Below are 57671 nucleotides of genomic sequence, written 5' to 3' on the forward strand. Positions count from 1 at the left end.
GATTAATGAGAGCGCGATTATAGGAAGACCAGTTGGTTGTACGATAAGTTTTAGGAGTAGGTTTATTCATTTTGAAATTATAGGACGGAATAAACCTTATAGGCTAGGTTTGTGCAACAAAGCCTTTTTATCATATTAAAAATGAAATCTCTGATTCAAAGTTAAAATTTTCAAAAGCTGTATCCATTTAACATAAATCTCTTATACGAATTCTAGCCCTGCATAGGGCGGGCTAGATATAGCGATTAGACCCAATTCTCTAGCTTCAGACCATCAATTCGTTCAAATTCTTTTGTATTGTTCGTAACTAATACAACATCCAATGCCAAAGCATGAGCAGCGATCAGCATATCTAAGCTGCCAATCGGTTTACCTGTAGATTGAAGATTCTGGCGTAATTTGGCGTAATGCCAAATCGCCTGTTCATCGTAAGGAAGAATCTCTAAAGGTGACAAAAACTTGTTTAACGCCTGTTTATTGCGTTCAGATCCAGACTTCTCTACACCAAAAGCCAGCTCAGATGCCGTGATACTCGAAATCGCAAGCTGGCCGAGTTGATATTGCTTAAAGCGCTCAAAAACTTGTTGAGGCTTATTGTTGATGACATAGATACAAATATTTGTGTCTAAGAGGTAAATCATCTGAACTCCTCACGGAGCTGTTCGCCTTGATCAGCTCGCTCCAATTGGAATCCAACCTCAAACTCATTTATTGCTTCTAACATGACATCCCAAGGATTGTCGATGGGCATGAGTAATACACCACGACCGAAGCTTTTGATGGCCACTTCCGTGCCATTAAAGCGAAAGGCTTTAGGCAAGCGAACAGCCTGACTGCGACCAGTTTGAAATACTTTTGCAATTTCCATAATTACCTCCCGAAACCAAGATATATATCATTGATATATATCTTAACATTAAATCTTGTAAAGTCAAAGTGAAATTAAAATCATAAGGCAATAAAAAAGCCCGACATCCTGTCGGGCTTTTTCATATCGGGGTGCTCGTCTTACTGATCTCGTGCTGCCCATTCCTTGCGCTATTTTCTTATTCTTGTTTTCTGGAAACATCCAGTTCCCTTATGTATTCATCATAGGGCTAATGCTTTGGATTACCAATCCTCAAAAATCTTAAATTCATGTAAGTTTTAGCTTACAAAGTTGGCCTATTTTATCCCAAGAGTTGGATTATTTCTAATGATTCAGTATGTATAAAATTCATGAGTGGTATTTTAAATATAAGATGATTTTTATTTTCAAGTGATAGGACTCTGAAAACAAGTTACTGATATCTACATAGTGTGTCACACAGGCTTTAGACTATAACAGCCCTGAGCAATTCTGCTTCATCTGTTATATTTTTTTAATCTTGTTTTTGTATCTGTTTCATCGTTCTTTTGCTTTGCATAATGTACTCATCACCTCAGTTGAGTGCAGTAACCATGAAAGATCTAGACTCAAAAAAACCAGCGAAATATGCGGATAGTTCAATTTCAGATAAAGCATTTAAAAACATGATTATCTGGTTTGCGATTTACTGTGGGCTTTTTTGCATAGGAGTGATTTTCTTTGTCGGTGCCGATCAAAACTACCTACTCAAATAAAAATCCGAAGTTTGTTGCACTGATATAGACATCTAAATTTTAGCCTCAGAATTGAATTCCACGAGAAGAACACATTTTGGAGATTAAACCTAGACATGGGTTTAATCTCTATTTTTTGAGTTGAATCCCAATAAAATGGCACTAACATTATATTTTGAATGGTTAATGTCATTACAGTTGAATGACAGGGGCTGTATAAAGATCAGACTTTAGGCCCAAATTACTAAAAATGCCGCAATCACTACCAATACAATACCGAGATGTTCAGCACGTGCTAGCTTTTCTTTAAAGAAGTAGGCTGAAATCAACATACTAAAAATAATCTCAACCTGCCCCAAAGTTTTTACAATGGGCACGGACTGCATACTCATGGCACTAAACCAACCCAGTGACGCCAAAAAACTACATAAGCTGACACGAAATGTAAGTCCTATACGCTGCCACATGGCCCATAATGTTGCACGGCGAAATATACCCAAATACATTAAAAGTAAAAAGCACTGTGTTCCAATCACCATTAAGAGCACCCAAGCTGCACGGTGAATAAACGGTAAATTTGTTAGTTCTAAACTGGCCTCACGTACCAAGAGCGAGGTAATGGCAAAACATAAACCACTACCAATACCGATACATAAGGTTTGTACTGAAAAATCAGAAAAGTCCCGCCCTTTAGACATTAAAAAAACTGCGAAGCCTCCCACGGCAACCCCAAACCAGCCTAAAAGGCTTAAATGGTCGGATAAAAAGACTACAGCAATAATCGCAGCAAGTACCGCCTCACTTTTAGCAAGCCCCACCCCAATCGCATAATTTTTTTGCTTAAAAAGCTGAACCATCAATGCTGTTGCTGCAATTTGGCTCAACGCTGCAATAAGCACATAAATAGCAAAACGGAGATTGAACTGGATGGACTCTGTCACAGGTTGGAAATGGTAAAGACAACTGATGTAAATCAGTGCTAAAGGTAGAGCAAAGATGAACCGCGCTAGAGTCACGCCATAAACATCTACAGTAGTACTGAGTTGCTTTTGAAAAGCGTTGCGCCAAGCCTGCATAAAAGCGGCCATAAGCGTAAAAAGAATCCATGTTATTGTCATCAAGTACTCTATATACAGTTACTTACCTCACCTAATGTAACCCGTTGATGGCAGCACATGTGCTTTATTTTCATGATTTATTCTTATGTGACAAATAACTTAAGTTCTGATGAGACTTCTATTATTGCATTACATTCGCAGCTTTTGCTCAAAACTGAGTATGGATTAAATTAAACGGCAAAACATAAGAAGCCGAAGGGGTTATCCTTCGGCTTCTATGCGAAATTTCACTTCATTCTATACATATCAAAGCGAAAACCGGTTATCACTTCAAGTATTAGAAGTTATAAATCGCAACCAAGTTCACACGGTTGTCTTCACCTTTCTTACTGCCATTTGCCGCAGGTGCAAATGCTTCACGCTCACCGTAAACATACTCGACGCCAAGGCTAACAGGCTGAACTGGGCTATAGAATAAATTGCCCCATGCTTGCCATAAGTTTTTATTGATTTTGGTATCATCCGCTACAGCATCAAGGTAGTCCTGATTTTTATCAAAAGTCATATAACCATAAGCCAATGTGCCGCGTAATTTGTCGTTAAACTTTTGTGTTAAACCGACAGTAATTGAGTCAAATTCACTTTGTTCAATACTTGTGCCTGTTGCAACTACACCAGGGTTTGTAAAGGATACAAAGCTGCTATCACCTTTGACATGGTAGTAATCCGCTTTCACAGAAGTCACAGGGGTGATGTCAAATTTGGCACCAACACCTACGCCATACGCCCACTCTTCCTGATTTTGAATTCGTTTTTCATGCGCCATTGCACGTCCACTAACTGAAAGTGCATCATTAAACTTATGATTCAGTCGTCCTGTAAATGCAGGCATACGTTGGCTCATGCTGGCATCTTTCGGGTCTTCCACAGCTGCGACTAAGTTAGTATTTGGCGTGAATTTATGGGTATAACGCACTTGAGGGGTACGTTTAATTGAAGCACCCACATAAGCCAAAGCATCAATCGTTTCAGGGATATAATCTGGAGTCGCAAAGTTTGACCACGTTTGACCAATTAGCCAGTTACCATAGTTTAAATACGCATGACGAATACGTAAATTATCAAGGTTTGAACCGCCTAAAAAGTCGACCTCAATTTTGGCATTTAAGTTCTGATCGGCGACTGGTGCTTTAAAGTCCAAACCTAATCGCGTTGCTGAAAGGGTTGATCTTAAACGATCGCTATTTTCAGCATTTCCTTCTAAAGGTACGCTATTGATTTGGTTATAAGGCATGTCTTTGCTACCGCCTTCAGCTTGGTACGATGCGTCCATTCGAACATTACCGTATAAGTTGAACTCTGCCCCACCTTTGGTCAAACCTAAACCCGTTTTTTCAACCGTTTTTGGCGTCGTCAACACTTGACGTTCAACAGTGCTCAATTGAACAGCTTGCTGCTGTTGTTGCTGCGTATTCTGTTGAAGCATTTGTTTTAACGCATTAATTTCATTTCTAAGTTGCTCAATCTCTGCCGTCGTATTGCTTTGTGCATGTAATGCTGCACTAGTTAACATAGATAAAGTGACAACTAAAACGTTCTTCTTAAATTGTTTCATTTAACACGGGTCCTGTGTATTTAAGTCTGTCCTGACTTTTACTCTTTAATATTTAGCTCTCTTTTTCATCGCTGTTTTCTAACGCAATGCATTTCTTTTAATACTTTAAAATGAAACTTTTTATCGCATTAAAAATCGCGTTAAAAAACAACTTCTAAAAAGCAAATTGATTTTAACAGTTCATACAGTTTTTGAAATGAGCCTACTACTAATGCACTAGACTCATGGGTTCAATATTATTTAATTGGCTGTCGATTTAACTGCATCAAACACTTGTTTTGATTTGGTTTTTTCACCATCTACAGACACTTTCAAGTTGACCATAAACACTGCCAAAGCCGCAATTACACCAGGTATCGCAATCACGAGAAAATTCATTTGATGTGGCAACTCAAAAGTTAACAATGCACCTGTTAATACTGGTCCAACAATTGCGCCAATGCGTCCTATGCCTGAAGCCCAGCCCATACCTGTAGAGCGCACAGCAGTTGGATAGAACTGTGCGACAAAGGTATACAGTAGAATTTGTGAACCAATGGTTGCTGCGCCTGCAATCGCAATTAAACCGTACAGCACCATTTGTGGACTGTTGAAACCGAGTAGAATCAGCGCAATAGCACCCACGGTGAACATGGTTGTCAAAACTGGTTTTAAGTGGAAACGGTCTGCGAGCGCACCACCGCCAATCGCTCCAACCATACCGCCAATATTTAAAGCAAATAAGAAAATCATACTTGCACCAAGCGAATAGCCTGCTTGAATCATTAGTTTTGGTAACCAGCTTCCAAGCGCATAGACCATGAGTAAGCACATAAAGAATGCCACCCAAAACATCATGGTGCTAAAGGTACGGCCTTGTTGGAACAATGCCTTTAATGGAGCGTCATCACCAGCAACAGGTTCGTTGAGCTTAAATGTCGTTTCTGGCTGAATCGCTTGCTCCGGTGCAATTTTTTGCACAATTTCACGGACTTTTTCAGTTTCACCCTTTTTAGTCAGGAACATTAAAGACTCAGGTAGAAACTTCCAAAGAATCGGCAAAGCCAGAAATGGAATGATGGCGATATAGAACATGATTTTCCAACCATAGTCTGTTACCAACCATGCACCCAGTAAAGCTGACGTCATGCCGCCAATAGCATAGCCACTGAACATAACCGCAACGAGTGTGCTACGAATACGCTTCGGAGCATATTCAGTCATGAGTGCGACCACGTTTGGCATCACCCCACCAATGCCAAGTCCCGCAAGAAAACGTAAAATACCAAACTCAATAGGATTACTTGCAAATGCGCCTAGAAAGGTGAAGCCACTAAAAATAGCCACACAAATCATAATGGTCTTTTTACGGCCCAATTTGTCAGACAACGTACCAAAACTCATCGCACCGAACATCATGCCAAACAAGGCTGTACTCGCAAGTAAACCTGCTTGTACTGCACTGAGTCCCCACTCTTGCATCAGAAGTGGCAATGCCACGCCATAGATGACTAAATCATAACCGTCAAAAATAATAATCAGTAGACACCAAATGAGTACACTCCAATGAAAGGGCGTAAATTTGGCTTCATCGACCACCGTGTTGATGTTAACTGGATTTGTATTCACTTTAAGCCTCCTGCTTGCGAATGTTTGTTGCTGTGCACATTGCAGCAAAAGTAGCTTTCTTGTCCAAAACCGAATAACTCTATATTTATACCTTTAAGGTCGGTTAAGGTTTTTATTGTTTTAAATAAATAGCTTATATAACCCATGATTGCAGTGAGAGACAGAAAATAAGCAAAACCAAGCGATTATGACTATAAAAAAAGCCATCTCCAAGGATGGCTGAAATGGCTCGTTTTAAAATGTAGACTTTCAAAGTATCGTGGAATTTAAATCCCCAAGTTTAGATAAATGCACGGTCATATTTGATTGCTTCAAGGTCATAGACCTGATAAATACAATCAAATAATGAACGAATGTCCTCACTTTCATCCATGGAACGAATAGCCAGGAAAATGGGGCTAGTCGCTGCATCATCTAAGATTGGAATATAGTTCAAATGCGGGAGTTGAATGGTTCGTGCACTTTCTGGAACTACACAGATTCCTTCTCCAGCAGCAACCAACCCCAATGCCAACTGTATTTCACGGACTTCTTTTAAGTGTTTGGGTTCCAGCCCATATTCGGAAAACAGCCCTTGGACTTGAGTAGAAAAGTTTGGCTTGGGATGACTTGGATAAAGAAATAAGTTCTGATCGACCAAGTCCGACAAGTACACGCCTTGTTTTTGTGCCGTTAAAGGATGACTCGAATGTGCCGCCAACATCAACGGTTCTTCACGCAGTAAAACCCGACGCACAGCAGGATCTGAAATACGTAAGCGTCCAAAACCAACATCAATCCGCCCTTCTTTTAAGGCCTGAATTTGGTCTTTGGTACTCATTTCAATCAATTCTATTTTTAAATGCGGTTGCTGTTGGCGAAATAAATACACAATTTTAGGCAATAACCCATATAACAACGATCCCACAAAGCCCATGGTCACCGTTTTTTCAACCAAGCCTACACGCTGTGTCATGGCTTTGACTTCTTCGGCATTAGACAAAAGTTTAACCGCATGTTGATAGAAGAATTGTCCTGCTTCCGTGGTCTTGAGTGGGCGGCTGCCACGTTCAAATAATTGCACCCCCAATTCAGCCTCTAGATTTTGTATCTGGCGGCTTAAAGGAGGCTGTGCAATGAATAATTTTTCAGCAGCTTTGGTAAAACTCTGCTCTTCTACAACAGCTACGTAGTAGCGGAGGTGTCTCAATTCCATGACTATTTATACCTTTAAGATATATTAAAATGCTAATTTGATCTTCGACAGTTCATATTTATTCTTTTAAGGTATATCAAATCAGGTACACAACGCAAGGCTGCGCAGAGTTAAGATGTATAAATCTATAGAAACCTTACTCGTCGAAATCCCCACTATTCGCCCACACAAAATGGCGGTAGCGACTATGCAAACGCAAACGCTTGTCTTGGTGAAAATCAGCACTGAAGATGGCTTTGTCGGTTGGGGTGAAGCGACAACAATTGGTGGACTGGGCTACGGTGAAGAAAGTCCAGAAAGCATTAAGACCAATATTGAAACTTATTTTGCACCTTTATTGAAATCCCTTAAAGCTCAAAACATCGCACAAACTATGCGTGCTTTAAAAAAGAATATTAATGGTAACCGTTTTGCTAAATGTGCAATTCAAACGGCTCTACTCGATATCCAAGCACAACGTTTAGATTTACCCCTTTCTGAAGTATTGGGTGGCCGTTTACGTGACAGCTTACCTGTACTTTGGGTGTTGGCATCTGGCGACACTGAAAAAGATATTGCTGAAGGCCGAAAAATGATTGAGGCAAAACGCCACAATATTTTCAAACTTAAAATCGGTTCACGCCGTGTAGAAGAAGATGTTGAACATGTTCTTGCGATTAAACAAGCACTGGGTTCAAACATTTCCATCCGTGTCGATGTGAACCGTGCATGGTCTGAGCTAGATGCGATTAAGGGTATTCAACTCCTACAAAATGGTGGTGTTGACCTGATTGAACAGCCGTGTGCGATCGACAACATTGATGCGATGCAGCGTTTAACACGACGTTTTGATCTTGCCATCATGGCGGATGAATCGCTCATGGGACCAAGCTCAGCCTACCGTTTAGCCAAAACCAATGCTGCCTCTGTTTTTGCAGTCAAAGTGGCTCAGTCTGGTGGACTAATCGAAGGTCATGAAGTGGCGAAGATTGCCAACTTAGCAGGCATAGATTTGTATGGCGGAACCATGCTTGAAGGTGCAGTCGGCACGATTGCTTCGGCACATTTGTTCTCGACTTTTGAAAATTTAGCTTATGGCACCGAGCTATTCGGCCCACTGCTTTTAACCCAAGATATTTTAAAAACCCCACTTCAATATACTGACTTCGCTTTGCATCTACCCCAAGGAAAAGGACTCGGTATTGAATTGGACGAAAACAAGATTGACCAGTTGCGCCGCGCTTAAGCGACGTCTTAACCCTTTAGGAGTTACACATGCTTTTTCACGTACGTATGGATGTAAACATTCCACTGGATATGCCTGCTGAAACTGCCAGTGAAATTAAAGCAGTCGAAAAAGCATATTCGCAAGAGCTACAAGCTCAAGGCAAATGGCGACATATTTGGCGTATTACAGGTCAGTACTCAAACATCAGCATTTTTGATGTAGACAGCAATGAAGAGCTACACAACATTTTGCAAGGTTTACCTCTGTACCCGTATATGAATATTGAAGTGATGCCTTTAAACCGACATCCATCTTCTATTCGCGAAGATGATCGTTAATTAAATGGTCGAATAGAAACAGCTGAATCACTGACATCTAATCTACGATCCAGTGAAGGATATTAACAAGGAACGTGGCAGCTAAGCTTTTAAAGAAATCAATAAAGCTAGCCACCACACAGCAAACATACTTAAGGAGCAATAGTATGAATCGTCAACAGATTGATGCATTAGTCAAAACAATGAATGTGGATACAGCAACAGGTTCTGTAGACGCACGTACTCAACAAATTGTGGTTCGTTTATTGGGTGATTTATTCCAAGCGATTGAAGACTTAGATTTGAGCCAAACTGAAGTTTGGAAAGGTCTTGAATACTTTACGGATGCGGGTCAAGCCAACGAACTTGGTTTACTTGCGGCTGGTCTTGGTCTTGAACACTACCTCGACTTACGTGCAGATGAAGCCGATGCCAAAGCAGGCATTACAGGCGGAACACCACGTACCATCGAAGGTCCTTTATACGTAGCTGGTGCACCTGAATCGGTTGGTTTTGCGCGTATGGATGATGGTTCTGAAGAAGGCAAAATTCCGACTTTAATTATTGAAGGGACAGTGACTGACACTGATGGTCAGATTATTGAAGGTGCAAAAGTTGAAGTGTGGCATGCCAATAGCTTAGGCAACTACTCTTTCTTCGATAAGTCACAATCAGACTTCAATCTACGTCGTTCAATCATTAGCGACCAAGATGGCAAATACGTTGCTCTCACCACGATGCCTGTTGGTTATGGTTGCCCACCAGAAGGGACAACTCAATTTGTATTGAACAAGTTAGGCCGTCACGGTAACCGCCCTTCGCACGTACATTACTTCGTATCTGCACCAGGCTACCGTAAGTTAACTACGCAATTTAACATTGAGGGTGACCAATACCTGTGGGATGACTTTGCATTTGCAACACGTGAAGGCTTAGTGGCTACCGCTGTCGATATTACCGATGAAGCTGAAATTGCGCGCCGTGGTTTAACTGGTCCATTCAAACACATTCAATTCAATGTTGAACTGGTGAAAGACCAAGCGGCTGCACCATCAACTGAAATTGAACGTCGTCGCGCTAGCGCTTAATTACCCTTGGAACCGAAATAGCCACTGCAAAGTCGCATTTCGGGGACTTCCTCACTTTTGGAAAGTCGGAGAACGGACATGCCACGTATCCCAGTTATTAATACTAGCCATCTCGATCGTATCGATGAATTACTTGTCGACAACTTTGAAACAGGCGAATTCAAACTTCATCGTTCAGTGTTTACTGATCAAGCCCTTTTTGACCTAGAAATGAAGTATATCTTCGAGGGTAACTGGGTTTACTTGGCACATGAAAGCCAAATTCCAAATAACAATGACTATTACACGACGTATATTGGCCGTCAGCCTATTCTGATTGCACGTAACCGTAATGGTGAACTCAATGCCATGATCAATGCCTGTTCACACCGTGGTGCACAGCTTTGTCGTAATAAACGTGGCAATAAAGCAACCTATACATGCCCTTTCCACGGTTGGACATTTAACAACTCTGGCAAACTTTTAAAAGTTAAAGATCCAGCAGATGCAGGTTATTCAGACTGTTTTAACCATGAGGGTTCACATGATCTGAAAAAAGTTGCACGTTTTGGCAACTATAAAGGTTTCTTGTTCGGTAGCTTAAATCCGGATGTTCCCTCTTTAGAGGAATACTTAGGCGAAACCAGCAAAATCATTGACATGATTGTGGATCAGTCTGAACAAGGTCTTGAAGTTTTACGTGGCGCGTCTACCTACACTTATGAAGGCAACTGGAAACTCACTGCAGAAAATGGCGCAGATGGTTATCACGTTTCTGCAGTGCACTGGAACTATGCAGCGACCACTCAACAACGTAAAGAAAAACAAGCGGGTGACAACATCCGTGCCATGAGCGCAGGCGCTTGGGGCAAACAAGGCGGTGGTTCATACGGTTTTGACAATGGTCACATGCTGCTTTGGACACAGTGGGCGAATCCAGAAGACCGTCCAAACTTCCCGAAAGCCGACGAATACTCTGAAAAATTTGGCGAAGCAATGTCGAAGTGGATGATTGAGCGCTCACGTAACCTTTGTCTTTATCCAAACGTCTATTTGATGGATCAGTTCGGTTCACAAATTCGCGTACTTCGCCCAATTTCAGTCAATAAAACTGAAGTCACGATTTACTGTATTGCCCCTGTAGGCGAAAACGCGGAAGCACGTACACGCCGTATTCGCCAATATGAAGACTTCTTCAATGCCTCAGGTATGGCTACACCCGATGATTTAGAAGAATTCCGTGCATGCCAAGCGGGCTACGCAGGCATTGAGCTGGAATGGAATGATATGTGCCGCGGTTCAAAACATTGGATTCATGGCCCAGATGATGCTGCCAATGAAATTGGTCTAAAACCAAAACTTTCAGGTGTAAAAACTGAAGATGAAGGCCTTTACCTTGCACAGCACCAACACTGGTTAGACATGATGAAAATTGCAATAGCCAATGAAAAAGCACTGGCTGTTGAAACTGCAAATGAACAAGGAGAAGTGGCATGAATGCTCCTACAACACTCAACACCGTGAGCATCGAACAAATCAGTCAGTTTCTGTATCAAGAAGCACGCTTTTTAGATGATGAACAATGGGACGATTGGCTTGCATGTTATGCCCCTTCTGCATCGTTTTGGATGCCTGCATGGGATGACGACGATACCTTGACTACAGATCCGCAGTCTGAAATTTCCCTGATTTACTACCCAGACCGCCAAGGTTTAGAAGACCGTGTGTTCCGCATTAAAACTGAACGCTCTTCTGCGACCATGCCAGACACACGTACTTGTCACAATGTGAACAATATCGAAGTGATTGAGCGTGATGGCGATAAAGTTACCGTCCGTTTTAACTGGAATACGCTGAGCTTCCGCTACAAAACCAGTTATAGCTACTTTGGTATGTCACGCTATGAAATCGATTTTTCAGGTGAAAAACCACAAATTTTAAGCAAATACGTAGTACTGAAAAACGATTACATCAACCAAGTGATTGATGTTTATCACCTCTAAGTTTTAGCCACACATCCTTAGTATGCTTTCAGCCAAATGGAGTTTTGGCTGAGAGTTCCAAGTTTCAACGTTTTTAAAGGATATTCAGCCATGTCAAACCACAATGTTGCACTTCAATTTGAAGATGGCGTAACGCGTTTTATTACCGTGACTCAAGGTGAGTCTTTATCAGATGCCGCTTACCGCCAAAAAATTAACATTCCGCTAGACTGCCGTGATGGTGCATGTGGGACTTGCCGCGCTTTTTGCGAATCTGGTAGTTATGACATGCCTGAAGAGACGTATATTGAAGATGCGTTAACACCAGAGGAAGCCGAGCAAGGTTATATTTTGGCTTGCCAATGCCGCCCAAGCTCGGATGCCGTATTTCAAATTCAAGCTTCATCTGAAGTCTGCAAAACCGAAATTCATCAGTACCAAGGTACTTTAGTCGCTGTTGAAAACTTATCAGAATCGACCATTACTTTTGATATTCAGCTTGATGAAGGTCAACCTGATATTCACTTCCTTGCTGGTCAATATGTCAACGTCGGAATTCCAGAGACAGCAGAAACTCGTTCCTATTCATTTAGCTCAAAACCAGGCAACCGTTTAACGGGCTTTGTGGTACGTAATGTGCCGAATGGCAAAATGAGTAGCTTTTTAAGTGGTGCTGCCAAAGCCGGTGACAAAATGACTTTTACTGGTCCATTTGGTAGCTTTTACCTGCGTAATGTGGTTCGTCCTGTCGTCATGCTTGCAGGCGGTACAGGGATTGCCCCTTTTATGTCTATGCTGCAGATTTTAGAAGAAAAAGGGGCTGAACACCCTGTTCGTTTGGTGTTTGGTGTTACCAATGACTTCGACTTAGTTGCTTTAGAACAACTCAATGCCCTCCAAGCTAAACTGCCATGGTTTGAATACCGTACTGTGGTTGCAAGTCCAGACTCTGCACATGAGCGTAAAGGCTATGTGACTGGTCATATTGACAATGAATGGCTCAATGGCGGTGATGTTGATGTCTACCTTTGTGGTCCTGTCCCTATGGTTGATGCCGTTCGTGGTTGGTTAGATAGCGAAGGTGTAAAACCTGCAAACTTCCTGTTTGAAAAATTCTCTGCAAACTGATTGGGGCCACTTATCATGTCTGATCGTCAAAGATTTTTAAACAAAGTAGTGATTGTGACTGGTGCCGCTCAAGGCATTGGTCGCGGTGTTGCACTCCAAGTGGCTGATGAAGGTGCGCAAGTTGTCTTAGCCGACTTATCTGACTATGTCGATGAAACATTAGCAGAAATTGAAGCACATCAAGGCGATGCAATAACAGTCAAAGCCAACCTTGAAACCTTCGCAGGTGCTCAAAGTGTTGTAGACAAAGCACTTGAAGTCTATGGCCGTGTCGATGTGCTCATCAACAACGTCGGCGGTGCAATTTGGATGAAACCTTTTGAAGAGTTTTCTGAAGAAGAAATCATCAAAGAAGTGAATCGCTCATTATTTCCAACGCTGTGGTGTTGTCGTGCTGTTTTACCTGAAATGATTAAAAATCAGAAAGGTACGATTGTAAATGTGTCTTCTATAGCGACTCGTGGCATTAACCGTGTGCCCTATTCGGCCTCCAAAGGTGGGGTTAATGCCCTTACTGCATCACTTGCTTTTGAGCATGCCAAAGATGGGGTCCGAGTGAATGCAGTTGCGACAGGTGGAACCGAAGCACCGCCGCGTAAAGTGCCACGTAATGCAAATCCACTGTCTGAAAATGAAAAACTGTGGATGCAACAAGTGGTCGATCAAACCATTGATCGTAGTTTTATGAACCGTTATGGCACGATTCAGGAACAAGTGAATGCGATTGTATTCCTTGCTTCAGATGATTCGTCATATATGACAGGTACAGTTGTTCCTGTCGGCGGTGGCGATCAAGGCTAATTGATCGTTACATTACTTTTATATACAGGATCATGTCTGCATGGAGGCAAATGAATGGCTACCCTGTTTAAAACTTTGAAAGAAGATTGGTCTATTTCAGCCACTGTCGCAGGATTTTTGGCGGTGCTGATTTCCTATTCAGGACCACTCATTATCTTCTTTCAGGCTGCGCAACAAGCTCAGGTTTCCCCGACCATGATGATTTCATGGATTTGGGGTATTTCTATTGGAGCAGCTGTGGCAGGGATCTTTCTATCCATTAAGTTTAAAGTCCCTGTAATTACCGCATGGTCTGCGCCGGGTACGGCTTTGTTGGTCACGCTGTTTCCGAATATTAGCCTGAATGAAGCTGTAGCCGCTTATATCACCTCAGCTGTGGTGATTCTTCTGATTGGGATCAGTGGTTACTTCGATAAATTGTTGAAATGGATTCCGCAGTCGGTGGCTGCTGGGATGATGGCAGGTATTCTATTTCAGTTTGGTTTAGGTCTGTTTAGCGCAACTAACAGTATGCCGATTATTGTGTTTAGCATGCTGTTTGTCTTTTTAGTCGCAAAACGAATTTCACCACGTTATAGCATGCTTTGGGTACTGCTTTCAGGTGTGGCCTTGAGCTTTGGGCTTGGTGAAATGAATGCGGTGAGCTTAGATGTCCAACTTGCTATTCCTCAGTTCATCAGCCCTGAATGGACTTGGCACTCAACCTTAAACCTTGCCCTGCCTTTGATTTTAGTCAGTCTGACGGGACAGTTTTTACCGGGCATGGCCATCATGAAACTGAGTGGTTATGACATGCCTGCCAAGCCGATTATCACCACCACCAGTATTGCGTCTTTAGCTGTTGCATGTGTAGGTGGCATTACCATCGTTTTGGCGTCAATTACGGCTGCACTGTGTATGGGCAAAGATGCGCATGAGTTAAAAGAAAAGCGTTATATCGCAGGCGTTGCTAACGGCATTTTCTATATTTTAGGTGGTTTGTTTGCAGGCAGTATCGTTCTGCTCTTCAGCTTGCTACCAAAAGAGCTTGTTGCCGCATTGGCTGGCTTGGCCTTATTGGGTGCGATTTCAACCAATATAGCTGTCGCCATGAAAGATGAATCTCAACGAGATTCTGCCCTCATTACTTTTTTAGCTACAGCTTCAGGTATACACTTTTTGGGTCTAAGTTCCGTTTTTTGGGGCATCGTTATTGGTTTAACTGCGCATCTAATTTTAACCAAACGCAGCCCTGACGTTTCAGCTTTAGCTTCAACTCCAAGCTCCAATTCAAGTTCCAAAAGTTAATTGGTACGCTATGCCTAGGACAATATTATGATTGATAAAAGTTCAGCTTCTTTAACAGAAGCACTTTCGCAAATAAAGGACGGCTCAACCATCATGATCGGTGGTTTTGGCACCGCAGGACAACCTGCTGAACTGATCGATGGCTTAATTCAACTCGGTATCAAAGACCTCACCATTGTCAGCAACAATGCTGGTAATGGCGACTATGGTTTAGCCAAGCTCCTCAAAGCGGGTGCTGTGAAAAAAGTCATATGTTCGTTTCCGCGTCAGTCCGACTCTTGGGTCTTCGATGAACTCTATCGTGCAGGCAAAATCGAATTGGAACTGGTACCACAAGGCAACTTGGCCTGTCGTATTCAAGCCGCAGGCATGGGGTTGGGCGCAGTCTTTACCCCAACAGGTTATGGCACCTTATTGGCCGAAGGAAAAGAAACCCGTCACATCGACGGGAAAGATTATGTGTTGGAATATCCAATCAAAGCCGACTTTGCCCTGATTAAAGCCCAGCAAGGCGATCGTTGGGGCAATCTGGTCTACCGCAAATCGGCACGTAACTTTGGCCCGATTATGGCCATGGCCGCAGGTGTAACCATTGCGCAAGTTTCTGAAGTGGTAGAACTGGGTGAATTAGACCCTGAACACATCATCACCCCAGGTATTTTTGTTCAACACGTGGTGCAGGTTCAACCTGAACCAGTTGCTGTGTAATCGGGAGAACATCATGAGCTATCAAAAACTCAACCGCAACCAAATTGCAGAACGTGTGGCACAAGATATTCCCGATGGTGCGTATGTCAATCTTGGGATTGGTTTACCGACCAAGATTGCCAGCTACCTCCCTTCAGACAAAGACGTTTTCTTGCATTCTGAAAATGGTTTATTGGCTTTTGGTCCACCGCCTGAAAAAGGTCAAGAAGATCCTGAGTTGATTAATGCAGGTAAAGAATATGTGACCATGCTGCAAGGCGGTAGCTTTTTCCATCACGGGGATTCTTTTGCCATGATGCGTGGTGGTCACTTAGATATTGCAGTATTAGGTGCCTTTCAAGTGGCAGCCAATGGTGACTTGGCTAATTGGCATACCGGCGCGCCGGATGCGATTCCAGCTGTCGGTGGTGCGATGGACTTAGCCGTTGGTGCCAAGAAAGTCTTTATTACGACCGACCATGTGACCAAACAAGGTGAACCAAAGATCGTGGCTGAACTGACTTATCCAGCGACAGGTTTGAAATGTGTCGATCGTATCTACACTGACCTGTGTGTGATTGATGTCACTGCTGAAGGTTTAAAAGTGATTGAAAAAGTCGACGGTCTAAGCTTTGCAGAATTACAGGCAATGACCGGTGCAGCTTTAGTGGATGCGACGCAGGGATAATTAATCCCTCTTGCGAAGCAGTGCTTCTCACCCTTTGAAAAAGGGAGGATTTTCCCCCTTTAGTAAAGGGGGATCAAGGGGGATTCAAAGGGAAAATGAAATATGAAAAACGCTTACATTATTGACGCTATTCGCACCCCATTCGGACGTTATGCAGGTGGACTCGCTCCAGTGCGTGCCGATGACTTGGGTGCGGTGCCAATTCAAGCCTTGATGCAACGTAATCCAAGTGTAGATTGGAAACAGGTGGATGACGTGATCTACGGCTGTGCCAACCAAGCGGGAGAAGATAACCGTAATGTTGGTCGTATGTCGGCACTCCTTGCAGGTTTACCTGTTGAAGTTCCTGCCACGACTGTGAATCGCTTATGTGGTTCATCACTCGATGCGATTGCCATGGCAGCCCGTGCGATTAAAGCAGGTGAAGCCGATCTGATCATTGCAGGTGGTGTGGAAAGTATGTCTCGTGCACCTTTTGTCATGGGTAAATCAGAAACCGCGTATGGCCGTAGCCAGAAGATTGAAGACACCACCATGGGCTGGCGTTTTATTAATCCTAAGCTCAAAGCAATGTATGGTGTAGACACCATGCCGCAAACCGCGGAGAACGTAGCACAACAATTTAATATTGATCGCCTAGATCAAGACCAGTTTGCCTTGGCGAGTCAACAGCGCACCGCAACCGCGCAAGCTCAAGGCTTTTTTAAACATGAGATCATCCCTGTGAATATTCCACAGCGTAAGGGTGATCCGATGGTGATCGACACGGATGAACATCCACGTGCATCGACCACCTTGGAAGGTTTGGCTAAACTCAAGCCAGTTGTGACAGCAGAAGGCACCGTTACTGCGGGGAATGCTTCAGGCATCAATGACGGTGCGGCTGCTGTACTGATTGCTTCAGAACAAGCGATTCAAGAGTACCAGCTTAAACCGCGTGCCAAAATTATTGCTTCAACAGCAGTGGGTGTAGAACCGCGCATCATGGGCTTTGCGCCAGCACCTGCCATCAAAAAGTTACTCAAACAAGCCAATTTGACATTAGAGCAGATGGATGTGATTGAGCTGAATGAAGCCTTTGCTGCACAAGCACTGGCGGTAACGCGTGACCTTGGTCTAGCGGATGATACGACTCAGGTAAATCCGAACGGTGGTGCGATTGCAATTGGTCATCCACTGGGTGCATCGGGTGCGCGTTTAGTCACCACAGCCTTAAACCAATTAGAACAAACTGGTGGCACTTATGCCTTGTGTTCAATGTGTATTGGTGTCGGTCAAGGCATTGCAATGATTATTCAGCGCGTTTAACCCTTCTTATGATCTGACGTGGTGTTTCTGCTCATAACACTTTTGCTGATAACAACAGTGGAAACACTCAAAATTTTTAATGAATTAAGGAAAAGCATATGCCAAGTTTTACTTCAAATAATGCCGAAATTCACTATCAGACCTTTGGTGCCCCCCAAAATCCCGCGATCGTTTTTTCAAACTCGCTAGGCACAAACTTCAACATGTGGAAACCACAAATTACTTTTTTCCAGAAAAACTATTTTGTGATTTGCTATGACACTCGCGGGCATGGTCAGTCTTCTTCGCCTCAAGGGCCTTATGATATTGAACAACTTGGTCTAGACCTGATACATTTATTGGACCATTTAAACATTGAGAAAGCCATTTTTTGTGGCATTTCAATGGGCGGACTTACAGGACAGTGGTTAGTCATTCATAAACCTGAACGTTTTCACCGTGCCATTGTATGCAATACCTCAGCCAAAATTGGCAATGAACAAGCATGGAATGATCGCGCGTCATTAGTACGTACCCAAGGTTTAGAACCCATTGCATCGACGGCTGCGAGCCGTTGGTTTACCGAACCCTTTATCCAAAGCAACGCAGCAACTGTAGCAGCGCTTTCAAACGACTTAGGTGCTGGCAGCCCAGAAGGTTATGCGAGTTGCTGTGAAGCTTTGGCTAAAGCGGATTTACGTGAAAAACTCGAAAGTATTCAAGTGCCTTTACTTGTGATTGCAGGGCGTAAAGACCCCGTAACAACAGTCTCAGATGCACAGTACATGGTGAATCACATCCGAAGTAGTGCCCTATTTGAAATCGATGCCTCTCATATTTCAAATATCGAACAGCCCAAAGCCTTCAATCAGGCCATCTTAGACTTTATTGCTTAATGATCTAGATCTGAACGCAAAACAGCCCAACATGGGCTGTTTTTTTCCTATTAAAAAAAATGATAGGAGTGCGTAAAAATAGTTATTATAAAGATGTTGGCTTTGGCTCATTCTATTTCTCCTCTTAAAATCATCAAAACTCAAAAAATTGTATATAAAACAAACTGAAATTATTATGATTTCAAAATCATATCTTCGGAATTTCACTTATTGCCAATCCTAAACTCACTAGATCCCATCATGTATAGCCACATCTACCCAGTTAAAATGAGCAAAATAGCCAATCGTTTTGTTTTATAAATTTTCTCGCACAGCAAAAGCCAATACTCAACAAGAGGATATTTTTTCAGTACATTCTGCTACTCAGCAATTTTTCTACAGTTTTTTGCTTATTTAACGGCAAAATTTTTCAGTGAAGAGGATGCTGAAAAACACCGTTAGAAACCTGAATTTTCCTTTTACTGTTTCAAGTTTTTCAGTTTTTTTCTAAAAGATCATGGCATCAGCTAAATAGACCTTAACAACAGACAAAAGCGTCCATCTACACTTTAATGTAACAAGTTAATGTTTTAATTGATGAAAGTGATATTTTTCAAGTTCAATATTGATCCAATAAAGCTTAGCAACTGAATTGATCATGGTCGTCAAGCCAACCAAAATAGATAGAATAAATTGATCAGATCATGTACAGATACAAACCATATCAAACTTCAGCTTTATTTTGATATACAGTTTAGTTACATAAGAAATGATCTAGATCTGATGTAGAGTGAGCTACCGACTAAGAAGTCTAAGTTGACCTCTTTTCAGGACTCGAGTTGTACCTGTGGCATAAAACGGAAACAAATATGCTGCTTTTGGTCAATTTGGCTTACAATGTAAAAAAGAGTAATAATCCGAAAATTTGTAATCTTTTAACATTGTCAATTCCTTGCAAAATTTACATTATATTGCCGAAGTTTGGCACTAAGCATCTACGTCAATTCAAACAAACTATAAAAAAAATGTAGAACTTTATGCCATAATACGCAAACTTTGCAGCCATCTTGCAAAGATTTATTGCAATTTATAAATGGAGCAAGCTAAATGAGTTCGACCATTTTGGTTATTCATGGACCGAATCTAAATTTGCTAGGAATGCGCGAACCAGAGGTCTATGGTTCTCTAACGCTGAACGACATCAATCAGCAACTCATTGTACAAGCTGAAAATGCTTCAATTTCTCTCGATACTTTCCAAAGTAATTGGGAAGGTGCCATTGTCGACCGTATTCATCAAGCCCAAGCGGATGGTGTCCAATTTATTATTATTAACCCTGCTGCACTCACGCATACCTCTGTTGCTCTACGTGATGCCCTGCTTGGTGTAGCCATCCCATTTATTGAAGTTCATTTATCAAATGTTCATGCGCGCGAAGCGTTTAGACATCATTCATATTTATCAGATAAAGCCGTTGGCGTTATTTGTGGCTTAGGTGCTCAAGGTTATAGCGCTGCACTCAATTACGCTCTCACTAAAATTCAATCCTCTACGCAATCATAATTAGGAATACTGTCACATGGATATTCGTAAAATCAAGAAACTCATCGACCTGATGATTGAGTCTGACTTACAAGCGATTGAAGTTAAAGAAGGCGATCAATCGATTGCTCTAACTCGTCGTAGTCCAGTTGTTGCAGCTGGTGCTCCTGTTGCTATGGCAGCTCCTGTTGCTCAGGCTCCAGCGGCTAAAACACCACGTGGTGCTGTAGAAACTTCTCCAATGGTTGGTGTGTTCTACGCTGCTCCAAGCCCAGGTGAAGCGCCATTTGTTAAAGTCGGTCAAACCATCACTGCTGGTGAAACACTTGGTATTATCGAAGCAATGAAAATCATGAACCCGATTGAAGCAACGCAAAGCGGCGTGGTTGAAGAAATTTTAGTGAAAAACGGCGAAGTGATCCAATTCGGTCAACCATTATTCCGCTACCGCGCGTAATAGACGGGGACTTATAATGTTGCAAAAAGTTTTAATTGCAAACCGTGGTGAAATTGCCCTGCGCATCACCCGTGCCTGCAAAACTTTAGGGATTAAGACTGTAGGGATCTATTCAGATGCCGACAAAGACTTAATGCACCTACGTTTTGTAGACGAAGCTGTATGTATTGGACCGGGTGCGAGCAGTGAAAGCTACTTGAATATTCCTGCCATTATTACAGCAGCTGAAATATCAGGTGCAGATGCCATTCACCCAGGTTATGGCTTCTTATCAGAAAATGCTGAATTTGCTGAAATTGTAGAAAACTCAGGTTTCATTTTTATTGGACCACGCCCTGAACATATTCGTTTGATGGGTAACAAAGTTTCTGCAATTACTGCAATGCGTAAAGCAGGTGTTCCAACTGTACCCGGTTCTGCAAATGCAGTTACACCGCAAAATGCGCTGGCTGAAGCTAAAGAAATTGGTTTCCCATTGATCGTGAAAGCTGCTTCTGGTGGTGGTGGTCGTGGTATGCGTATTGTAGAACGTGTCGACACCCTGCTTGAATCCGTTCAAGCCGCACAGCGTGATGCTGAAATGTGGTTTGGCGATGACACGGTGTATATGGAACGTTTCCTACAAACACCTCGTCACGTTGAAGTTCAAGTTCTTGCCGACGGTAATGGCCACGCGATTCACCTGTATGACCGCGACTGCTCTTTACAGCGTCGCCATCAGAAAGTGTTAGAAGAAGCGCCAGCGCCAAACTTACCTGAACAAGCACGTGCTGACATTTTAGAAGCTTGCGTAAATGCTTGTAAATTAATGCAGTACCGTGGTGCAGGTACATTCGAGTTCTTGTTTGAAGATGGTGAATTCTTCTTTATTGAGATGAATACACGTGTTCAAGTTGAGCACCCTGTAACTGAAATGGTGACAGGTATCGACATTATTGAACAACAGCTCCGCATTGCTGGTGGCTTAGGTCTTGAAATTGAACAAGATCAAGTTGAAGTCAAGGGCCATGCGATTGAATGCCGTATCAATGCTGAAGATCCAACGACCTTCTTACCTTCACCGGGTAAAATTGAGAATTTTTATGTGCCAGGTGGTGCAGGTATTCGTCTTGATTCACATATCTATCAAGGCTATAGCATTCCGCCATACTATGACTCGATGATTGCAAAGCTGATTGCACACGGTAAGGATCGTAAAACATCACTTGCTCGTATGCGTCAAGCGCTTGATGAAATGATTTTGACCGGTATTAAAACCAATATTCCATTGCATAAAGATTTGATTCTTCAAGATGAAAAATTCTGTGAACAAGCGATGGATATTCACTACCTTGAAAAGCACTTGTTAAAGCAAATTGAAGGCAATCAAGATAAATAATTGTCTTGATCCTCAAATAAAAAACCGCGATAAATCGCGGTTTTTTATTTATAAAACAATTAATTAAGGCAGCACACGACGTAGCGTTGCAAAGCATTGTTGTGCTTTATCATTGGCACAAAAATTAATAGTCGATGGACTTTGCCATTTCACAAAATACTGAGACATTTCACCAGTCTGGTCTTCTTGAGATCCAGAGCAATCCACTTGGTTATTATCAAATTTGACTTGTAAAATCAAAGCAGGTAATTGCACATTTTTGTCGGTTGATGGCTGGTAATCATAAATTCCCGTAGACCATTCTTCCCCACTTTTAATCACAACATCACTATTACTTTTAAAATTATAGTATTCAACGCATTTACGATTATTTGGAATTTCCATTCCCCATAAGCCCACAATTTCAGGGCGAGTCGTTACACGAATATTATTTTGATTTGATGCTTGAGTATCTTCAGCCTGACTTGGCGTATTTGCCATAAGCACTGATGAAGTTAACATGAATAACATGCCGAGTAATGTTTTTTTCATACAAGCCATAATGTTTTTAAGCGTCTCACTAAATTAGCATATTTTGATTCAAAACATCATTTTATAACCATTTCATAACAATCTATTTTTTGTTATGGGTTGCAATCTTAATTTAACAAAACGATTTATTGTCAGCACTAGATAAATTCTCCTTTCAGAATCGAAAAAAGACCGCTTAAGCAGTCTTTTTTGTATTTCTTGATATTTGAGTTTAGGCTACAGGTGCCAGTGTAAACAGCACCTGACCTGTTTTTACCGTTTGCCCTTTTTCAATGGTAATGGTTTCAACCTTCATCCGCTCAGGTGCAATAATGGGAATTTCAATTTTCATGGCTTCAATCACGGCCAAAGTTGCCCCTTCTTCCACAATGTCTCCAGAGGTACATTCAATTTTCCAAATAGAACCCGGCATGTGCGACTCGACTGCACAGCCACCTTCAGGAATTTGAATTTCACTGTCATCTAACACAGCATCTAGGCTTTCAGAAACATATTCAGCCAAACCAGCCTCATGCCAGCGACGGCGTTCCTCTTCAAAGTTCGTTTGCTGTACCGCTTTAAAACTCGAAATGGATGCCGCATTTTCAATGAGGAAGTCATTATATTCTTTTAGGTTTAAAACCCCATCTTCTACGTGAAGCTTTAAGCGCCCCGCTTTAAAGTCTTCCCGCATTTGCATCAGTTCTGTTTCAGACACTTCATAAAATTTAATTTGATCAAAGAAGCGCAGTAGCCATGGCTTATCCTGTTCAAAGTCGGGATTTTTGCGGTAACGACTCCACATTTGGGTTGTACGCCCAACAAACTGATAACCGCCTGGGCCTTCCATGCCATAGACACACATATACGCGCCACCAATGCCGACTGCATTTTCAGGCGTCCATGTACGTGCAGGATTATATTTGGTAGTTACTAAACGATGACGTGGGTCCAGCGGCGTTGCCACAGGTGCACCCAAGTACACATCCCCCAAACCCATCACCAAATAATTGGTGCTGAATACGATATCCTTCACTGCTTGCTTTGAGTCTAAACCATTGATACGACGAATAAACTCTACATTGTCAGGACACCACGGCGCATCTGGACGTACTGTTTGCATATAACGTTCAGTCGCCAACTGAGTTTGCGAATCTTCCCAAGCCAAAGGCAAATAGACTGTGCGCGATGGGACTTCCATTGCGGTCACATCAGGCAATTCATTTTCTGCTTGCTGTAAAAGGCACAATAAATGTTTTTGATCTAGCACCAATGAATCAAAATGAATTTGCAGTGAACGAATACCCGGTGTTAAGTCTATAATCCCTTCGATACTTTGGTCTTTAACCCATTGCATTAAAGCATGAATACGGAAGCGTAAATTGAGATCTAAAACCAACTCTCCATATTCAACCAACAGATAACTATTACCTGCGGGACGATAGCTTACATCAGGTCTAGCGTCCTCACCTTTTAATCTCGCTAAAACGGCATCTGATAAGGTCTCCATTTCAGCATGAAAGCTTGGAGAAAATTCTACATTTTCAGTCGTATCCGCTGTTAACGCTGCGCTATATTTTTGATTTAATACTTGTGCTTGATCATAAGAAATTGGGATAAATTTAACTTTATCGCCCGCTTTAAGCTGACCAATTTTCCATAGTTCTGAGCTAACCACCACCGCTGGGCAAACGAAACCGCCCAAGCTCGGACCATCGGGTCCTAAAATAATTGGCATATCTCCAGTGAAGTCAATCGCGCCAATGGCATAAGCATTATCATGAATATTCGAAGGATGTAGTCCTGCCTCACCACCATCGGTACGCGCCCATTCAGGTTTTTCACCGACTAAACGAATGCCTGTACGACTTGAGTTAAAGTGAATTTCAAATTCTTGCTCAAAGAAGCGCTCAATATCGCGTTTGGTGAAAAAGTCAGGCGCTCCATGCGGTCCGTACATCACGGCAATGTCCCAAGTCTGGCTAAAGCTCGGCACCTGTGCTGCACTGAGTGCAACAGTTTCTACCGAGCTATAAGCCGTAATAGGCAACATATCTCCAATGAGTAAATTGCGTCCTGCATGACCACCAAACTGACCTAAAGTAAAAGTTGCTTGTGAGCCTAAGTATCTAGGTACATTAAGTCCGCCTTTAATGCCAATATAACTGCGACAACCTGTGGTGATTTTACCTGTCTTAAGAATTTGCCCTTTTTTAACATTAAGGGTCTGCCACATGGCAACGTCGACACCATCCAATGTCGCAAGCATGTCGCCACCCGTAATCACGATTTGGCTGTCACAATGGAATTTTAAAGTTGGGCCTTGTAATGTACATTCTAGCCCTGCGGTATTAAATGGATTCCCCAATAATTGATTAGCGACATTTAAAGACAAAGGATCAATCGCACCTGATGGTGGCACTCCAACATCCCAGTACCCCAAACGACCATTGACGTCTTGTATTGACGTTTGAATACCTGATTGTAACACCTCAACTTTTTGAGTTTTCCACTCAAAAGTATTTAAGAAACGTGTAGTCTGTGTCCCTGCTTTAAACACTTCACAGTCAATAATGTTTTGTAAATACTCAAGATTAGTTTCAATTCCTGCCACTGAGGTTTTTGCCAAAGTATCGCTCATGGCTTGAATTGCACTTTCACGATTTTCGTGAGTCACAATGATTTTGGCAATCATTGGATCATAAAAGGAAGACACGTTTGAACCTGTTTCTACCCATGTTTCATTACGCGCTTGCGGATCAAACTCGACATAAGTCAATAACCCAGCACTGGGTTGAAAATTCTTAATTGGATCTTCAGCATATAAACGGACTTGGATCGAATGGCCTTTAGGTGCAAGTGTATCTGTTGGCGCAGTCCAGTCACCGCTACCTAAAGTAACCATCCATTCCACAAGGTCTACAGCAAATACTTGCTCGGTCACGCCATGTTCAACTTGCAACCGTGTATTCACCTCTAAGAAATAGAATTGCTGGGTGTCTGTATCCATCACAAACTCAACCGTACCTGCCGAACGGTAATCCACTGACTGCATCAATTGAATCGCAATACCCTGAATATAATCACGTTGTCCATCATTTAAATGCGGTGCTGGGGTCTCCTCGATTACTTTCTGGTTACGGCGCTGTACTGAACAGTCCCGCTCTCCCAAAGCCAAAACCAAACCTTGGCCATCACCAAAAATTTGGACTTCAATATGACGCGCATTTTCCACAAACTTTTCTAAATACAAGCCTGCATCTTTAAAGTTCGCTTGTGCCAAATAAGATACCGTTGCATAAGCATCTTTAAGCTCTGTTTCGTTCCACACCAAACGCATACCAATACCACCGCCACCTGCGGTACTTTTCAGCATCACGGGATAACCGATACGCTTTGCTTCGATCAGTGCTTCCGCTTCGTCTGCTAAAAGTTGGCTACCCGGTAACAATGGCACATTCGCCTGAATGGCAAGTTCACGCGCAGTATGCTTTAAGCCAAAACTACGCATTTGTGCAGATTTCGGCCCTAGAAACACGATGCCCTGTGACTCACACAAATCACAAAACTCCGCATTTTCAGACAGGAAACCATAGCCTGGATGAATGGCTTCAGCACCTGCTTCTTTCGCGACCTGTAAAATTTTTTCAATATTTAAATAACTTTGACTGGCTGGGCTATCACCAATAAATACCGCTTCATCAGCCAAAGTCACATGTAAGGAATCACGATCTGCTTCTGAATACACCGCAACAGACTGAATGCCTAAATTCTTTAATGTACGAATTACTCGGCAGGCAATTGCACCACGGTTGGCAATGAGAACTTTTTTAAACATGCTGATTACTCCTTGCCGTCACGTACAATCAGTTGAATTTTAGTCGGGTTGTAGGCATTACAGGGGTTGTTCAGTTGTGGGCAGTTAGAAATCAGCACGATGAGATCCATCTCTGCTTGAATTTCAACATATTTACCCGGCGCCGATATTCCATCGTCAAACTTGAGATGCCCATCACTGCTCACGGGTACATTCATAAAGAAGTTAATATTCGGCCCAATATGACGAACATTTAGTCCATGCTTTTTCGCGATGGGGTGCAAAGCTAAAGCTGTCATAAAGTTATTACGGCAACTGTGCATCGGAAATGTGTCGTGTGCATAACGTACGGTGTTACTTTCGCATGAACAAGCACCGCCCAAGGTGTCATGGCGACCACAGTTATCATCATGGATCGTGGCGATTTTGTTACCATAGTTGGTATATAGAGCTGTGCCTTTTTCGAGATAAATCTGCTGATTAATGGCTAGAGTATCGGTTGCGCTGTAACGTTCTTCAGGATTGTTCGCAGAAATTAATAAAGTATCGACTGCTTGGTTGCCTTCGAGGTCAATAATCCGGAAACATTGCCCTTTCTGGACTTCACACATCCATGCCTCACCCGCTGGACAGACTTCATTTAAAACGGTTTGATCAAATGCTTGTAAACTGGTCATGCGTATTCTCCTCGGGCTTAAACAGCATCGAATGCGTAATAACGCGCGTTGTTTTGAAAACCGCGTTGGTTTTGTGGGCATGAGTCACGACAGACATCATGTGCTGTTAAAGCTGAAGCTTTGAATAAGCCCATTTGAATATCGGCAGGCTGATACTTTGCTGCTTGGCTCAAACCATGTGGCGCAGCAGATAAGAACACCAGACAGTCCATCTCAAAACGCAGTTCAATAGTTTGATGGGTATTATCGACATCGATATAAGATAAGTTGCCTGCATCATCAGGGCGAACTTTAGAGAATAAATTGACCGTAGCTGACAGGTCAGCTTGACCTAATGAGAACTTGGTCATTTCAAGTAACAGACTGTCGCGTCCACTCCGATACATCTCATTTCGTGCATCTTGGAAAGTTTGAGTGCCGAATTGTCTCTGAATTTGTTCTGTGCGACTTGGACCACATAAGGCATCATTCCAACCATGATCATCGTGAACAATTGAGGCCATAACCCGACCTAAGTCCGAATACAACACATGCCCTGTACTTAGAAATGCCGTATGCTGTGCCTTTAGGCTATCAGGCATATTAAAGCGCTCGAGCTTGTCTTCGCTGTTGACACAGAAAAGTGAAACGTTGGCTTGTCCTCCCAATGCTTTGAACTGTAACACTGTGCCGCGTTGAATACGCCCAGACCAGTGATGCCCACCCGGTAAAAGTTCAGTCCATAGTGCGTTATCGTCGTGATAAGTTATTGTGCTCATGCGCCTCTGCCTAAATCGTAACTGTTTACCTCCCGGGCTTTTATCCCTCCGTGTAGCTCTTTCGAACCGTGAACTCTCGGTCGCAGACATACATAAAATAGATATGTATCGGAACCCTAGATCACTCTTTCAGATTAGACGATGCAAAGGCTGTGCCAATTTAGTATTACGATTTTTAAACTTCGTAATACTATTTATGAGCAATAAATGGGCACTTTAGATTTCAAGCACACATATTTTCACTATGCGCACTAAAAAGCATCAAATTTTAAGAATTACTTCATTAAAATTTCATGGAACATGTGACGCAGCCACTGATGACTGGTTTTGTGATGACAAGACATATGCCAATACTGTTTCACCCCATAACTTGGGAAGGCAATTGGAGCATTGAAGATCTTTAAATTGCCACGTGAAAGCAGCACTTCACTTAAATAATACGGGACTGTCGCAATCGCGTCGGTTTCTTGTACCACCAAGCCTACCCCTAAATAGCTCGGTAAACGCATTAAAATGTCACGTTTTAGTTCTAAATTAAGCAGTTCGTTTTCAATATGGTAATGTCCCATGCCCGCATCAATATCGATATGTGACTCAGCCAAGTACTGCACTGTGCTGATACTGTCACCTGTCAAACGCGGATGATCTTTGGCCGCAATCACCACATAATACTGCTCGAATAGTTGCTGTTGATAAAAGCCATTTTCCAATTGTGGTAAAAAACCCAGCGCCAAATCAATCTCGCCGTTTGCCATTTGATAACTGGTTTCAGAGGTAATCGGACGGATATTCAAACGAATATGCGGCGCATGTTTTTTTAAGTATTGCGAAATTTTCGGCAACAGCACCAAATGCGAAACATCGGTCATGGCCAAACTAAACTGTTGCTGTGAAGTGGCTTGGTCAAAATCAATCGTAAAGTTATTGATGATTTCAACCTTGTTTAAAGCCTCACTGACCAATGGAAATAACTGTTTCGACAGCTCAGTTGGCACCATTTCATTGCCAATCCGCAAAAATAGCGGATCATTATAATGTTGGCGAATTTTATTCAGAATATTACTCACCGTCGGTTGACTCATTTCTAAATGATCAGCCGCCAGTGACACACTTTTAAACTTATAAACGTAAAAAAAGATACTGAGTAATTTACAGTCCAGTTCAAACACGAAAAAAATGTTCCTTATATGTATGTGATGGTAGACGATCCATCATCTACCCATTATAGCGATGATCCAATGCTCAAAACTTACTTTTATAAGTATCTGGGTTAATATCAGACATTTCAGCAATATAAGTACATTAATTATACCTTTAGCTGTACTGAACAATGGATGCTTTTCCTGAAAATTTATGTCGCTTAATCTGCATGTATTTTACATAACAAAAAAGGCTCGAATCAATCGAACCTTTGATGAAATCAACCATGCCGAATTATAGCTATTTAAAATATTTTCTTCACAGGCATAGCTAAGAATATTATAGTTTTAGTCCAGCAGCTCGACGGCAATAGCAGTCGCCTCACCACCACCAATACATAAAGCAGCTACGCCCTTTTTCCCACCAGTACGTTTCAAAGCATGCAGTAAAGTCACGATAATACGCGAACCAGATGAACCCAATGGATGACCAAGTGCACAAGCGCCACCATTCACATTGACTTTTGCAGGGTCTAAATGAAAACCGTCAATTGTAAGCATTGTGACCATCGCAAATGCTTCATTGACTTCCCACAGATCTACATCACCCGCAGACCAGCCTGCTTTGGCTAAAACTTTCTCAATAGCACCTACAGGGGCAATGGTGAACTCAGATGGATGCTGAGAGTTGCTTGCATAAGCCACAACTTTTGCCAATGGTTTGAGTCCACGTGCGTCAGCCACTTCGGATGAAGTTACAACCAGTGCCGAAGCACCATCCGAAATAGAACTCGAATTTGCTGCGGTAATCGTACCGTCTTTTTTAAATGCCGGACGTAAAGTTGGAATTTTATCCACTTTGGCATTGAGCGGCTGTTCATCCTGATCAACCACAACATCGCCTTTACGGCTACTCACCGTCACAGGCACGATTTCATCTTTAAAGAAACCACCTTGAATCGCAGCAACGGCTTTATTTAAAGAACCAATGGCATACTGATCTTGCTGCTCACGGGTATAGCCTTTTTTATCTGCCATTTCTTGAGCAAGTACACCCATCGACAGACCTGTTTCAGCATCTTCTAAACCTTCTTGGAACATGTGATCAGTGGTTTTGCCATGTCCCATACGGTAGCCCGCGCGTGCTTTTTCAAGTAAGTACGGCGCATTTGACATCGACTCCATACCACCGGCCACCACAATCTCAGCTGAACCCGCTTTAATCGCATCAGCCGCTTGCATGACGGCTTTCATACCAGAGCCACAAATTTTATTGATGGTTGTTGCACCCGTTGAGTCTGGTAGACCCGCCATACGCATTGCTTGACGTGCAGGGCCTTGTTTTAAACCTGCTGGAAGTACACAACCAAAGATCACTTCATCCACATCGGTCGGCTGTAAGCCAGAACGGTTTAACACTTCTTTAATTGTCACCGCACCAAGTTCAGGCGCGGTACAGCTCGACAGTGAACCTTGAAAACCACCCATTGCTGTACGTACACCGTCTACAATAACAATCATTTTCTATTTCATCCTTTTTTGCAGTTTATTTGCTTTTAGCCCAATTAAGAGACTTAAAAACATTCCCTATCTATTTTTTCATATTACAAAGGGGTTAATCGTTTCAGATCTTATTTTAATGTTTTTCATAGTGCTACCGTCTCAAAGCGAGTCATCTATAAAGACATTAAAATAAACACACGTGAATAAGACATCGATCCATACGACAGATGATCCATTTATCAACCCGCACTGCATTTGAGGCTTTAGCACTAAAGGTTCTTGTCTCTAAGAACACAGTGGCTATACTGACAATAGTGTAAAAATCACGAAAAAGGAATGCAATGGCCCAAATTTGATCTCTAGAGATCAAATTTGTTGACAACAAAATGCGAAAATGCACCTGTATTTATTTCTATTGTTGAACAAGTGGATATTTTTAAAACGATTGTAGTAATATCCAAGACCTTAGTTGCATTTTCATTTTCAACCAAGTTCAATAGCCTCTCTATAGTTCTCATGGAATACACTGGAATAAGCCAATGACTTCAGTACGCCAACAAAATTTTCTATTACGCAAAGAGAAAATTTTAGCCATGGCTGAGACTTTATTATTAGACAATAATCAAGACATCACCTTAAGCGAATTAGCAACGGAACTCGATATTGCGAAGGGTACGATCTACAAGCATTTCAAAAGTAAAAATCAACTTTATTTAGAGCTGATTATCTTGAATGAAACTCGCCTGCTAGAGATTTCTCAAAAGCATAACAACGATATTAAAACGTATGTTTCCGAATACATGCTTTATAATATGTTGAACTCGAACCGTACGATTTTACTGCACGTTATTGAAGAACGTTTAACCAATAACGAACGTAAACTCAAAGAACTTTTTGAGAAGCTCTATCAAATACGTGAGCAACGTATTATCGAAATTAAAGACATGACTTCTGACTACTTAAAGTCTTTAGACAGCGCAATGTCCATTCGTGATTATTTATCTTATGTATGGACAGTGACCTACGGTGCGTCATTGTTACTCAATTCAACGCATTATCAAAAATCAATCGGTTCACGTGAGCGTCTGATTAAACTGTATGTCAACCAAGCCCTCATGACACCCGATAAAATTTCACACGCAGCACTTTAAGTTTCTAAACGGCATAAAAAAAGCTAAACATGAAATGTTTAGCTTTTTTTCATACAGTAAATTAGTCTGCAGAAATATCTTCAAACAAAACTGAAGATAAATAACGTTCACCACCGTCAGGTAAAATCACCACAATAGTTTTACCTGCATTTTCAGGGCGTGCTGAAAGTTCAGCTGCTGCTGCCATCGCGGCACCACTTGAAATACCCACCAAAATACCCTCTTGACTTGCTGTTTTTCGCGCCCAATCAATTGCTGTTGCAGCATCAATTGGCATCACTTCATCGACCAAGTCGAGGTCTAAGTTTTTAGGAATAAAGTTAGCGCCAATGCCCTGAATCTTATGTGGTCCAGGCGTCAAAGTTTCACCACGTTTGGTTTGACCAATAATCGGCGACTCAGCAGGTTCTACCGCAACTGAGTACAGGGCTTGTTTTTTTACTTTTTCAAAATAACTTGAAATCCCTGAAATCGTACCGCCCGTCCCGACACCTGCAACTAAAATATCAACTTTACCACCTGTTGCTTCCCAAATTTCTGGGCCAGTCGTTGCTTCATGAATAGCTGGGTTTGCTGGGTTTTCAAACTGTTGTGGTAAAAAATAAGTGTCTGGATTTTCATCCAACAAACGCTGTGCTTCTTCTACCGCACCGCGCATCCCTTTTGCAGGGTCGGTGAGAACCAAGTTCGCACCCAAAGCTTTCATCACTTTACGACGTTCGATACTCATGCTTGATGGCATAGTCAGGGTTAACGCATAACCTTTTGCAGCAGCAACAAATGCCAAAGCAATGCCTGTATTGCCACTGGTTGGTTCAACAATGTGCATTCCCGCTTTCAGCACACCGCGTGCTTCCGCATCCGCAATCAGCGCAGCCCCAATACGACATTTTACTGAAAATGCAGGGTTACGGCTTTCAACTTTGGCTAAAACGGTGGCTGGACTTTGTATAATTCGGTTAATACGAACCAATGGTGTGTTACCAATCGCTTCTGCATTATTACTATAAACCGCTATCCCTAAATTATTAGGCGTTGGAAAAGCTGAGTCAGTACTCATACCAATGTTTCCTATGTTGTTTTTAATGATCCACTCATTATCATACCCTGATTTTTAAATGCAAACTGACATTTGGTCGGGCTTATGTTTTTATTTGATAAATAAATCACTTAAACAGAAAAAGCATGAGTTTTCCCATGCTTTTCTCCCGCGCGACCAGCTTAAACGAGCCTTACACTATTCCACTTTTCTAACTGTGTAACGGCCGCGCTAAAATCTACTTGTGCAGCCTGTTCTCGATCTGTTTTTAAGAACAGTTCTTGTGTCACTTGAAAAACAGGTGTTTTCATCTGTCCTTCTTTGACCAGATCCATCGCAATACCAATGTCTTTTTGCAACAGGTTTAAAGCAAATGTTTTTTGAAAAGTACGGCTCAAGACTTTTTGCGCCATCACCGTTTCAGACATCGTACTTTTACCGCTAGAGTGATTGATACAACTCAACGCTCCAGCCAAGTCAACGCCTCGATGCTTCAAAATCGACAAACCTTCAGACAGTGCCCATAAGTGTGTTGCCATGAGCGTATTGTTCACCGCCTTAACCGCAAAGCCTGCACCACTTTTCCCGACGTATTTAATCAGCCCAGAAAATGCCTGAATAATAGGTTTTGCCCTTTCAAATCCAGCGATATTGCCACCTACCATAACCGTCAAAGTACCGTGTTCGGCACCGATGGTTTGACCCGAAACAGGTGCATCTAAGTAAGTCACACCACGTGCTGCCAAATCAGTGGAAATTCGCTGTGCAGACTCAGGCACGCCACTGGTACAATCCACCCATAAACTTTCAGATTTGGGTGGATGTAACGCAATTAACGCTTCAACATCTGCACTGGTCGGTAAGCATGAAAATATAACATCGGCTTGCATCGCTTGTTGAAGTTCAACCTGCAAAGTACCAAAGGTTTGCGCATGTGAAGACGCTTTTTCCGCTGTGCGATTCCAGACCCAAACAGTATGACCCAGTTTTGGCAAATGGGAGGCCATGTGCCAACCCATTGCCCCAAGTCCTATAAATGCAATATTCAGACTCAAAATGTACTCCTAACTGTGTGCAATAGTGCTATTGATTTGATCTTCCGACTTTTCTACGACTTGCTCTTTTTCACGGCCTCGGTTCAAGAAAAGATTAAGCAGAATGGCTGCTAGTGTTGCAGTGCCAATACCACCTAGGTCAAAACTCCCTATTTGTAAGCTGTAATTACCAGTTCCCATAATCAGACACACGGCCCCAATCATTAAAGTACTATTCTTGGTGAAATCAATTTTGTTATCGACCCAAATTTTTGCGCCAGCAACGGTAATCAAACCAAAAACCACAATGGATGCACCACCCAAGAGTGCAACGGGAATTGTGCTAATCACTGCGCCAAACTTAGGCGAAAGCCCCAGTAAAATCGCAAATACACCTGCAAAAACAAAGATTGTGGTTGAATAAACTTTAGTGACTGCCATCACCCCAATGTTTTCAGCATAGGTGGTCATCCCTGTGCCCCCAACTGAAGCAGACAGTGTTGTACATACCCCATCTGCAAAGAAACCGCGTCCCATATAAGGAGACAAATTTTTCCCCGTCATCGCCGACACAGCTTTGAAATGTCCTAAGTTTTCAGCCACCAAAATAATCGCAACGGGTGCAATCAACATCATGGCGTTTATATCAAAGGTTGGGCTGTGGAAAGTTGGCAAACCAAACCATGCTGCTTGACCGACTTTTGCAAAGTCAATTGCAGTGCCAAAACCCATGACATTGGTGAGTAAGAAGTAAATAAAATAAGATGCAACTAAACCTAAAAGTAGCAGTAAACGGCGCACCATACCTTTGGTAAATACCGCAATGACACTAATACAAATAATCGTGATTAACGCCATCCAAGAGTCAAACTGATTGGCTGACACACTTTTGATCGCAACTGGTGCGAGGTGTAGGCCAATAATCATTACGATGGCGCCTGTCACAATAGGTGGCATCAACTTTTCAATCCATGCCGTACCAGTGCGTATCACAACTAAGCCAATTAACGCGTACAACACTCCACACGCAATGGTTCCACCCAGTGCTAAAGAAAGATTTGGGTTTGCTCCAACACCTGTATAACCCGTAACTGCAACCACTGCACCAATGAAGGCAAAGCTTGACCCCAAATAACTTGGCATACGTCCACCAGTCATGAGGAAGAAGAGTATCGTACCAATGCCTGTAATGAAGATCGTTAGATTCGGATCAAAGCCCATCAGCAATGGGGCAAGTACGGTTGCGCCGAACATGGCAAAAGCATGTTGCAACCCCAAAATAATGCTTTTTCCTGCGGGTAAGTATTCATCTGTTTGCACAGGCGTTGTATCTAAATCGCCTTGATAAGGCTTAAATTTTGGAAACCACGATTCTTTTGTTTGCATGGGTTTCCCCTCCTTGTAAAAGTAGGAATTTTTGAATTAGCACATTGGTAATGGCTCACAGTAACCACGGTTAAAATACATCAGCGCATTTAGTCCATAACTTTGCTTCATGGCTTTGACTTGGCAAAACAGCACATCATGGCTACCTACAGACATAGTCTGTACCACTTCACAATCAAAACTCACCAATGCATCCTCCAAGACCGGTGCATTGGTCAACAGTGTGGACCATGTGCCTTGAGCAAAACGTTCAGGCATTGGAGTTTTACCTCCAAACAGATTAGATAAATGTTGTTGCTGACTCGACAACGTGTTTACACATAACACTTGATTGGTTTTAAATGTCTCAAACACAGAGGCTGAGCGGTTTAAACACACCAACAACGTTGGCGGTGTATCGGTCACACTGCATACTGCCGATGCAGTAAAGCCTGCCTGACCCGCCCCCCATCTGTTGTAATCACATTGACCGCAGCCCCTAGATTCGCCATACTTTGACGAAATGTGTGTTGATCCAACATCGCCTCATCCATTGCCTCCGGTGCTTTATGATTCAGCATGGTTTCAACTTGATCTTGATTTATCAGTTTTGCATTCATCGTATTCTCCATGCCCTAAAAAAATCGTATATCAGGGCATTAAAATTTGATTATTCCACTTAAGCCACATGTGCAACCGAAGCGATTTCAACCAAAGCCTCTGGCTTGACCAGTCCAGTCTGTACGCAATAGCGTGCAGGTTTATCGTTTGGAAAATACTCGGCATATACAGCATTAATCGCGCCATAATCGACCCAATCTTTCACAAAGACATGATTAAAAGTGACGTCATCCATTGTGCCACCTGCGGTTGCAAGGACTCGTTTAATGGTTTCTAAAATATGTCGAGTCTGTGCTGCTGCATCACCAACGTGAACGACGTTGTTATGTTCATCAAAGGCCAAGGTGCCTGATACATAGACGATATTGTCAGCCTTAGTTGCAGGTACAAATGGTGCAAGTGGTTTCGATGTGCCTTCAGGCACAATAATTTCTTTAGGCATGAGGTTTCCTCTAGCTTTCGTATGTATGACTTATGCTGTTTTTGCCAGTGTTTGACTGCTTGAAGTTTGAAAGGTGTTCACAAAACTTTGTGTATCAGACACCCAACCAAAAAAGGTTTTGATGTTATAGAGACTTGCTTCTTGCACCTCGATAGGCCCAGCTTGGTAGCACGCATCCTTAAGAGCGACCCCAAAATACTCCAAGAAAAAACCATCCCTTAACGTCGACTCGACACAGACATTGGTCGCAATACCGACAAAAACTAAATTTCGGATTCCTCGCACCCGCAACATACTGTCCAACGCAGTATTAAAGAATCCACTATAGCGAGGCTTTTCTATGACTAAATCTTGTGGTTCAGGCTTGAGTGCATCAATCAACTCAAAATCCCAACCACCTTTTGCCAGTAGTTTTCCCTGCAGCTCTGGATTTTTGCGCATGGTTTTTAAAGCATTCGACTTATAGAAGTTTGGTGAATCACTCCCTCCTGCTTCACGGTACTGGTCATCCCAACCATTTTTAAAGTAAATCACCTGAATACCAGCTGCATGTGCAGCAGTAATGGTTTTTTGAATGTTTTCAACCACAGGTTTGGTTTTAGATACATCAAACCCAGCCAAGTCCAAATAACCACCTTCTGAGGTATAGGCATTTTGCATATCAATCACAATCAATGCAGTGTGTTCAGGTGCTAAAGCAATATGTTCAGGTTCTGCTTTTAATGTTTTTGCTTGCAGACTTTGTTTAGTAAATTCTGTACAGACTATAGAGTCATTCATGCGCTTTTCTCCAAAACAACGCGTGGTGCATCCGCTTCAACCACGATATGTTCACGGCATTTCATCAAAGGTTGTATACGCTGACCAAAGTCTTCGACCCCTTGTACAAAGTCATCAAAGGTAAGCAAAATACCTTCAGTCCCCTGAATTTCACCAATTTCATCCAACATGTGTGCAACATGTTTAAACGAACCGACTAACGTTCCCATATTGATATTCACAGGCGAAACCGAAGATGCCATTTGGCGAATATTGGTATCTGTTCCAGATTTGGTATCTTTACCACCTTGGTTCATTAGCCAATTAATCGCCTCCATATCCGCACCAGCATTATATGTTTGCCATTTCGCATGCGCCTCTTCATCTGTTTCTGCAGCAATCACCATAAACAACACATAGGTTTGTACATCACGACCTGTTTTATCGGTTTGCTGTTTTAAACGCTCATTGATCTCTGCATAGGCTGTCGGTGTATTCAGCCCTTTACCAAAAACAAAGTTGTAATCGGCATATTTGGCAGAAAACTCAAGCCCTGTATCAGACTGACCCGCACAAATAATTTTCATGTCTGCTTGCGGACGGGGGCTCACACGGCAGTCCTGCATAGTAAAATGCTCTCCTTTAAAATCTGAACGACCTGTCGCCCAGAGTTCACGCAAAATTTCTACATATTCAGAAAGATATTCATAGCGCTGTGCAAAATACTCATCTCCTGGCCACATCCCCATTTGCGTATATTCGGGTGCTTGCCAGCCTGTCACGACATTTAAACCAAAACGACCATTTGAAATAGAATCAATGGTTGACGCCATACGTGCCACAATTGCAGGCGGCATCACCAACGTCGCTGCTGTTGCATAGATTTGGATTTTACTGGTCACCGCAGCGAGTCCAGCCATCAAGGTAAATGTTTCTAGGTTATGATCCCAAAACTCTGTTTTCCCGCCAAAGCCACGCAGTTTGATCATCGACAAAGCAAAGTCAAAACCATAATGCTCAGCACGTTGAACAATTTTTTTGTTTAGTTCAAATGAAGGCATGTACTGTGGCGCGGTTTCCGAAAGCAGCCAGCCATTATTTCCAATTGGACAAAATATACCTATTTTCATCTCGTTCATCCTCTACACTTATTTCATTATTTGCAGAACATCAAAGGCTAAATACAGCAAGACTTTTGACCTTTAGTTTGATAAAAATATATTTGCACAAGCCATGCCAATTATTATTTATTGTTATTTTTTAATGTATTAAATAATTTTACTTAATTTTATTTTTTACCAAAAAGTAAAATTAGTTTTTATTTTATGCACTATCTCTGTGAGGAGTGATCAATGATTGTGCGGTAAATGATCCAAACTAGAATTTTTATATTTTTAGCCTAAATAAAAAAGGTGTATAGATTTCAAAACCTATACACCTTCACTTTATAAAGCCAAATTAAACAATCAATAAACTAAACTAAACTTTCCTGCCCTGTTAAAAAGCCCAATATTTCCTTATTCATCACGACTGTTTCGGTTACAGTCGCTGCATGAGCGCCCTGCTTTAAAAGAGTCAACTGTGCATGCGGAAACAACCGTTTTAAATTTTTGTGAGCGTTGGTAAGGCACAAGGAAATCATCTTGGTTTGCAATCAAATGCATCGGTATATTCTGCAAAGCGGCTCGTATCTCCTCGCTCAGTTGAAAGTTCATTAATGCACTTAGCCGTCGTAATACATTTTCATGCGGTGGAAAGTTTTGAATTTGCAACTGTTCTTGTTTTTGAATACTTTCTATATTTGCTGAAATCCAAGCTGGTGGATATAAAAACAAAGCCTGTGCTTTGACATAAGCCTCAGTGCCTGCACATGTTAAAAGATTAATTCGGGTTTCAAAGCATTTATAGGTATGCGCATCTAACGTGTCCCACCCATTTAAAATCGTGATTGATAACATCTGATACTCAGTCGATTTGCATAAGGTTGCCAACTCCGCACCAATAAAACCACCTAGTGCATGACCGATAAAATGAAAGCGTTGAATATGTTGTTGCTTTAAAATCAGCAAAAGCTGCTGCCCCAAATCGCGTATGCAATAATCTGGTTTTAATAATGTACTGTTTTCATGGCAACCTTCTTGATCGTAAGTTAGGACATGAAATTTGGTTTGTAGGTCTTGAATTTGTGGCTGCCAAAACTGCGCATGTCCACCTAAACCCGACGACAAAACCACATATTCAGCATCTTCTATATGGGATGGAAAAATTTGTACATTCATCTCAAAGTTTACTTTTTGGTCAAAAATATTATCTAGCAATAATTATGCCTTTTAATAAATGTTTGTATTTTTTAAATTTAGAATGATATTTTTAAAAAAGCTCTGTAATTATGATTTTAATGCTCTCTATATGATAAAATATTCAAAGCTTATTATAAATAATCATAAAGAATGAGAGTTTGATTTAAAAAATCGGCTTAAATTATATAAATATCGAGAACTTAAGTAACATTTTGAATAACTAATTTTGATGTAAATATTAAGTATATATAACTTTAGCTAATATTTTATTTCACTAAAAGCCATGCATATTGGACTTGAAAAGACAGCATTATGAACGGCTTGGTTTTATACTAAGCGCACAGTTGTTTTGTTTTATGAGTAGGTTTTAAATGAACACAGGACTTGAAATAACGTCTATGCGCGACTCTGCTGAAGTTGTTGTGAGTATTTTAAAATCTCTAGCCAATACTGATCGTTTATTAATTTTGTGTCATTTGTCGCAACAAGAACTTAATGTTTCTCAAATTGAAGAAATTACCGACATCAAACAGCCGACTCTTTCTCAACAATTAATGATGTTACGTAAAAGTGATGTGGTAAATACGCGCCGTGATGGTAAACAAATTTATTACTCCATTAAAGATGAACGCATGATTGAAGTTTTAAATACTTTGTATAGCTTGTACTGCCCAAAACCACTTCTCTAAACCAATCACTGCTATATTTTCTGTGCTATGAAAACGAATGCTAAGACTTCTTAGCATTTTTTATGCATAATATATCTATATTTGTGATTTAGATTTTTTTATGTCTGATTGGAATCGTCATCTAAGCCATTATCTACCCGCATGGCAATGGCTCAAGCACTATGACACGCCTACGTTTAAGTCAGATTTACTTGCATCTTTTATTGTCATTGCCATGTTGGTTCCTCAAGGCATGGCCTATGCCATGTTGGCAGGCTTACCGCCAATCACTGGGTTATATGCCAGCATTATCCCAATGATTATTTATGCCATCAGTGGTGGCAGTCCGACGCTTTCTATTGGCCCTGTTGCAATCATTTCGATGATGACCTTTGCGACTTTGAACTCGATGTTTGAAGTTGGTTCACCAGTTTATATACAAGCGGCATGTTTATTAGCACTAATGGTCGGTATCATTTCCCTGCTGTTAGGTTTATTTCGCTTTGGTTTCCTCATCCAGCTGATTAGCCACCCCGTCATCCAAAGTTTCATTATTGCGTCTGCTTTGCTGATTGCTTTGGGTCAGTTGAAGTTTATTGTCGATCTGCCTTTAAAAGCCAATAATATCCCCGAGTTTGTGGTAAGTGTTTGGCAATACATCAGTTTAACTCACATAGGTACGCTGCTGTTTGGACTGTGTGCAATCGCATTTTTAATTTATGTACCAAAGCTGCTGAATACTAATGCCTTAAAAGGTTGGTTCGGATCGACTGTATTACTTTCGCGTACTATTCCTTTATTTTTAGTGGTTGCCTCGATTGCCTTGGTCTATTTTTTCCAACTGCAAACGCTTGGAATCAAAACCGTCGGAATCATTCCATCTGGTATGCCTCCACTCGATATGCCGTATTGGAACTGGACTTTAGTTCTGCAACTTTTGCCAGGTGCAACTATGATCGCGATGATCAGTTTTGTTGAATCACTTTCCATTGCTCAAGCCACTGCTTTACAAAACCGAAGTCAACTCAATAGCAACCAAGAACTTATCGCTTTGGGGTTAGCCAATATCAGTGCAGGTTTCAGTTCGGCATTTCCTGTAACAGGCAGCCTTTCTCGTACTGTCGTTAATGCAGATGCAGGCGCTCAGACCCCTATGGCTGGTGTGCTCTCTTCGCTGTTGATTATTGTAGTGAGCTTATACTTTACAGGTTTCTTTCAGGACCTTCCTTTAGCTATTTTGGCTGCAACGATTATCGTTTCGATATGGAAACTTGTGGACTTTAAACCCTTCATCGAAGCATGGAAGTATTCCAAAGCAGATGGTATCGCGATGTGGATTACCTTTTTTGGTGTTGTCTGTATCGATATTTCAGCCGGCCTGATCATTGGCATGATCTCAACCTTTATTTTGTTGCTTTGGCGGATTAGCCGGCCACATATTGCTGTGATTGGCTTGGTCGAAGGGACGCAACATTTTCGCAATGTTGAACGCCATCAAGTTCAAACAACGGCACAAGTACTGTCAATGCGTATAGATGAAAGCCTAACCTTCTTAAATGCCAACATATTGAAAGGTGAACTGATCAATGCCGTGAGCCAACAACCTGAGTTAGCTCATGTCGTGATTAATTGTTCCAGTGTGAGCAGTATCGACTTGAGTGCTTTAGAAATGCTGGAAGATATTAATCTAGAATTGGCCAAGCAAAACATTCAGCTGCATTTGTCCGAAGTTAAAGGCCCTGTGATGGATAGACTGCAAAGCTCAAAGCTATTGAAACATTTGAGTGGGAATGTCTTTTTAACTCACTATCAAGCCATTCAGACCCTTTCACCTCAGCTGCTTAAAACTTCATAAGAGACTGAATGCATGCTTGTACTTTTTCAATTTAGTGAGAAATATCAAGCAGGCATTTATGATAAAAATCCATTAAATATGTCGTTTTTATGAATTAAAATGAATAATAAAAACTGGAATTACAATAACTTAATTTTTATATTTAAATATTTTTCAGTCAGTTAGCAAATTAGGTATAAAATGGCGCACTTAAAATCCGTATTTTGTCCTCGTAATTTCAACAAGGCGCCTCTATGTTTTCTGTTTTAGCGCGAATGAGTCTAGTTACTCGAATTATTATTGCCATTATTTTGGGTATTGGTGTAGCCCTTGTTTTCCCAGGCGTTGCACCTTATTTGAGCCTGCTAGGCGACTTATTTATTAAAGCGTTAAAATCTGTCGCGCCTGTACTTGTATTTGTCTTGGTTCTTGCTTCTATTGCAAATTTTAAAGTAGGTCATAGTGCGAATCTACGTCCTATCATCATCATGTATGCCGTGGGTATGCTACTGGCTGCTTTTTCAGCAGTTGCTGTCAGCATCGCTTTCCCAAGTACGTTGTTCTTAAATTTACCTGCAAATACTGACTTACAACCACCAAGTAGCTTGATTGAAATCTTTAAGAACCTGCTGCTGAGCTTTATTGCTAACCCTGTAACTGCCATTAGTGAAGCAAACTTCATTGGTATTTTGGCGTGGGCTGTAGCCTTGGGTACTGCATTCCGTCATGCCAAAGACTCAACCAAAGACTTACTCAATGATACCGCACACGCAGTAAATAGCGTGATTCGTTTGGTGATTAACTTTGCGCCTATCGGTATTTTCGGTCTAGTGGCGGTAACCTTTGCAGAAACAGGTTTAAGCACATTAGCAAGCTATGCACACTTATTGGCGATCTTACTCGGCACAATGGCTTTCGTTGCCTTAGTCATCAACCCGCTTATGGTTGCAGTGGTAACACGTAGCAATCCATATCCTTTGGTATTTCAGTGTTTACGTGAAAGTGGTATCACTGCTTTCTTCACGCGTAGTTCTGCTGCGAACATTCCTGTGAACTTAGATCTTGCAAAACGTTTGGGTGTGGCTGAATCTACAGCGAGCGTTGCCATTCCACTGGGTGCGACCATTAACATGGCCGGCGCCTCAGTGACTATTACTGTGCTTACACTGGCAGCAGTCAATACGCTAGGTCTTAATGTTGACTTTACCACCATGATGATTTTATCTGTGCTTGCAACAGTTTCAGCTTGTGGTGCTTCTGGTGTTGCAGGTGGTTCTTTGTTGTTGATCCCTGTTGCGTGTGGACTGTTTGGTATTTCATCTGATATTTCAATGCAAGTGGTTGCAATTGGTATGGTGATTAGCGTACTACAAGACTCTACTGAAACCGCATTGAACTCATCAACTGACGTATTATTTACTGCAGCAGTTGACCGCGCTTCAAAATAATATATTGTAGAATCAGTATATTATTTCTTTTTTGAAGTTATGCCATTTCAACACTTACCACTTTGGATTCAACTGGGGGCATTCTTTCTTGCAGTCAATGCAGGAATGATTAATGTCTTAGGACTGGTGACTGTTTTACACCAGTCTGTTTCCCATATGACTGGTAATGTAAGTGTTTTGGCGATGTCGCTTGTACATTGGCAACCCGAAAGCATTTTATATTTGCTATTAGTAACTGTCTGCTATGTCATCGGTTCATTTTATAGCGGTGTAATTCTGGGAAATAGTCACTTTCGATTGGGACGCCGCTATGGCGTACCACTCACGTTAGTGGCTTTTTTTATTTTCCTATGTTGGTTCTTTCTGCCTTATTTTCCGCGCTATGCTTTACTCTGGGCCTGCGTCGCAATGGGTGTGCAAAATGCCATGGTGAGCCATTATAAAGGCACTATCATCCGCACCACACATTTATCGGGTGTTCTTACCGACCTCGGCTTAGCGCTTGGTTATCGTGTGCGCGGACTCGTGGTTGAGCGTCGGCGTGTAGTTTTACATCTTTTGATTTTAAGTGGCTTTTTGATCGGCGGACTCTGTGCAAGTTGGATGTATCCCTATTTAAAACTCAATTCTTTTTTAGTTCCAACAGCATTAAGCTTGATCCTTAGTGTTGTATATTGGATCATTTACTTTCGTTATCGTCGTTTTTAAACGCAGTTGTGGAATTCGCTATGGTAAAAAATGCATTACAGGCTCAGTTACTCAAAGCCGGTTTAGTTGACAACAAAAAGGCCAAAAAACTTTCTAAACAAGCAGTGCATGAGCAAAGAACAGGTCAAAGCAGTGAAGCTGAGATCAAGGCAAAAATTGCACAAGACAAACAGCAAAAACAGGCCAAAGATCAAGCCATCGAACTTGAGAAGAAAGCGATATTGCAAGAAAAAGAGCTCAAAGCGACGATCATTCAAATGATCACGCAGCATAAAATCCGGGATACCGATGGTGACGTGGCCTATCAGTTTATTGATGATGGCAAAATCAAAAAACAATATATCAATCAACAAATTTATAATGCCTTGGTTGCTGGTAGCCTCGTGATTGCACGTGATCATGAAAGTTATGCCTTCTTACCTAAAGCTTTAGCTGATCGCATTAATGCCAAACTTGAAGGCTTTATTATCGTAAATACCTCAGAGAAAAATGAGGCAGTCACCGATGAGGAAGATCCATACGCTGCGTACGTGATCCCTGATGATCTCATGTGGTAATTTGAACCATCAGAAGCTTCCATATAGGAAGCTTCTTTTTTCCTAGTTCATTATAAAACTAATTTACCATTTCATTGGCCTGACATATCCCGCGACCATCAACAATTTATACTTCACGACATCCAAATAATGACTTAAAAGCGGAATCTAAGAGAGTAAATAAACAAGTCGTTGATAACATGTATAAACTTAGTGACACAATTTGCTTAATTCATATAGCTGATTACACTATTTGCAGTGTTTTAATCAAAAGAAGATCGCATTTTGGATAATTTTCATTTCATACAGAGTTTAAAAGACTGGTCGGATCAGTATCCTTGGATCGAAATGTTGACAGGATTCTGCATACTCATTCTAGTGGCTATACTGGCGTATATTATTGCCAAGCATGTTGTCGTTCGTGGTATTCGGCATCTCATCACTAAGCTAAAATTTGCCAATCACGACATCATGTCGCAGCATAGTGTGATTCGTCGAATTGCGAACATTGTCCCAGCAATCGTCATTATGAATGGTATCGTTACCGTTCCTCACCTATCTACGAAAATGGTCACCTTTGTCCAAATGGCGGCACAGGCCTTTATTTTCTTAACCATTGCGCTGGCGATTGGTGAATTACTGAATATCTTCAATTTGGTTTATCAACGTAATCCAAAGTCTAGAAATAAGCCCATCAAAGGCTATTTACAGCTGATCAAACTCATTATTTTCATCGTTTGTGGCCTGATGATCTTAGGGACTTTCTTGAAGAAAGATGTCTTCACCTTGCTAGCGGGCTTTGGTGCAATGGCGGCAGTGCTGATGTTGGTCTTCCAAAACACCATTTTGTCTTTGGTGGCTTCTGTTCAGATTTCATCCTATGACATGGTCCGCATTGGAGATTGGATTGAAATGCCATCCCTGAATGCAGACGGTGATGTCATTGATATGTCATTACACACCATTACGGTACAGAACTTTGATAAAACCTTTACCACAATTCCAACCAACAAATTGGTCACTGATACTTTTAAAAACTGGCGGGGTATGTCACAGGCAGGCGTACGTCGTATCAAACGCTCACTTTATATTGACCAAAGTAGCGTTCACTTTATGTCTGAAGCAGAACAAAGCAAACTTAAAGAGTTTTTATTATTAGACCAATATCTAGATCACAAGAGTACAGAGCTGATTGAGTTTAATCAGAAATTGAGCAATACATCTCCTTGTAATCAGCGACGTTTAACCAATATTGGGACCTTCCGTGCGTATGTTGAGCTGTACCTTAATCAGCATCCGAACATTTCAAAACACCAATCTTTAATCGTACGTCAGTTACAACCGACTGAAAAAGGCTTGCCACTGGAAATTTATGCATTTAGCACTCAAATTGCATGGAAAGATTATGAAGCAATTCAGTCGGATATTTTCGATCATTTAATTGCCATTCTTCCCGAATTTGGTCTCAAAGTTTACCAAGCACCATCGGGATATGACATGCAAATCGCACTATCAAACTCGTAATTTTTTTCACTTTGGTATGCTAAAACTACTGCAGTTTTGGCATATCCAAAGTCTTAAAAATGCAAAATAAGCATTTTAATATATATTCAAAACCACCTAATTAATAATAACAATTATGAAAATACATAGCATTAGACTTCTTGCGTTAGTCAAAATTTAAACAGCCCAAAGCTACATTTTATAAGGTTTTAGCCAATTCAAAAATTAGGTAAAACGATACTTTCGCAAGAGGTTTATTAGTTCTGAAGTAAATAAGTTATTTATGATGTGTATTATGTAAGTTAATTATGTGAAATATACTTCAATATCACAATACCAACCTTTTCTTTCATTAAATTAGCCACTCCACCTCTCTTTATAAGACTTTCTAAAATGAATACTTTAAATAAATCTTTATGTGCTGCCCTTTTAGCTGTCGCAGCGACATCTTCTTTTGCAGCAGAAACTCAAGCTGTAGAAACCACTCAAGCTGCTGTTGCAACTGAAAATGCAGCACCTGCTTCAGAAGCTGCTGCAGCTGATGCGGTTGCGACATCAGAAGCTCAAGCAAACTAATGCTTTAAGCATCCTGGGGGATTCATTTGGTTGAATTCCCTTTTATCACTCTTCTCTATATCAGACTTTTATATCTATTCATCTACATTTCTTGCTATCAATACTGCTACAACATCGTTTAGTCTCTCGCAATTTACACAGACCACTGAGGTCTTTTCATGCTAAAATTTTCAAATTCTGCTTATTTATAAAACAAGTCGTTACCTCATAAATGGCTTATTTTTAGAAGGTTTTATTCATGTTCAAATGGTTTGAAAAACGTGTTGATCCCTATCCAGAAGAAGGTTTAAACCAACCTTTACCGACTACGTTCTTTCCGTTTGTATGGCAAGCCGCTAAAGGTGTGCGTGGCTATTTGCTGATCTTGGTTTTATTCACGGCTGGGGCTGCCAGCTTTGAAGCTTTGTTCTACGCCAAAATTGGTGACTTAGTGAATTGGCTCAGTAAAAGCCAGCCAGAAACATTTTTAGCGGAACATGGTTCAAACTTAGTCCTTCTATTCTGTATTTTATTGGCCAATATTTTATTTGCCAGTTTACAGTCGATTATTAAACACCAAATATTATTTAGCACTTTTCCTATGCGCCTGCGCTGGCGCTTTCATAATTTGCTGTTGAAGCAAAGTCTCGACTTTTTTCACAATGATTTTGCAGGACGACTCTCCGCAAAAGTCATGCAAACTGCACTGGCAATCCGTGAGTTCTGGGTTATTTTGGGTGACATGTTGGCTTATGTGCTAATTTATTTTGTCACGGTCAATTTGGTACTTGCCGCTATTTCCCCACTCCTAATATTGCCTTTACTGGTCTGGTTGGCGTTGTTTATCTGCGCAGCATATTACTTCATCCCACGTTTGAGCAAAGTTTCAAATGAACAGGCTGATGCCAGAGCTGTGATGACTGGCCGTGTTACCGATGCCTATACCAATATTCAAACAGTGAAACTTTTTGCCCATGCAGGACGTGAAAGTTTATATGCCAAAGCCTCGATGCAAGAGTTCATGGTCACCGTCTATAAACAAATGCGTTTAGGTGCTAAATATGAAATCAGCATCCTGTTTTTAAACATAGTGCTTTACGCGGGTGTACTGGGCACTGCGGTTTGGTTATGGATGAATGGGCGAGTTGAACTTGGTGTTATTGCTGCTGCAACGGCTATGATTTTAAAACTGAGCAGTATCGCTGAATTTATCATGTGGCAAACCTCAGCACTTTTTGAAAGTGTCGGTACCATTCAAGATGGCATGAAAACTTTAGGTCGTTCGATCACGATTCAAGACAAACCTAATGCCAAAGACCTTGAGGTTAAACAAGGTGTGATTGAATTTAAAGACGTAACTTTTGCGTACAACAGTAAAAATGTCATCGACAATTTAAACCTACGCATCCGAGCTGGTGAAAAAATTGGGATCGTGGGTCGCTCTGGTGCAGGGAAATCAACACTGATTCAACTATTACTGCATTTTTATCAATTGAAACAGGGTGAAATTTTAATTGATGGACAGAATATCGAAGATGTCACCCAAGACAGCTTACGTCGTAATATTGCCTTAGTGACTCAAGACACCTCCTTGCTACACCGCAGTGTTGCAGAAAATATTAAATATGGCCGTCCAAATGCCAGTGATGAAGAAATGTATGCTGCAGTACGTAAAGCCAAAGCCGAAGAGTTTATTCCTCAGCTGACTGACTTACGTGGTAAATCAGGTTATGAAGCCTATGTTGGTGAGCGTGGAGTGAAACTTTCAGGTGGCCAACGCCAGCGTATCGCGATTGCTCGTGTGTTCTTGAAAGATGCACCAATCTTAATTTTAGATGAAGCCACCAGTGCCCTAGACTCAGAAGTTGAAGCTGCAATTCAATCTAGTCTTGATGACTTAATGCAAGATAAAACGGTGATTGCGATTGCACACCGTCTTTCAACCATTGCTCAAATGGATCGTTTGATCGTGCTTGATGAAGGTCGTATTGCAGAACAAGGGACACATGAAGAACTGATTCAGAAAAATGGTATCTATGCGCACCTTTGGCAGCGTCAAACAGGTGGATTTTTAACGGAACAACATCCGATTAAAAAGAAAGAAGCCTAATTTTACTTTCCATCCTCAGCACGCTTAGATCATCATCTCAATGATTTAACCGTGCTGATTTTGAAAAGATTTTACTTAACTTTTAGCATCATTTGCTGAGCCTTTATTTTTATCGAGAGTCTTATATTTTTGCTCAGAAATTTATGATATTTATAATATCGTTCCACTAAATCAGAAATGAAAAGGATACTGAATTGATATAGGCTCGGAGTATATTGTCCAACAATATGCTCCATGAATTTGAAATATTCATGCCAATATAACTTCAGTCAGAAAAGAAAGAAAAATGCAATGGATCGCGCATGAAAACAGTTTCACTTCGCCAAGATCAAGGAATTCCTGGTGTTTATGGCTTATTGTTGTTAGATGTTGTGTCTCGTTGGGGCTATAACGCAGAGACCCTATTTTCCCCTTTTCAACTCACGAGCGAACAACTCGCAGAGCCTGACTTTCGCATACCTGTTCATACTGCCAATGAACTTGTGAAGTTGGCCAGCCGTCTCACTGGTGAGCCCACGCTTGGCTACCATCTAGGCACGCAAATGCGTATTTCAATTCATGGCTTCATTGGCTATGCCATTATGACAACTCATGATATTGGCGAAGCTTTGGTACTTGCTAACCGTTTTATTCAACTGCGCATGCCTTTTTTGCAGCTTTTCTTTTCCACCTTTGGCGAAAAAGCGACTTTACAATTACGCTGTGATGTCGATATAGAACCGTTGCGTACCGATATTGCGATCAGTATTATTTTTGGCATTGTTTCTATGAGTAAGGCGCTCACTGGCATTGAAAATCTGGCTGGGGAAATTGATTTCGATTTTCCAGAACCTGAAGGCTTTGATCGCTATCGTGCAAAGCTGCCTAATCATAGTGTTCGCTTTGATCAACCACATTTACTTTTGAGTTTTGATAAGCATTATCTCGGCTTTAAAATGGTCAATGCTGACCCACTTGCAAGCCAAATAGCCATTAATCAATGTGAAGCTGAGCTCTCAGCCATGGGCGAACGCCGAAGATTATCGATGCGTGTACGTGACATTTTGACGCGCTCAGAACAACACTATTTAAGCATCGAGCATGTGGCTGACCTCTTACACATGTCTGATCGAACACTGAAGCGCCAATTGGCTGCTGAAAGCACGTCTTTTTCAACCATTGTGGATGAAGTGCGTTACCGTCATGCCACGTCACTTTTGTCACGTACAGACTATAGCTTAGAGCAAATCGCGGATGAACTGGGATATAGTGATGTGGCAAATTTCAGCCGAGCATTTAAGCGTTGGAGTGGACGCAGCCCGAGTAATTGGCGTAAAGATCCGTATTTATAGATCTTTTGTTTTGATAAAAAATCATGTATAAATCATGCGAAAAATTATTTTTGTATTTTAAGGAGTTATTCATGAATCATCCTTCAGAATTGAAGTATGCGAGTACACATGAATGGGTGCGTATTGAAGGTGATCTTGTTGTAACTGGTATTTCAGACCATGCACAGGATGCTTTAGGCGATTTAGTCTATGTTGAAACACCAGAAATTGGTCAACAAATCACTGCGGGCGAACAAGCGGGTGTGGTTGAATCTGTAAAAACAGCTTCTGATATTCATGCACCAGTTTCTGGCACCGTGGTAGAAATCAATGCCAATCTGGAAGATGATCCTGACTTCGTCAATGATGACCCCTACGGCAAAGGTTGGATTTATAAAATCAAACCAGACAATATCGCAGATGTAGAACAACTCCTTTCAAGCACAGCCTATGAAGCGGGTCTATAAGCCTAGTATTCATATTTACGGCTCAAAAAATCAGTCTACGGACTGGTTTTTTACATCTATCCTCTTATTTTGATAAATTAAATCAATATTTATAAATTTATCTCGCTTAAACACCAGTATTTATTACTATAATTATACTTTTCACGTGCATTATCTTATAATTTGATTGTTCTAATTTCACAGCCGTGACCTAGCTTCTGCATAAAATAATAACAACAGTTTACGTCCTGTAGCCTCATCTTCGAGCCAAGGGTTCTGCATGTCTGCTCTCAATACATCATCACTATGGAATAAGTCTTTTATTCTTTGCTTAGCGAACAATCTGTTTTTGTTCATCTTTTACTTTGCACAGACCTCAATCCTCCCAATCTATATTTTGAATGATTTGGGTGGAAGCCTTGCACAAGCAGGCTTAGCCATGACTTTGTTCATGGCATCGTCTATCGCAGTTCGTCCTTTTAGCGGACTCATTATTGAAAAATTTGGCAATAAGAAAACGCTTTTTATCGCGGAAGCCCTATTTTGTTTGTTTTCCTTGGCCTATTTATTTGCTGATAATTTACAACTGTTGTTACTGATTCGTTTTCTACATGGCATTTGGTTCAGTATAGTCACTACAGTTGCCGTACCTATCGTCAATGAGTTTATTCCAGAAAAACGTAAAGGCGAAGGCATGGGCTATTTTGTCATGTCGATTAATCTGGGGATTGTACTTGGGCCATTCCTCGGTTTAACCCTGATCCAGTCTGTATCCTATCCAATGGTCGCAGGGATTTTAGCGTTTAGTGTCTGTCTCGGTTTCTTGTTTTGCTTCTTTATCCCAATTCAGCAGACCACTCAAAAATTGACACCCGCCGTGAAGCGCAAGCTCAGTATCCATGACTTTGTTGAAACTAAAGCCTTGAATATTTCAATTATGGGCATGATCGTTTCTTTTTCCTATGCCAGTATCATGTCGTTCATTTCAACTTATGCAGAGTCTAAACATCTACTGAACTACGCGAGCTTGTTTTTTATTGTCTTTGCGATTTCCATGATGAGTCTACGCCCAATTACAGGCAAAATTTATGACCGTCGCGGAGCGAGCTATGTGATTTACCCAGCGATTATATTATTTAGCTTGGGGCTTATGATTCTCAGTCAGATTCAATCTCTGACGGGTTTATTGGTTGCGGCAGTATGCGTTGGCATGGGCTTTGGTTCTGCACAGCCTTGTCTACAAACTTTAGCTATTCAAGGTGCGGAAAAGCATCGGATTGGCCATGCGACCTCCACGTTCTTTACCATGTATGACTTAGGTATTGCTCTTGGCTCTGTATTGTTGGGTCTACTCATTTCTAAGCAAGGTTATAGCTTCACCTATTTATTCTGTGCACTGACTACCATTTTAAGTTTATTGTTCTATGCCGTTATCGCAAATAGAAAGAAAATCGCTTAAAACATCAGTCCGTATGCGCATAGCAATGAACATACGGACTCAGAAAATTAGGCATCGGCCTTCTCTTCTTCAGCGTCTTTGGCTTTTTCAGCAACCGCTTGATCAAAAGACAAAGCACTATTTGAGTTTAACTGCGGGTTGGCACGACTACTCTTTAATTTAATCTGTAGACGTAATTCATTGACCGAGTCTGCATTTCGTAGCGCCTCTTCATAAGCGATTGCACCTTGATTGTATAAATCAAACAAAGCCTGATCAAAAGTTTGCATGCCTAACTCTCGCGACTTCGACATCACTTCTTTGAGTTCGTGGAAATTCCCTTTAAGTATCAAGTCTGACATCAACGGCGTATTGAGCATGATTTCCACTGCTACTCGGCGGCCACAGCCATCTTCAGTTCGTACCAAGCGCTGTGAAATAATCGCCTTCATATTAGAAGATAAGTCCATCAAAAGTTGATTACGACGTTCGTCTGGGAAAAAGTTAATAATACGATCTAAAGCCTGATTTGCATTATTGGCATGCAATGTTCCTAGGCATAAGTGACCTGTTTCTGCAAAAGCTATGGCATGCTCCATAGTCTCCGTGTCACGAATCTCACCAATTAAAATGACATCGGGTGCTTGGCGCAAATTATTTTTCAAAGCATTATGCCAAGAATGACAGTCCACACCCACTTCCCGATGAGTAATCATCGATTTCTTATGTTTATGTACATACTCCACAGGGTCTTCAACCGTAATAATGTGCCCTGCCGAGTTTTCATTTCGATGATCAATCATGGCTGCCAAAGACGTCGATTTACCCGACCCTGTACCCCCAACTACCAATACTAAACCACGTTTTTCCATAATCACGTCTTTTAAAGACGTTGGAAGTTGTAACTTAGTAAAGTTAGGAATTTCCGCTGTAATCGTACGAATCACCATCCCCACATGCAGTTGCTGCTGAAAAACATTGACACGAAAACGCGAAACATTGGGAACGCTAATTGCAAAATTACACTCAAGCTCGGTTTCGAACTCCAATCGTTGCTTTTCGTTCATTAAACTATAAGCAAAGAGTTTGGTCTGATCAGATGGCAAATTTTGTTGACCCAATGGCTTCATAAGGCCCTGATGCTTAATACTTGGCGGAAAGTCTGCAGATATAAATAAGTCTGAACCACCATACTCAACCACTTTGCTGAGCATGTGAAACATCATCCGACGGGCTTCTTCTAAAAGTTCTGCAGAATACATAGTGTTCTCTAAAAACTAGTGCAAATAGCTGACTTTAAAAAGCATTTCTTTTATTCAAAATACAATTTTTTATCGTGTTCTTTCAGGCTTCTGATTTTGCATAAGTTTCTGCTCTAGCTCAACCTAATTTATCGTTTGATAAATAACTTTTAGCTTATTTTTCAATTTATTATCTTCATTTATTGAACTACATCACAAAAAAAGACCTTTCAATAAAAGGTCTTTTTGGCTGCGTTGATTAAGCACTACGCTGAACAGCGTGGCTGCGTAATGTGTCGGCAACCTCTAAAAGGACTTGCTCGGTTTTTTCCCAGCCTAAACAGCCATCGGTAACAGACTGACCATAGACCATGTCATCTGAAATTTTCTGATTACCATCAGCCAAGTGACTTTCAAGCATGACACCACACACATTGCTTTGCGTGCGTTCTGCAACAATGCTACGCAATACATTAGGTTGATTGAGTGGATTTTTACTACTGTTACCATGACTACAGTCAATCACCAAAGCAGGTAATTTACCTTTGACTTTATCTTGCATATGACGAATATCGGCTAAAGCATAGTTAGGCCCCGAGTTTGCACCACGTAAAATCAAGTGTGGCTTCGGATTTCCTTGGGACTGAAGCATACATGCCATGCCTTGCTGCCCAATTCCCATGAACTGGTGAGGGTTTGATGCAGACTGAATCGCATCCAGTGCAATTTGAATTGAACCATCTGTGCCATTTTTGAAACCAATGCTGAACGGCATATGACTCGAAATTTCACGGTGAATCTGCGACTCGCTAGTACGCGCACCAATGGCTCCCCACGCCAACAAATCATCGAAATAAGCAGTCGCCATCGGGCTTAAAATTTCTGTAGCAATCGGCAAACCCATTTCAATAATCGCTAAATACAATGCTCGAGACTGCTCTAATCCCAACTGCATATTGGAAGATCCATCAAGTAAAGGATCGTATAAAAAACCTTTCCAGCCCACCGTAGTCCGTGGTTTTTCAATATAAGCACGCATCACGAAGAAAATCTGATCTGAAACTTTGGTTTGTAATTGTTTTAACTTTTCAGCGTATTCTAAAACCGCAATAGGGTCGTGAATGGAACACGGGCCAGTAATGACCATTAAACGATGATCTTTGCCTTCTAATATATTTTGAATGGTTTGACGCTGTTCAGCAATTTGTAGTTTTAATGGCGTTGAAAGTGGCAACTGCGCTTTGAGTTGCTGCGGCAAACTTAAAAGTGTTTCTTGAACTGTCGTTTGAGTACTTTGTAGTGCAGTATTTAGAGCATTCATTGGTTTGTATCCTTTGGACTGTGGTCTTCAGTCCGATCTTTTATTTGAGCGTTATGGGTCTAATGGATTGCTGGGCTAAAGTCATAAATTGACTAAAGTAAAACCAATAAAAGTTGCTAAAGTATGAATAATTAGTTGTTTTCATGAAGTACTCCAAAATTTATTAAAACAGCAGATATAAAAAAACCTGATCAGGGTTGCCGATCAGGTATTAACTAGGTGGGCAACCTTTTGATGCCCGAACGCGTTCAGGCAATTATCTAAATTGCCAAAAGTAATAATTTGCGTTAGAGGTTACAGGTTGCTTTAACATTTTTATATCTTCAAAAATATGTTATCTGAAATTTAAAATACGCTGATTTTTTGGCTTTGACAACACTTTTTTATGCAAAAAGTCAGTTCTATCCCGTTTAAGCCACTGCCTTCGCCTTTAATTCAATGGCATAATCATGTTTGAGTTCATGAGAACAGTCGCTATGAAGCCTAGTGTAGTTTTAGCAACTGCATTTCTGCCTGCTGAGCACAAACAGGCGGACTAAACAGATAACCTTGCCCAATATGACAGCCCATATCTCTTAAAAGCTGCAATTGCGTTTCAGTTTCAATCCCTTCAGCTACGATATCCATTGATAAAATCGGGCCAAGTTTGGCTAACCCTTCGACAATGGCATAAATCGATTTATCATCACTTAAACGCTGTACAAAAGAGCAGTCAACTTTAATAATATCAACGGGATAGTCACGTAAATGAGTAAGAGAGGAATGCCCTGTACCAAAATCATCCAGTGCTATTCGCACACCATTTGCTTTGAGTTTTTTTAAGGCTCGAACCACGTATTCATAGCCGCGTTCAGCCAAATGATATTCAGTAACCTCAATTTCAACAAATTTCGAGGGGATGCGGTAGGCTTTGAGACGTTTTAAAAAGATCTCTGCAAAATTATCACGCATAAACTCAACAGGTGCTGCATTAATTGAAATAGGTACAACTTGTAAGCCTTTTGCCCGCCATTCAGTAATTTTTTTAAAAACCTGATGCTGCATAATCTCACCAATACGGCTGGATAACTCATAATCATTAAAGGCTGCTGCAATTCGTGCAGGACTTTGAATGTTATTCTGATCATCACGCCAACGTAAGAGCGCTTCATAACCGATAATTCTTTCTGAATCTAAACACACTTTCGGTTGAAAGAAAGCCTCGATGGCAACATTACGAATAATTTGATGCGCACAATTAAGTTGTTCAGATTGCTCCCGTACCGCATTAAACATATCCTGATCAAACATGCGCATACCACCGCGGCCCTGTGCTTTAACATCATTCAGTGCTGTATCGGCACACTTGAGTAGCTCACTGAGGTCATTGGCATCATCTGGATAGAGGCCACATCCAATACTCATGCCACCATTGATGTAGTTCCCCGAAAATGTGATGGGAATCTCGAGTTGTTGCAAAATCTGCTGGGCAATTTGATTGAGCTCACCTATATCCTGCACATTCGGAATAATCACACCAAACTCATCCCCACCAAGACGTGCCAAGAAAGCACGCCCTTCTAAAATTTGTTTTAAACGTTTCGATAAAATTCTTAAAAGGTGGTCACCTGCGGCATAACCGAGTGTGTCATTAATGGTTTTAAAGTGATCTAAATCCATCAACATGACGGCTAACTTTTGTTTTTATCACGTGCACTACTATACAGTTTTCTGATTTTTTCTTTAAACGCACGTCGGTTATTTAAACCGGTTAACTCATCACGTTCACTGCCTTGTTTTAATTTTTGTTCGGTGAGATATTGCAGCGTGATATCACGTGAAACACATAAAATACTCTGGGTCTCTCCGTCAACATCAAGTACAGGTGTCAGAACATTTTCCCAATAATAAACTTTTCCGACCGATAAACTCATGCCATTAAAACGGGAAATTTGGCCTTGGCCTGCATCATATAATGCTTTTTTGGCTTTTTTACGCACCGCAGGAGGCAAAAGTTCGACCCAAGACATACCAAAGTCCTTAACATCTGCACTTCCCAATAACATGACACATGCCGACTTATTCATATGTGTGACCGTGCCATCTGGCTCAACCACAATAATGCAGTCTACGCTGGCATTTAACATATCCGAATGCGCACGTAACAGCGCCAAAGACTCGATATAAATTTTCATGCCCTGATGAATATCAGTGCAACTCAGCTGAAATCCAGCGGTAGAGCGATCCATTTCACCTTGGACTAAGAATCAATGATACTGGCCCTGATGATTACGAATACGGCAGGTTTTTTCAAATGTGAGCTCGGCAATTATCGGTTGATGCAAAAATTCATCTAATGCTGGCGCATCTTCTAGATGAATATATTCGACCAAATTGAAGCTATCTGCGGATAAATCCATTCCTCCCACATACTGACGTAAGGGTAAATTTATATATTTGCAGAGGTCATTATGAATCCAAAAAAGCTGAGGAATAATATCAATCAGATGGTGGTCTTTTTTTGAAGTAGAACTCTTTCCTGCCTGTTGATCATAAGCAATATTTTTAGATTTATTCTTAGGCTGTGAATGGGTTCGAGACATAATAATTATCTGCAACTTAAACTTGCTAGTTTAGTCCATAACCAGACATATTGTTTAAAAAAGAAATCAAGCAAAGTCATGAAAAACAATGAAAAAACAAAAAAGTAAATATAAGTATAAGTATAATGACGCTGCGTGATTACCATCACAATATGCATCATATACAACTTATATAAGCGTATACCAATGAAAAATTGCAACTATTACACAAATTAGACAAATAACTGAGAGCCGTTTTCAATAGCAAATGAGCATGTATTTGAGCGACATAGCAAAGCTAAACAACTTTCACTGAAAAACCAATATTAACAATAATTTATTTTAAGTAAATGCCGACTATTCACATAATGATTAAATTTAATCCGACTTACACAAAGACATCATATAGAGGGATTTTACGCCCTACTTTTGTGCAAAAAAAGCAGAAAACTAATGGGTCAATATTATCCAATAAAGTTTCTGCTCTGGTACATGCTTGTGAGCTATGATTTAAAGATTTTTTTCTTCAATAAACTCAGATTGTGTTTCAGAAAAGACTGTGTAGGGTCACTTTTTTCATAACACTCATTTGGCAGTGAGTATTTAGCCAATTTCACCCAAACAGATGAAAACTGTTTGATAAAACTCGCTTCATTGTAATGAATTCCATACTCTGCGCACAGTGCTTTAATTTTGGGCGCGACTTGTGCGTAGCGATTGGCTGGCATGTCAGGGAAAAGATGATGTTCGATTTGATGACTCAAGTTCCCGCTTAAAATATGCAAGCCCTGTGTCCCACTAAAATTACTTGAGCCTCGAATTTGGCGCAGATACCACTCAGCCCGTGTTTCATTGTCGATATTGTCCATTTCAAAGTTTTCAGCGTCTTCGGTAAAGTGACCATTAAAAATCACCGCGGATGCCCATAAACTACGAATAACATTGGCTACTGCATTTCCTGCAAAGACTGGTAGTGCATTTGGCCCAGCAATGATGGGAAAAAATATATAGTCCTTAATCACTTGGCGTTTCATTTTCTGCCTAAAATCATATGACTCTACCCAGACTTCGCGCCAAGTTTTTGTTTTATAGGCCACCACATCTTCTATATGAAGAT

At 41.3% G+C, this 57671-nt stretch carries 53 protein-coding genes, 2 pseudogenes and 1 riboswitch (1 of these 56 cut by a window edge); of the genes and pseudogenes, 29 read left to right on the plus strand and 26 right to left on the minus strand.

Translation table 11 applies throughout. From position 1 onward, the window contains the following. Positions 1-245: 245 nt before the first annotated feature. Together vapC and ACY3FQ_RS08405 are read right to left on the minus strand one after the other, a co-directional pair. Positions 246-641: a type II toxin-antitoxin system tRNA(fMet)-specific endonuclease VapC gene (gene vapC / locus ACY3FQ_RS08400; RefSeq protein WP_000639719.1), complete on the minus strand. Its 396-nt coding sequence runs from the start codon at positions 639-641 to the stop codon at positions 246-248. After that, the gene (locus ACY3FQ_RS08405) at positions 638-868 is read right to left on the minus strand and encodes an antitoxin (RefSeq protein ID WP_000401521.1); all 231 of its coding nucleotides are present in this window, start codon (positions 866-868) and stop codon (positions 638-640) included. Before ACY3FQ_RS08405 ends, vapC begins: the two co-directional genes overlap by 4 nt. Before the next feature lie 572 nt (positions 869-1440). Here ACY3FQ_RS08405 and ACY3FQ_RS08410 point away from each other — a divergent pair. Further along, complete coding sequence (locus ACY3FQ_RS08410) at positions 1441-1602, plus strand: hypothetical protein (RefSeq protein WP_224216697.1); 162 nt, start codon at positions 1441-1443, stop codon at positions 1600-1602. Between the two features lie 209 nt (positions 1603-1811). Here ACY3FQ_RS08410 and ACY3FQ_RS08415 read toward each other — a convergent pair whose 3' ends face one another. From ACY3FQ_RS08415 to ACY3FQ_RS08430, 4 genes are all read right to left on the minus strand, one after another. Beyond that, a complete protein-coding gene (locus ACY3FQ_RS08415) occupies positions 1812-2699 on the minus strand; it encodes a DMT family transporter (RefSeq protein ID WP_489773844.1) in 888 nt (295 codons plus the stop codon). A gap of 277 nt (positions 2700-2976) precedes the next feature. Next, positions 2977-4254 carry a DcaP family trimeric outer membrane transporter gene (locus ACY3FQ_RS08420; protein WP_489773845.1) on the minus strand — a complete coding sequence of 426 codons (1278 nt, stop codon included), beginning with the start codon at positions 4252-4254 and terminating at the stop codon, positions 2977-2979. 240 nt (positions 4255-4494) lie between these two features. Continuing rightward, complete coding sequence (locus tag ACY3FQ_RS08425; protein ID WP_058869586.1) at positions 4495-5862, minus strand: MFS transporter; 1368 nt, start codon at positions 5860-5862, stop codon at positions 4495-4497. Between the two features lie 280 nt (positions 5863-6142). Beyond that, complete coding sequence (locus tag ACY3FQ_RS08430) at positions 6143-7057, minus strand: LysR family transcriptional regulator (protein WP_005399482.1); 915 nt, start codon at positions 7055-7057, stop codon at positions 6143-6145. A gap of 115 nt (positions 7058-7172) precedes the next feature. On the opposite strand from ACY3FQ_RS08430, the gene ACY3FQ_RS08435 reads away from it, so the two are divergent. The 15 genes from ACY3FQ_RS08435 to accC all read left to right on the plus strand — a co-directional run bounded on the left by ACY3FQ_RS08435 (position 7173) and on the right by accC (position 21760). Next, on the plus strand, positions 7173-8282 hold the full coding sequence (locus ACY3FQ_RS08435) for a muconate/chloromuconate family cycloisomerase (protein ID WP_176537672.1): 1110 nt from the start codon (positions 7173-7175) through the stop codon (positions 8280-8282). A gap of 29 nt (positions 8283-8311) precedes the next feature. Beyond that, positions 8312-8602: a muconolactone Delta-isomerase gene (gene catC, locus ACY3FQ_RS08440; RefSeq protein WP_005399484.1), complete on the plus strand. Its 291-nt coding sequence runs from the start codon at positions 8312-8314 to the stop codon at positions 8600-8602. Between the two features lie 146 nt (positions 8603-8748). Continuing rightward, complete coding sequence (gene catA, locus ACY3FQ_RS08445; RefSeq protein WP_489773846.1) at positions 8749-9669, plus strand: catechol 1,2-dioxygenase; 921 nt, start codon at positions 8749-8751, stop codon at positions 9667-9669. A gap of 78 nt (positions 9670-9747) precedes the next feature. Next, positions 9748-11145 carry a benzoate 1,2-dioxygenase large subunit gene (gene benA, locus ACY3FQ_RS08450; RefSeq protein ID WP_004693190.1) on the plus strand — a complete coding sequence of 466 codons (1398 nt, stop codon included), beginning with the start codon at positions 9748-9750 and terminating at the stop codon, positions 11143-11145. Further along, on the plus strand, positions 11142-11651 hold the full coding sequence (benB, locus tag ACY3FQ_RS08455; RefSeq protein WP_004979732.1) for a benzoate 1,2-dioxygenase small subunit: 510 nt from the start codon (positions 11142-11144) through the stop codon (positions 11649-11651). The genes benA and benB overlap by 4 nt, the downstream gene beginning before the upstream one ends. A 90-nt stretch (positions 11652-11741) precedes the next feature. Further along, positions 11742-12758 (plus strand): benzoate 1,2-dioxygenase electron transfer component BenC, encoded by a 1017-nt coding sequence (benC, locus tag ACY3FQ_RS08460; RefSeq protein ID WP_125280077.1) that lies wholly within the window; start codon positions 11742-11744, stop codon positions 12756-12758. A gap of 15 nt (positions 12759-12773) precedes the next feature. Continuing rightward, positions 12774-13559, plus strand: a complete 786-nt coding sequence (benD, locus tag ACY3FQ_RS08465; RefSeq protein WP_126036413.1) for a benzoate diol dehydrogenase BenD — start codon at positions 12774-12776, stop codon at positions 13557-13559. A 54-nt stretch (positions 13560-13613) separates the two neighbouring features. Next, complete coding sequence (benE, locus tag ACY3FQ_RS08470) at positions 13614-14846, plus strand: benzoate/H(+) symporter BenE (RefSeq protein ID WP_126036411.1); 1233 nt, start codon at positions 13614-13616, stop codon at positions 14844-14846. A 27-nt stretch (positions 14847-14873) separates the two neighbouring features. Continuing rightward, a complete protein-coding gene (locus ACY3FQ_RS08475) occupies positions 14874-15554 on the plus strand; it encodes a 3-oxoacid CoA-transferase subunit A (protein ID WP_126036409.1) in 681 nt (226 codons plus the stop codon). Between the two features lie 13 nt (positions 15555-15567). Beyond that, positions 15568-16221 carry a 3-oxoacid CoA-transferase subunit B gene (locus ACY3FQ_RS08480; protein WP_126036407.1) on the plus strand — a complete coding sequence of 218 codons (654 nt, stop codon included), beginning with the start codon at positions 15568-15570 and terminating at the stop codon, positions 16219-16221. Between the two features lie 102 nt (positions 16222-16323). Beyond that, positions 16324-17529, plus strand: a complete 1206-nt coding sequence (gene pcaF / locus ACY3FQ_RS08485; RefSeq protein WP_489773847.1) for a 3-oxoadipyl-CoA thiolase — start codon at positions 16324-16326, stop codon at positions 17527-17529. 98 nt (positions 17530-17627) lie between these two features. After that, the gene (gene pcaD / locus ACY3FQ_RS08490; RefSeq protein ID WP_126036403.1) at positions 17628-18404 is read left to right on the plus strand and encodes a 3-oxoadipate enol-lactonase; all 777 of its coding nucleotides are present in this window, start codon (positions 17628-17630) and stop codon (positions 18402-18404) included. Positions 18405-19490: 1086 nt separating this feature from the next. Then, positions 19491-19946 (plus strand): type II 3-dehydroquinate dehydratase, encoded by a 456-nt coding sequence (gene aroQ, locus ACY3FQ_RS08495; protein WP_126036401.1) that lies wholly within the window; start codon positions 19491-19493, stop codon positions 19944-19946. A 16-nt stretch (positions 19947-19962) separates the two neighbouring features. Continuing rightward, on the plus strand, positions 19963-20382 hold the full coding sequence (gene accB / locus ACY3FQ_RS08500) for an acetyl-CoA carboxylase biotin carboxyl carrier protein (RefSeq protein WP_004979753.1): 420 nt from the start codon (positions 19963-19965) through the stop codon (positions 20380-20382). Positions 20383-20398: 16 nt separating this feature from the next. Then, positions 20399-21760: an acetyl-CoA carboxylase biotin carboxylase subunit gene (accC, locus tag ACY3FQ_RS08505; RefSeq protein WP_005399493.1), complete on the plus strand. Its 1362-nt coding sequence runs from the start codon at positions 20399-20401 to the stop codon at positions 21758-21760. Positions 21761-21823: 63 nt separating this feature from the next. Here accC and ACY3FQ_RS08510 read toward each other — a convergent pair whose 3' ends face one another. The 6 genes from ACY3FQ_RS08510 to ACY3FQ_RS08535 all read right to left on the minus strand — a co-directional run bounded on the left by ACY3FQ_RS08510 (position 21824) and on the right by ACY3FQ_RS08535 (position 30182). Further along, positions 21824-22291 (minus strand): hypothetical protein, encoded by a 468-nt coding sequence (locus ACY3FQ_RS08510; RefSeq protein ID WP_010326667.1) that lies wholly within the window; start codon positions 22289-22291, stop codon positions 21824-21826. Between the two features lie 211 nt (positions 22292-22502). Beyond that, entirely contained in the window at positions 22503-26108 is a 3606-nt protein-coding gene (gene uca / locus ACY3FQ_RS08515; RefSeq protein WP_489773849.1) for an urea carboxylase, read from the minus strand. Positions 26109-26113: 5 nt separating this feature from the next. Beyond that, positions 26114-26764, minus strand: a complete 651-nt coding sequence (locus ACY3FQ_RS08520; RefSeq protein WP_489773850.1) for an urea amidolyase associated protein UAAP2 — start codon at positions 26762-26764, stop codon at positions 26114-26116. A 17-nt stretch (positions 26765-26781) separates the two neighbouring features. Continuing rightward, positions 26782-27522 (minus strand): urea amidolyase associated protein UAAP1, encoded by a 741-nt coding sequence (locus tag ACY3FQ_RS08525; protein ID WP_489773851.1) that lies wholly within the window; start codon positions 27520-27522, stop codon positions 26782-26784. A gap of 27 nt (positions 27523-27549) precedes the next feature. Next, positions 27550-27653: riboswitch (guanidine-I (ykkC/yxkD leader) on the minus strand. A gap of 144 nt (positions 27654-27797) precedes the next feature. Beyond that, entirely contained in the window at positions 27798-28691 is an 894-nt protein-coding gene (locus ACY3FQ_RS08530; RefSeq protein WP_489773852.1) for a LysR family transcriptional regulator, read from the minus strand. Positions 28692-29009: 318 nt separating this feature from the next. Beyond that, on the minus strand, positions 29010-30182 hold the full coding sequence (locus tag ACY3FQ_RS08535) for a thiolase family protein (RefSeq protein ID WP_489773853.1): 1173 nt from the start codon (positions 30180-30182) through the stop codon (positions 29010-29012). 521 nt (positions 30183-30703) lie between these two features. Here ACY3FQ_RS08535 and ACY3FQ_RS08540 point away from each other — a divergent pair. Beyond that, complete coding sequence (locus ACY3FQ_RS08540; protein ID WP_004693224.1) at positions 30704-31315, plus strand: TetR/AcrR family transcriptional regulator; 612 nt, start codon at positions 30704-30706, stop codon at positions 31313-31315. Between the two features lie 61 nt (positions 31316-31376). Here the strand turns inward: ACY3FQ_RS08540 and cysK are convergent, their stop codons facing one another. The 8 genes and pseudogenes from cysK to rutD form a co-directional block, all read right to left on the minus strand. Beyond that, positions 31377-32375, minus strand: a complete 999-nt coding sequence (gene cysK / locus ACY3FQ_RS08545; protein WP_489773854.1) for a cysteine synthase A — start codon at positions 32373-32375, stop codon at positions 31377-31379. A 161-nt stretch (positions 32376-32536) separates the two neighbouring features. Next, positions 32537-33373 carry an NAD(P)-dependent oxidoreductase gene (locus ACY3FQ_RS08550; protein WP_431605450.1) on the minus strand — a complete coding sequence of 279 codons (837 nt, stop codon included), beginning with the start codon at positions 33371-33373 and terminating at the stop codon, positions 32537-32539. Positions 33374-33418: 45 nt separating this feature from the next. Further along, a complete protein-coding gene (gene rutG, locus ACY3FQ_RS08555; protein ID WP_489773855.1) occupies positions 33419-34774 on the minus strand; it encodes a pyrimidine utilization transport protein G in 1356 nt (451 codons plus the stop codon). Positions 34775-34810: 36 nt separating this feature from the next. Further along, positions 34811-35334: pseudogene (gene rutF, locus ACY3FQ_RS08560) on the minus strand (NADH-dependent FMN reductase RutF). A gap of 98 nt (positions 35335-35432) precedes the next feature. Then, positions 35433-35816, minus strand: a complete 384-nt coding sequence (rutC, locus tag ACY3FQ_RS08565; RefSeq protein WP_348960126.1) for a pyrimidine utilization protein C — start codon at positions 35814-35816, stop codon at positions 35433-35435. 30 nt (positions 35817-35846) lie between these two features. Next, positions 35847-36596 carry a pyrimidine utilization protein B gene (gene rutB / locus ACY3FQ_RS08570; protein ID WP_489773856.1) on the minus strand — a complete coding sequence of 250 codons (750 nt, stop codon included), beginning with the start codon at positions 36594-36596 and terminating at the stop codon, positions 35847-35849. Next, the gene (gene rutA, locus ACY3FQ_RS08575; protein WP_489773857.1) at positions 36593-37705 is read right to left on the minus strand and encodes a pyrimidine utilization protein A; all 1113 of its coding nucleotides are present in this window, start codon (positions 37703-37705) and stop codon (positions 36593-36595) included. The genes rutB and rutA overlap by 4 nt, the downstream gene beginning before the upstream one ends. A gap of 344 nt (positions 37706-38049) precedes the next feature. Then, positions 38050-38854: pseudogene (rutD, locus tag ACY3FQ_RS08580) on the minus strand (pyrimidine utilization protein D). A 392-nt stretch (positions 38855-39246) separates the two neighbouring features. Here rutD and ACY3FQ_RS08585 point away from each other — a divergent pair. The 11 genes from ACY3FQ_RS08585 to ACY3FQ_RS08635 all read left to right on the plus strand — a co-directional run bounded on the left by ACY3FQ_RS08585 (position 39247) and on the right by ACY3FQ_RS08635 (position 51452). After that, complete coding sequence (locus tag ACY3FQ_RS08585; protein ID WP_201951378.1) at positions 39247-39564, plus strand: ArsR/SmtB family transcription factor; 318 nt, start codon at positions 39247-39249, stop codon at positions 39562-39564. 100 nt (positions 39565-39664) lie between these two features. Further along, positions 39665-41398 (plus strand): SulP family inorganic anion transporter, encoded by a 1734-nt coding sequence (locus ACY3FQ_RS08590; RefSeq protein ID WP_279739821.1) that lies wholly within the window; start codon positions 39665-39667, stop codon positions 41396-41398. Between the two features lie 233 nt (positions 41399-41631). Next, positions 41632-42825 carry a serine/threonine transporter SstT gene (gene sstT / locus ACY3FQ_RS08595; protein WP_201703250.1) on the plus strand — a complete coding sequence of 398 codons (1194 nt, stop codon included), beginning with the start codon at positions 41632-41634 and terminating at the stop codon, positions 42823-42825. Positions 42826-42864: 39 nt separating this feature from the next. Beyond that, positions 42865-43533 (plus strand): YoaK family protein, encoded by a 669-nt coding sequence (locus ACY3FQ_RS08600; protein WP_004693233.1) that lies wholly within the window; start codon positions 42865-42867, stop codon positions 43531-43533. A gap of 20 nt (positions 43534-43553) precedes the next feature. Continuing rightward, on the plus strand, positions 43554-44090 hold the full coding sequence (locus ACY3FQ_RS08605) for a DUF2058 domain-containing protein (protein WP_005399509.1): 537 nt from the start codon (positions 43554-43556) through the stop codon (positions 44088-44090). Positions 44091-44354: 264 nt separating this feature from the next. Continuing rightward, positions 44355-45593 (plus strand): mechanosensitive ion channel family protein, encoded by a 1239-nt coding sequence (locus ACY3FQ_RS08610; RefSeq protein WP_489773860.1) that lies wholly within the window; start codon positions 44355-44357, stop codon positions 45591-45593. A gap of 372 nt (positions 45594-45965) precedes the next feature. Further along, positions 45966-46148 carry a hypothetical protein gene (locus ACY3FQ_RS08615; RefSeq protein WP_335997085.1) on the plus strand — a complete coding sequence of 61 codons (183 nt, stop codon included), beginning with the start codon at positions 45966-45968 and terminating at the stop codon, positions 46146-46148. Positions 46149-46386: 238 nt separating this feature from the next. Beyond that, positions 46387-48237, plus strand: a complete 1851-nt coding sequence (locus ACY3FQ_RS08620; RefSeq protein ID WP_183176075.1) for an ABC transporter ATP-binding protein — start codon at positions 46387-46389, stop codon at positions 48235-48237. A 302-nt stretch (positions 48238-48539) separates the two neighbouring features. Next, positions 48540-49568: an AraC family transcriptional regulator gene (locus ACY3FQ_RS08625; protein ID WP_004979806.1), complete on the plus strand. Its 1029-nt coding sequence runs from the start codon at positions 48540-48542 to the stop codon at positions 49566-49568. 71 nt (positions 49569-49639) lie between these two features. Beyond that, complete coding sequence (gene gcvH / locus ACY3FQ_RS08630; RefSeq protein WP_419276109.1) at positions 49640-50014, plus strand: glycine cleavage system protein GcvH; 375 nt, start codon at positions 49640-49642, stop codon at positions 50012-50014. A 259-nt stretch (positions 50015-50273) separates the two neighbouring features. Beyond that, the gene (locus ACY3FQ_RS08635) at positions 50274-51452 is read left to right on the plus strand and encodes an MFS transporter (protein WP_489773862.1); all 1179 of its coding nucleotides are present in this window, start codon (positions 50274-50276) and stop codon (positions 51450-51452) included. Positions 51453-51499: 47 nt separating this feature from the next. On the opposite strand, the gene ACY3FQ_RS08640 is transcribed toward ACY3FQ_RS08635, so the two are convergent. Together ACY3FQ_RS08640 and ACY3FQ_RS08645 are read right to left on the minus strand one after the other, a co-directional pair. Further along, positions 51500-52693 (minus strand): PilT/PilU family type 4a pilus ATPase, encoded by a 1194-nt coding sequence (locus ACY3FQ_RS08640; RefSeq protein WP_279664445.1) that lies wholly within the window; start codon positions 52691-52693, stop codon positions 51500-51502. Between the two features lie 238 nt (positions 52694-52931). Then, positions 52932-53993: a 3-deoxy-7-phosphoheptulonate synthase gene (locus ACY3FQ_RS08645; protein WP_489773863.1), complete on the minus strand. Its 1062-nt coding sequence runs from the start codon at positions 53991-53993 to the stop codon at positions 52932-52934. Here ACY3FQ_RS08645 and ACY3FQ_RS08650 point away from each other — a divergent pair. Next, a complete protein-coding gene (locus tag ACY3FQ_RS08650; protein ID WP_157843581.1) occupies positions 53972-54085 on the plus strand; it encodes a hypothetical protein in 114 nt (37 codons plus the stop codon). The two genes, ACY3FQ_RS08645 and ACY3FQ_RS08650, sit on opposite strands and share 22 nt — an antisense overlap. A gap of 391 nt (positions 54086-54476) precedes the next feature. Here ACY3FQ_RS08650 and ACY3FQ_RS08655 read toward each other — a convergent pair whose 3' ends face one another. From ACY3FQ_RS08655 to ACY3FQ_RS08670, 4 genes are all read right to left on the minus strand, one after another. Next, the gene (locus ACY3FQ_RS08655; RefSeq protein ID WP_279664449.1) at positions 54477-55658 is read right to left on the minus strand and encodes a putative bifunctional diguanylate cyclase/phosphodiesterase; all 1182 of its coding nucleotides are present in this window, start codon (positions 55656-55658) and stop codon (positions 54477-54479) included. A 5-nt stretch (positions 55659-55663) separates the two neighbouring features. Continuing rightward, on the minus strand, positions 55664-56221 hold the full coding sequence (locus ACY3FQ_RS08660; protein WP_279664451.1) for a PAS domain-containing protein: 558 nt from the start codon (positions 56219-56221) through the stop codon (positions 55664-55666). A gap of 18 nt (positions 56222-56239) precedes the next feature. Beyond that, positions 56240-56575 (minus strand): hypothetical protein, encoded by a 336-nt coding sequence (locus tag ACY3FQ_RS08665; RefSeq protein ID WP_279664454.1) that lies wholly within the window; start codon positions 56573-56575, stop codon positions 56240-56242. Positions 56576-57057: 482 nt separating this feature from the next. Further along, on the minus strand, positions 57058-57671 hold the 3' portion of the coding sequence (locus tag ACY3FQ_RS08670) for a fatty acid desaturase family protein (RefSeq protein WP_279664456.1). 556 nt of this gene lie beyond the right edge of the window; 614 of the gene's 1170 nt are visible here — the last part of the coding sequence; the start codon falls outside the window, past its right edge; it ends in the stop codon at positions 57058-57060.

It is taken from the genome of Acinetobacter sp. AB03 (assembly GCF_058107045.1).

Bases quoted from the DNA above. Each gene is read 5' to 3' on its own strand.
- vapC (WP_000639719.1), bottom strand. From the start codon at position 641: ATGATTTACCTCTTAGACACAAATATTTGTATCTATGTCATCAACAAT.
- ACY3FQ_RS08405 (WP_000401521.1), bottom strand. From the start codon at position 868: ATGGAAATTGCAAAAGTATTTCAAACTGGTCGCAGTCAGGCTGTTCGC.
- ACY3FQ_RS08410 (WP_224216697.1), top strand. From the start codon at position 1,441: ATGAAAGATCTAGACTCAAAAAAACCAGCGAAATATGCGGATAGTTCA.
- ACY3FQ_RS08415 (WP_489773844.1), bottom strand. From the start codon at position 2,699: ATGACAATAACATGGATTCTTTTTACGCTTATGGCCGCTTTTATGCAG.
- ACY3FQ_RS08420 (WP_489773845.1), bottom strand. From the start codon at position 4,254: ATGAAACAATTTAAGAAGAACGTTTTAGTTGTCACTTTATCTATGTTA.
- ACY3FQ_RS08430 (WP_005399482.1), bottom strand. From the start codon at position 7,057: ATGGAATTGAGACACCTCCGCTACTACGTAGCTGTTGTAGAAGAGCAG.
- ACY3FQ_RS08435 (WP_176537672.1), top strand. From the start codon at position 7,173: ATGTATAAATCTATAGAAACCTTACTCGTCGAAATCCCCACTATTCGC.
- catC (WP_005399484.1), top strand. From the start codon at position 8,312: ATGCTTTTTCACGTACGTATGGATGTAAACATTCCACTGGATATGCCT.
- catA (WP_489773846.1), top strand. From the start codon at position 8,749: ATGAATCGTCAACAGATTGATGCATTAGTCAAAACAATGAATGTGGAT.
- benA (WP_004693190.1), top strand. From the start codon at position 9,748: ATGCCACGTATCCCAGTTATTAATACTAGCCATCTCGATCGTATCGAT.
- benB (WP_004979732.1), top strand. From the start codon at position 11,142: ATGAATGCTCCTACAACACTCAACACCGTGAGCATCGAACAAATCAGT.
- benC (WP_125280077.1), top strand. From the start codon at position 11,742: ATGTCAAACCACAATGTTGCACTTCAATTTGAAGATGGCGTAACGCGT.
- benD (WP_126036413.1), top strand. From the start codon at position 12,774: ATGTCTGATCGTCAAAGATTTTTAAACAAAGTAGTGATTGTGACTGGT.
- benE (WP_126036411.1), top strand. From the start codon at position 13,614: ATGGCTACCCTGTTTAAAACTTTGAAAGAAGATTGGTCTATTTCAGCC.
- ACY3FQ_RS08475 (WP_126036409.1), top strand. From the start codon at position 14,874: ATGATTGATAAAAGTTCAGCTTCTTTAACAGAAGCACTTTCGCAAATA.
- ACY3FQ_RS08480 (WP_126036407.1), top strand. From the start codon at position 15,568: ATGAGCTATCAAAAACTCAACCGCAACCAAATTGCAGAACGTGTGGCA.
- pcaF (WP_489773847.1), top strand. From the start codon at position 16,324: ATGAAAAACGCTTACATTATTGACGCTATTCGCACCCCATTCGGACGT.
- pcaD (WP_126036403.1), top strand. From the start codon at position 17,628: ATGCCAAGTTTTACTTCAAATAATGCCGAAATTCACTATCAGACCTTT.
- aroQ (WP_126036401.1), top strand. From the start codon at position 19,491: ATGAGTTCGACCATTTTGGTTATTCATGGACCGAATCTAAATTTGCTA.
- accB (WP_004979753.1), top strand. From the start codon at position 19,963: ATGGATATTCGTAAAATCAAGAAACTCATCGACCTGATGATTGAGTCT.
- accC (WP_005399493.1), top strand. From the start codon at position 20,399: ATGTTGCAAAAAGTTTTAATTGCAAACCGTGGTGAAATTGCCCTGCGC.
- ACY3FQ_RS08510 (WP_010326667.1), bottom strand. From the start codon at position 22,291: ATGAAAAAAACATTACTCGGCATGTTATTCATGTTAACTTCATCAGTG.
- uca (WP_489773849.1), bottom strand. From the start codon at position 26,108: ATGTTTAAAAAAGTTCTCATTGCCAACCGTGGTGCAATTGCCTGCCGA.
- ACY3FQ_RS08520 (WP_489773850.1), bottom strand. From the start codon at position 26,764: ATGACCAGTTTACAAGCATTTGATCAAACCGTTTTAAATGAAGTCTGT.
- ACY3FQ_RS08525 (WP_489773851.1), bottom strand. From the start codon at position 27,522: ATGAGCACAATAACTTATCACGACGATAACGCACTATGGACTGAACTT.
- ACY3FQ_RS08535 (WP_489773853.1), bottom strand. From the start codon at position 30,182: ATGATTGTTATTGTAGACGGTGTACGTACAGCAATGGGTGGTTTTCAA.
- ACY3FQ_RS08540 (WP_004693224.1), top strand. From the start codon at position 30,704: ATGACTTCAGTACGCCAACAAAATTTTCTATTACGCAAAGAGAAAATT.
- cysK (WP_489773854.1), bottom strand. From the start codon at position 32,375: ATGAGTACTGACTCAGCTTTTCCAACGCCTAATAATTTAGGGATAGCG.
- ACY3FQ_RS08550 (WP_431605450.1), bottom strand. From the start codon at position 33,373: ATGGGTTGGCACATGGCCTCCCATTTGCCAAAACTGGGTCATACTGTT.
- rutG (WP_489773855.1), bottom strand. From the start codon at position 34,774: ATGCAAACAAAAGAATCGTGGTTTCCAAAATTTAAGCCTTATCAAGGC.
- rutC (WP_348960126.1), bottom strand. From the start codon at position 35,816: ATGCCTAAAGAAATTATTGTGCCTGAAGGCACATCGAAACCACTTGCA.
- rutB (WP_489773856.1), bottom strand. From the start codon at position 36,596: ATGAATGACTCTATAGTCTGTACAGAATTTACTAAACAAAGTCTGCAA.
- rutA (WP_489773857.1), bottom strand. From the start codon at position 37,705: ATGAAAATAGGTATATTTTGTCCAATTGGAAATAATGGCTGGCTGCTT.
- ACY3FQ_RS08585 (WP_201951378.1), top strand. From the start codon at position 39,247: ATGAACACAGGACTTGAAATAACGTCTATGCGCGACTCTGCTGAAGTT.
- ACY3FQ_RS08590 (WP_279739821.1), top strand. From the start codon at position 39,665: ATGTCTGATTGGAATCGTCATCTAAGCCATTATCTACCCGCATGGCAA.
- sstT (WP_201703250.1), top strand. From the start codon at position 41,632: ATGTTTTCTGTTTTAGCGCGAATGAGTCTAGTTACTCGAATTATTATT.
- ACY3FQ_RS08600 (WP_004693233.1), top strand. From the start codon at position 42,865: ATGCCATTTCAACACTTACCACTTTGGATTCAACTGGGGGCATTCTTT.
- ACY3FQ_RS08605 (WP_005399509.1), top strand. From the start codon at position 43,554: ATGGTAAAAAATGCATTACAGGCTCAGTTACTCAAAGCCGGTTTAGTT.
- ACY3FQ_RS08615 (WP_335997085.1), top strand. From the start codon at position 45,966: ATGAATACTTTAAATAAATCTTTATGTGCTGCCCTTTTAGCTGTCGCA.
- ACY3FQ_RS08620 (WP_183176075.1), top strand. From the start codon at position 46,387: ATGTTCAAATGGTTTGAAAAACGTGTTGATCCCTATCCAGAAGAAGGT.
- ACY3FQ_RS08625 (WP_004979806.1), top strand. From the start codon at position 48,540: ATGAAAACAGTTTCACTTCGCCAAGATCAAGGAATTCCTGGTGTTTAT.
- gcvH (WP_419276109.1), top strand. From the start codon at position 49,640: ATGAATCATCCTTCAGAATTGAAGTATGCGAGTACACATGAATGGGTG.
- ACY3FQ_RS08635 (WP_489773862.1), top strand. From the start codon at position 50,274: ATGTCTGCTCTCAATACATCATCACTATGGAATAAGTCTTTTATTCTT.
- ACY3FQ_RS08640 (WP_279664445.1), bottom strand. From the start codon at position 52,693: ATGTATTCTGCAGAACTTTTAGAAGAAGCCCGTCGGATGATGTTTCAC.
- ACY3FQ_RS08645 (WP_489773863.1), bottom strand. From the start codon at position 53,993: ATGAATGCTCTAAATACTGCACTACAAAGTACTCAAACGACAGTTCAA.
- ACY3FQ_RS08655 (WP_279664449.1), bottom strand. From the start codon at position 55,658: ATGTTGATGGATTTAGATCACTTTAAAACCATTAATGACACACTCGGT.
- ACY3FQ_RS08660 (WP_279664451.1), bottom strand. From the start codon at position 56,221: ATGGATCGCTCTACCGCTGGATTTCAGCTGAGTTGCACTGATATTCAT.
- ACY3FQ_RS08665 (WP_279664454.1), bottom strand. From the start codon at position 56,575: ATGTCTCGAACCCATTCACAGCCTAAGAATAAATCTAAAAATATTGCT.